At 29.4% G+C, this 57,671-nt stretch carries 57 protein-coding genes and 1 riboswitch (2 of these 58 running past the window's edge); of the genes, 44 read left to right on the top strand and 13 right to left on the bottom strand.

What is annotated here, in order from left to right:
* The 6 genes from KEC93_RS18965 to KEC93_RS18940 all read left to right on the top strand — a co-directional run.
* A protein-coding gene (locus tag KEC93_RS18965) for a FecCD family ABC transporter permease (protein ID WP_077868251.1) crosses the window boundary here: on the top strand, window positions 1-695 show its 3' portion. 337 nt of this gene lie to the left of the window's left edge; the window shows 695 of its 1,032 coding nt (coding positions 338-1,032); the start codon falls outside the window, past its left edge; the stop codon is at window positions 693-695.
* Window positions 695-1,498: an ABC transporter ATP-binding protein gene (locus KEC93_RS18960; RefSeq protein WP_077868252.1), complete on the top strand. Its 804-nt coding sequence runs from the start codon at window positions 695-697 to the stop codon at window positions 1,496-1,498. Before KEC93_RS18965 ends, KEC93_RS18960 begins: the two co-directional genes overlap by 1 nt.
* Before the next feature lie 475 nt (window positions 1,499-1,973).
* Entirely contained in the window at window positions 1,974-3,344 is a 1,371-nt protein-coding gene (locus KEC93_RS18955) for an FAD-binding oxidoreductase (RefSeq protein ID WP_077868253.1), read from the top strand.
* A gap of 431 nt (window positions 3,345-3,775) precedes the next feature.
* Window positions 3,776-7,693 (top strand): acyl-CoA dehydratase activase, encoded by a 3,918-nt coding sequence (locus tag KEC93_RS18950; RefSeq protein ID WP_077868254.1) that lies wholly within the window; start codon window positions 3,776-3,778, stop codon window positions 7,691-7,693.
* Window positions 7,694-7,997: 304 nt separating this feature from the next.
* Complete coding sequence (locus tag KEC93_RS18945; protein WP_012059922.1) at window positions 7,998-8,336, top strand: cupin domain-containing protein; 339 nt, start codon at window positions 7,998-8,000, stop codon at window positions 8,334-8,336.
* A gap of 4 nt (window positions 8,337-8,340) precedes the next feature.
* Window positions 8,341-8,676 (top strand): cupin domain-containing protein, encoded by a 336-nt coding sequence (locus KEC93_RS18940; RefSeq protein WP_077868255.1) that lies wholly within the window; start codon window positions 8,341-8,343, stop codon window positions 8,674-8,676.
* A gap of 393 nt (window positions 8,677-9,069) precedes the next feature.
* Here the strand turns inward: KEC93_RS18940 and KEC93_RS18935 are convergent, their stop codons facing one another.
* Window positions 9,070-9,486: a hemerythrin family protein gene (locus KEC93_RS18935; protein ID WP_023975197.1), complete on the bottom strand. Its 417-nt coding sequence runs from the start codon at window positions 9,484-9,486 to the stop codon at window positions 9,070-9,072.
* Between the two features lie 488 nt (window positions 9,487-9,974).
* Between KEC93_RS18935 and KEC93_RS18930 the strand changes: the two genes are divergently transcribed.
* The 7 genes from KEC93_RS18930 to KEC93_RS18900 all read left to right on the top strand — a co-directional run bounded on the left by KEC93_RS18930 (window position 9,975) and on the right by KEC93_RS18900 (window position 14,342).
* Window positions 9,975-10,586, top strand: a complete 612-nt coding sequence (locus tag KEC93_RS18930; RefSeq protein WP_077868256.1) for a class I SAM-dependent methyltransferase — start codon at window positions 9,975-9,977, stop codon at window positions 10,584-10,586.
* A gap of 65 nt (window positions 10,587-10,651) precedes the next feature.
* The gene (locus tag KEC93_RS18925; protein WP_017213060.1) at window positions 10,652-11,038 is read left to right on the top strand and encodes a carboxymuconolactone decarboxylase family protein; all 387 of its coding nucleotides are present in this window, start codon (window positions 10,652-10,654) and stop codon (window positions 11,036-11,038) included.
* A 1-nt stretch (window position 11,039) separates the two neighbouring features.
* Window positions 11,040-11,507 (top strand): VOC family protein, encoded by a 468-nt coding sequence (locus KEC93_RS18920; protein WP_077868257.1) that lies wholly within the window; start codon window positions 11,040-11,042, stop codon window positions 11,505-11,507.
* Between the two features lie 160 nt (window positions 11,508-11,667).
* Window positions 11,668-12,189: a ClbS/DfsB family four-helix bundle protein gene (locus KEC93_RS18915; protein ID WP_077868258.1), complete on the top strand. Its 522-nt coding sequence runs from the start codon at window positions 11,668-11,670 to the stop codon at window positions 12,187-12,189.
* A 200-nt stretch (window positions 12,190-12,389) separates the two neighbouring features.
* Window positions 12,390-13,469, top strand: coding sequence for a type II toxin-antitoxin system RelB family anti-toxin (locus tag KEC93_RS18910; protein ID WP_077868259.1), 1,080 nt, complete (start codon window positions 12,390-12,392; stop codon window positions 13,467-13,469).
* A gap of 152 nt (window positions 13,470-13,621) precedes the next feature.
* A complete protein-coding gene (locus KEC93_RS18905) occupies window positions 13,622-13,942 on the top strand; it encodes a hypothetical protein (RefSeq protein WP_077868260.1) in 321 nt (106 codons plus the stop codon).
* Window positions 13,943-14,039: 97 nt separating this feature from the next.
* Window positions 14,040-14,342, top strand: coding sequence for a DUF5316 domain-containing protein (locus tag KEC93_RS18900; RefSeq protein ID WP_077868261.1), 303 nt, complete (start codon window positions 14,040-14,042; stop codon window positions 14,340-14,342).
* Window positions 14,343-14,403: 61 nt separating this feature from the next.
* Here KEC93_RS18900 and KEC93_RS18895 read toward each other — a convergent pair whose 3' ends face one another.
* From KEC93_RS18895 to KEC93_RS18880, 4 genes are all read right to left on the bottom strand, one after another.
* Window positions 14,404-14,724 carry a hypothetical protein gene (locus KEC93_RS18895; protein ID WP_012059911.1) on the bottom strand — a complete coding sequence of 107 codons (321 nt, stop codon included), beginning with the start codon at window positions 14,722-14,724 and terminating at the stop codon, window positions 14,404-14,406.
* A 401-nt stretch (window positions 14,725-15,125) separates the two neighbouring features.
* Window positions 15,126-15,356 (bottom strand): hypothetical protein, encoded by a 231-nt coding sequence (locus KEC93_RS26590; protein WP_236887846.1) that lies wholly within the window; start codon window positions 15,354-15,356, stop codon window positions 15,126-15,128.
* A gap of 515 nt (window positions 15,357-15,871) precedes the next feature.
* Window positions 15,872-16,093 (bottom strand): BhlA/UviB family holin-like peptide, encoded by a 222-nt coding sequence (locus KEC93_RS18885; RefSeq protein ID WP_077869714.1) that lies wholly within the window; start codon window positions 16,091-16,093, stop codon window positions 15,872-15,874.
* Between the two features lie 4 nt (window positions 16,094-16,097).
* The gene (locus tag KEC93_RS18880; RefSeq protein ID WP_039773767.1) at window positions 16,098-16,634 is read right to left on the bottom strand and encodes an RNA polymerase sigma factor; all 537 of its coding nucleotides are present in this window, start codon (window positions 16,632-16,634) and stop codon (window positions 16,098-16,100) included.
* Between the two features lie 583 nt (window positions 16,635-17,217).
* On the opposite strand from KEC93_RS18880, the gene KEC93_RS18875 reads away from it, so the two are divergent.
* From KEC93_RS18875 to KEC93_RS18815, 13 genes are all read left to right on the top strand, one after another.
* A complete protein-coding gene (locus KEC93_RS18875) occupies window positions 17,218-17,865 on the top strand; it encodes a hypothetical protein (protein WP_077869715.1) in 648 nt (215 codons plus the stop codon).
* A 267-nt stretch (window positions 17,866-18,132) separates the two neighbouring features.
* Window positions 18,133-18,795, top strand: coding sequence for an HAD family hydrolase (locus KEC93_RS18870; RefSeq protein ID WP_077869716.1), 663 nt, complete (start codon window positions 18,133-18,135; stop codon window positions 18,793-18,795).
* Between the two features lie 347 nt (window positions 18,796-19,142).
* A complete protein-coding gene (locus KEC93_RS18865) occupies window positions 19,143-19,625 on the top strand; it encodes a MarR family transcriptional regulator (RefSeq protein WP_023975186.1) in 483 nt (160 codons plus the stop codon).
* Between the two features lie 772 nt (window positions 19,626-20,397).
* Window positions 20,398-22,056, top strand: a complete 1,659-nt coding sequence (locus KEC93_RS18860) for a purple acid phosphatase family protein (RefSeq protein ID WP_077869717.1) — start codon at window positions 20,398-20,400, stop codon at window positions 22,054-22,056.
* Window positions 22,057-22,167: 111 nt separating this feature from the next.
* Window positions 22,168-23,367 carry a YibE/F family protein gene (locus KEC93_RS18855; protein ID WP_241426541.1) on the top strand — a complete coding sequence of 400 codons (1,200 nt, stop codon included), beginning with the start codon at window positions 22,168-22,170 and terminating at the stop codon, window positions 23,365-23,367.
* Window positions 23,368-24,146: 779 nt separating this feature from the next.
* Complete coding sequence (locus KEC93_RS18850; RefSeq protein WP_077869725.1) at window positions 24,147-24,728, top strand: flavodoxin family protein; 582 nt, start codon at window positions 24,147-24,149, stop codon at window positions 24,726-24,728.
* 189 nt (window positions 24,729-24,917) lie between these two features.
* Entirely contained in the window at window positions 24,918-26,153 is a 1,236-nt protein-coding gene (locus tag KEC93_RS18845) for an MFS transporter (protein ID WP_077869718.1), read from the top strand.
* Window positions 26,154-26,937: 784 nt separating this feature from the next.
* The gene (locus KEC93_RS18840; RefSeq protein ID WP_012059900.1) at window positions 26,938-27,144 is read left to right on the top strand and encodes a helix-turn-helix domain-containing protein; all 207 of its coding nucleotides are present in this window, start codon (window positions 26,938-26,940) and stop codon (window positions 27,142-27,144) included.
* A gap of 94 nt (window positions 27,145-27,238) precedes the next feature.
* Window positions 27,239-27,427, top strand: coding sequence for a DUF1540 domain-containing protein (locus tag KEC93_RS18835; RefSeq protein WP_017213046.1), 189 nt, complete (start codon window positions 27,239-27,241; stop codon window positions 27,425-27,427).
* 47 nt (window positions 27,428-27,474) lie between these two features.
* The gene (locus tag KEC93_RS18830; protein ID WP_077869719.1) at window positions 27,475-28,263 is read left to right on the top strand and encodes a phage replication initiator YdaU family protein; all 789 of its coding nucleotides are present in this window, start codon (window positions 27,475-27,477) and stop codon (window positions 28,261-28,263) included.
* Window positions 28,154-28,936 (top strand): ATP-binding protein, encoded by a 783-nt coding sequence (locus KEC93_RS18825; protein ID WP_077869720.1) that lies wholly within the window; start codon window positions 28,154-28,156, stop codon window positions 28,934-28,936. The genes KEC93_RS18830 and KEC93_RS18825 overlap by 110 nt, the downstream gene beginning before the upstream one ends.
* Window positions 28,937-28,940: 4 nt before the next feature.
* Complete coding sequence (locus KEC93_RS18820) at window positions 28,941-29,597, top strand: hypothetical protein (RefSeq protein WP_077869721.1); 657 nt, start codon at window positions 28,941-28,943, stop codon at window positions 29,595-29,597.
* A gap of 1,094 nt (window positions 29,598-30,691) precedes the next feature.
* Window positions 30,692-31,105: a hypothetical protein gene (locus KEC93_RS18815; protein WP_023975178.1), complete on the top strand. Its 414-nt coding sequence runs from the start codon at window positions 30,692-30,694 to the stop codon at window positions 31,103-31,105.
* 219 nt (window positions 31,106-31,324) lie between these two features.
* Here the strand turns inward: KEC93_RS18815 and KEC93_RS18810 are convergent, their stop codons facing one another.
* Window positions 31,325-32,260, bottom strand: a complete 936-nt coding sequence (locus KEC93_RS18810; protein WP_077869722.1) for a zf-HC2 domain-containing protein — start codon at window positions 32,258-32,260, stop codon at window positions 31,325-31,327.
* The gene (locus KEC93_RS18805; protein ID WP_077869723.1) at window positions 32,257-32,757 is read right to left on the bottom strand and encodes an RNA polymerase sigma factor; all 501 of its coding nucleotides are present in this window, start codon (window positions 32,755-32,757) and stop codon (window positions 32,257-32,259) included. The genes KEC93_RS18810 and KEC93_RS18805 overlap by 4 nt, the downstream gene beginning before the upstream one ends.
* Window positions 32,758-33,199: 442 nt before the next feature.
* Between KEC93_RS18805 and KEC93_RS18800 the strand changes: the two genes are divergently transcribed.
* The 3 genes from KEC93_RS18800 (at window position 33,200) to KEC93_RS18790 (ending at window position 35,403) form a co-directional block, all read left to right on the top strand.
* The gene (locus KEC93_RS18800) at window positions 33,200-33,985 is read left to right on the top strand and encodes a GH25 family lysozyme (protein WP_023975173.1); all 786 of its coding nucleotides are present in this window, start codon (window positions 33,200-33,202) and stop codon (window positions 33,983-33,985) included.
* A 359-nt stretch (window positions 33,986-34,344) separates the two neighbouring features.
* Window positions 34,345-34,818 (top strand): hypothetical protein, encoded by a 474-nt coding sequence (locus tag KEC93_RS18795; protein ID WP_077868774.1) that lies wholly within the window; start codon window positions 34,345-34,347, stop codon window positions 34,816-34,818.
* 51 nt (window positions 34,819-34,869) lie between these two features.
* The gene (locus tag KEC93_RS18790) at window positions 34,870-35,403 is read left to right on the top strand and encodes a YcxB family protein (RefSeq protein WP_017210184.1); all 534 of its coding nucleotides are present in this window, start codon (window positions 34,870-34,872) and stop codon (window positions 35,401-35,403) included.
* 61 nt (window positions 35,404-35,464) lie between these two features.
* Here KEC93_RS18790 and KEC93_RS18785 read toward each other — a convergent pair whose 3' ends face one another.
* Entirely contained in the window at window positions 35,465-37,600 is a 2,136-nt protein-coding gene (locus KEC93_RS18785; RefSeq protein WP_238892880.1) for a glycoside hydrolase domain-containing protein, read from the bottom strand.
* Window positions 37,601-37,908: 308 nt separating this feature from the next.
* Between KEC93_RS18785 and KEC93_RS18780 the strand changes: the two genes are divergently transcribed.
* On the top strand, window positions 37,909-38,751 hold the full coding sequence (locus KEC93_RS18780; protein ID WP_077868776.1) for an aldo/keto reductase: 843 nt from the start codon (window positions 37,909-37,911) through the stop codon (window positions 38,749-38,751).
* Between the two features lie 497 nt (window positions 38,752-39,248).
* Window positions 39,249-39,536, top strand: a complete 288-nt coding sequence (locus KEC93_RS18775) for a hypothetical protein (protein ID WP_012059888.1) — start codon at window positions 39,249-39,251, stop codon at window positions 39,534-39,536.
* Between the two features lie 171 nt (window positions 39,537-39,707).
* Here the strand turns inward: KEC93_RS18775 and KEC93_RS18770 are convergent, their stop codons facing one another.
* The gene (locus KEC93_RS18770) at window positions 39,708-40,142 is read right to left on the bottom strand and encodes a DUF3021 family protein (RefSeq protein ID WP_023974599.1); all 435 of its coding nucleotides are present in this window, start codon (window positions 40,140-40,142) and stop codon (window positions 39,708-39,710) included.
* Between the two features lie 16 nt (window positions 40,143-40,158).
* Entirely contained in the window at window positions 40,159-40,596 is a 438-nt protein-coding gene (locus tag KEC93_RS18765) for a LytTR family DNA-binding domain-containing protein (RefSeq protein WP_041898677.1), read from the bottom strand.
* Between the two features lie 364 nt (window positions 40,597-40,960).
* On the opposite strand from KEC93_RS18765, the gene KEC93_RS18760 reads away from it, so the two are divergent.
* The 5 genes from KEC93_RS18760 (at window position 40,961) to KEC93_RS18740 (ending at window position 45,281) form a co-directional block, all read left to right on the top strand.
* Window positions 40,961-41,689, top strand: a complete 729-nt coding sequence (locus KEC93_RS18760) for a hypothetical protein (RefSeq protein WP_077868777.1) — start codon at window positions 40,961-40,963, stop codon at window positions 41,687-41,689.
* Window positions 41,690-41,728: 39 nt separating this feature from the next.
* Window positions 41,729-42,319: a sugar O-acetyltransferase gene (locus tag KEC93_RS18755; protein ID WP_077868778.1), complete on the top strand. Its 591-nt coding sequence runs from the start codon at window positions 41,729-41,731 to the stop codon at window positions 42,317-42,319.
* 557 nt (window positions 42,320-42,876) lie between these two features.
* Entirely contained in the window at window positions 42,877-43,902 is a 1,026-nt protein-coding gene (locus KEC93_RS18750) for a DUF1835 domain-containing protein (protein WP_077868779.1), read from the top strand.
* Between the two features lie 286 nt (window positions 43,903-44,188).
* Window positions 44,189-44,515, top strand: coding sequence for a DUF7677 family protein (locus tag KEC93_RS18745; RefSeq protein WP_012059880.1), 327 nt, complete (start codon window positions 44,189-44,191; stop codon window positions 44,513-44,515).
* A gap of 616 nt (window positions 44,516-45,131) precedes the next feature.
* A complete protein-coding gene (locus tag KEC93_RS18740; protein WP_012059879.1) occupies window positions 45,132-45,281 on the top strand; it encodes a hypothetical protein in 150 nt (49 codons plus the stop codon).
* A gap of 361 nt (window positions 45,282-45,642) precedes the next feature.
* Here the strand turns inward: KEC93_RS18740 and KEC93_RS18735 are convergent, their stop codons facing one another.
* Window positions 45,643-45,801 carry a DUF1540 domain-containing protein gene (locus KEC93_RS18735; RefSeq protein WP_023974593.1) on the bottom strand — a complete coding sequence of 53 codons (159 nt, stop codon included), beginning with the start codon at window positions 45,799-45,801 and terminating at the stop codon, window positions 45,643-45,645.
* A 562-nt stretch (window positions 45,802-46,363) separates the two neighbouring features.
* Window positions 46,364-46,533: riboswitch (cobalamin riboswitch) on the top strand.
* Between the two features lie 531 nt (window positions 46,534-47,064).
* Between KEC93_RS18735 and cbiQ the strand changes: the two genes are divergently transcribed.
* The 8 genes from cbiQ to KEC93_RS18695 all read left to right on the top strand — a co-directional run bounded on the left by cbiQ (window position 47,065) and on the right by KEC93_RS18695 (window position 55,896).
* A complete protein-coding gene (gene cbiQ, locus KEC93_RS18730) occupies window positions 47,065-47,973 on the top strand; it encodes a cobalt ECF transporter T component CbiQ (protein ID WP_172462694.1) in 909 nt (302 codons plus the stop codon).
* A 258-nt stretch (window positions 47,974-48,231) separates the two neighbouring features.
* Entirely contained in the window at window positions 48,232-49,059 is an 828-nt protein-coding gene (locus KEC93_RS18725) for an energy-coupling factor ABC transporter ATP-binding protein (protein WP_077868780.1), read from the top strand.
* 234 nt (window positions 49,060-49,293) lie between these two features.
* The gene (locus KEC93_RS18720) at window positions 49,294-50,046 is read left to right on the top strand and encodes an energy-coupling factor ABC transporter permease (protein WP_023974590.1); all 753 of its coding nucleotides are present in this window, start codon (window positions 49,294-49,296) and stop codon (window positions 50,044-50,046) included.
* Window positions 50,046-50,363, top strand: a complete 318-nt coding sequence (locus KEC93_RS18715; protein ID WP_012059874.1) for a cobalt ECF transporter S component CbiN — start codon at window positions 50,046-50,048, stop codon at window positions 50,361-50,363. Before KEC93_RS18720 ends, KEC93_RS18715 begins: the two co-directional genes overlap by 1 nt.
* Window positions 50,364-50,853: 490 nt before the next feature.
* Window positions 50,854-51,969 (top strand): SLC13 family permease, encoded by a 1,116-nt coding sequence (locus KEC93_RS18710; RefSeq protein ID WP_077868781.1) that lies wholly within the window; start codon window positions 50,854-50,856, stop codon window positions 51,967-51,969.
* A gap of 612 nt (window positions 51,970-52,581) precedes the next feature.
* The gene (locus KEC93_RS18705; protein WP_077868782.1) at window positions 52,582-53,679 is read left to right on the top strand and encodes a GGDEF domain-containing protein; all 1,098 of its coding nucleotides are present in this window, start codon (window positions 52,582-52,584) and stop codon (window positions 53,677-53,679) included.
* A gap of 357 nt (window positions 53,680-54,036) precedes the next feature.
* A complete protein-coding gene (locus KEC93_RS18700) occupies window positions 54,037-55,005 on the top strand; it encodes a DUF2087 domain-containing protein (RefSeq protein WP_077868783.1) in 969 nt (322 codons plus the stop codon).
* Window positions 55,006-55,425: 420 nt separating this feature from the next.
* On the top strand, window positions 55,426-55,896 hold the full coding sequence (locus KEC93_RS18695; RefSeq protein WP_039773781.1) for a GNAT family N-acetyltransferase: 471 nt from the start codon (window positions 55,426-55,428) through the stop codon (window positions 55,894-55,896).
* 863 nt (window positions 55,897-56,759) lie between these two features.
* Here the strand turns inward: KEC93_RS18695 and KEC93_RS18690 are convergent.
* A complete protein-coding gene (locus KEC93_RS18690; RefSeq protein ID WP_077868784.1) occupies window positions 56,760-57,515 on the bottom strand; it encodes an ABC transporter ATP-binding protein in 756 nt (251 codons plus the stop codon).
* A 22-nt stretch (window positions 57,516-57,537) separates the two neighbouring features.
* On the bottom strand, window positions 57,538-57,671 hold the 3' portion of the coding sequence (locus tag KEC93_RS18685; RefSeq protein ID WP_077868785.1) for a FecCD family ABC transporter permease. 889 nt of this gene lie beyond the right edge of the window; only the last 134 of its 1,023 coding nucleotides appear in the window; its start codon lies beyond the right edge, outside the window — the gene reads right to left on this strand; the stop codon is at window positions 57,538-57,540.

The raw sequence follows: 57,671 nt of genomic DNA, 5'->3' as shown, positions 1-57,671 counted from the left end.
GTATTGCAGCAGTGTTTTGTATATTAGTTCTTCATATGAGTGGAAGCAGTGTTTCTATAGCAGCTGTAATTTCTGGAATCTTAGTTTCAACACTTATATATATTTTCTCTAAAGGCACAGGATTTTCAGGCGGCAGATTAATACTTATAGGAATTGGAATGCAAGCAATGTTAAATGCCCTTATATCATTTTTGCTAGTTAAGGCTTCAGAACATGATGTTTCAAAAGCACTCACATGGTTAAATGGAAGCTTAAATGGGATGAGTATGAAAGATGTCCCAGGCTTACTTGTGGTCGTTATTATATTTGGAGTTATTATTTTATGTTTAACTAATCACCTTCAAATATTAGAATTAGGAGATGAATTTGCAACAATACTTGGGATTAAAATAAATTTAATAAGAATAGCATTGATATTAAGTTCAGTATTTTTAATTGCTTTTGCAACTGCTATTACAGGGCCTATAGCCTTTGTTGCATTTTTATCAGGTCCAATTTCAGCAAGACTTGTTGGACTAGGAGCGCCAAATGTTTTAGCATCAGGTTTAGTTGGAGCATTATTAGTACTTGGAGCAGATATGATTGGCCAGTTTGTATTTAGTACAAGATTTCCTGTAGGTGTAATTACAGGAATTTTAGGAGCACCATATATGCTGCTGCTTCTAATAACTATAAACAGAAGGGGGCAAGCATAATGAATGAAAAACAACAATTGCTTGAAGCAAAAAACTTAGTAACTGGGTATGAAAAAAAGATTATAGTTGATGGAATTGATATAACTATTCCAAGTAATAAAATCAGTGTTATTATTGGAGCAAATGCATGTGGTAAATCAACTTTGCTAAAAACACTTGCAAGGCTTATAAAGCCAATTTCAGGAGATGTTGTAATTGACGGCAAAAAAATAACTTCAATGCCTTCTAAAAAATTGGCACAAGTTTTAGGTTTACTTCCACAATCACCAGTAGTTCCAGAAGGGATAACGGTCTGGGATTTAGTTTCAAGAGGTAGATTTCCATATCAAGCATTCTTAAGAAGTATGGATCAAACTGATTTTGATGCAGTAGAAGAGGCACTTGAAATAATGGGAATAACAGAGCTTGCTAATCGTAGTGTAGATGAACTATCTGGCGGGCAGCGACAAAGGGTTTGGATAGCTATGGCACTAGCTCAGCAGACCGATATACTTCTTTTAGATGAACCAACCACATATCTTGATATTGCTTATCAAGTAGAAATCCTTGATTTATTGACGGATCTAAACCGCAAAAGAGGAACTACTATCGTAATGGTACTTCATGATATAAATTTATCTGCCAGATATGCAGATTATATATTTGCTCTTCGAAAGGGAAAATTAATTGGGAAAGGTGAACCATCAAAGGTTATAACTTCGGAATTAATCAATAAAGTATTTGGACTAGATTGTGTGGTAATACAAGATCCAGTATCTAATTCACCTTTTATAGTCCCAAGAGGAAGACATCATGTTAATTAAACAAATCCTCGACAATATTAATTGTAGTATTGTCGAGGATTTATTATTATCTAGAAAATTATATCGCTGGACAATCATGTGATCATTGGGGTTCCTTAGGGGATTAATTATGAGAAAGTCTTATTTGGAAGGTTGCCTTTTAAAAGAGAATAAAGAAATATTTACTTGGTAGGGAATTTAAAAGACTAATCTTATATCAGGATGAATCTGAAAAAGTCACATGTTGAATTACATATTAATGAAAATTGTATACTTCTTTTTGTGAAAAAGTATAGGGAAAAATATGAGCGTACTTGTCTTCTTAATCCACAGTAGTCTAAGCAAAAACTTGTATCATTCTTGTATCATTATGTTAGATGTAAAGTCAAAAGATGGTACTAATTATATAAAAGTTCATATTATAAAATATAACAAGCTTTGTGTAAAAAAATACATTGTTTTTATATAAGGCTAATTTACAAAAGAGGGTGACTATATGAAATGCAAAACAAAATTAACTGGAAAGGTGATCCGTCCAAATGATCCTGAATATAGGGAAGCACGAATGAACTGGAATCCGTTCACTAACGCATTTCCTAGTGTATTTGTTTTTGCAAGGGATAATAAGGATGTAGAAAATGCAGTCAAATGGGCCCGTGAGAATGATGTACCAATTAGGATGCGAAGCGGCAGGCATGCTCTAGCAAAAGATTTTTCACAAACAAATGGTGGAATTGTAATAGATACTGGTCTAATGAAAAGAGTAAAGGTGGATAAAGCAAATTTAATTGCCACAGTTGAAGCGGGAATACGCGTTGGTGTTCTTGTGAGGATGCTGGCAAAGGAAGGTTTCCTTGCTCCTTTTGGAGATAGTTCTACTGTTGGTATAGGCGGAATAAGTACTGGTGGAGGAATTACGGCTATACAACGAACAGCAGGAGTGATTTCAGATAATATTTTAGCTGCCACTATAGTTAATGCTGATGGTGAGATTATGCACGTTAGCGAAAAAGAAAACCCAGACTTACTATGGGCTATTCGTGGAGGTGGAGGAGGTAACTTCGGTATTATAACCTCATACACATTTAGAATACGTCGTGCTCCTGCTGAAGTTGGGATATTTCAAATAATTTGGCCTTGGGAGCAATTAGAGGAAGTTATTGATGCATGGCAAAGGTGGTCTCCATTTGTAGATGTAAGACTTGGTACTATATTGGAGATATATTCGAAAACAAATGGTCTTCTCCGTTCGCAGGGATTATTCCTTGGGACTAAAGCAGAACTGAAGAAATTAATAAGACCTTTGATAGAAGTAGGATGTCCTTTAAAGGTAGTTATTGATGGGGTTACACTAAGTGAGGCAATAGATTTCTGGGCTCCAAATGAACCTTTCTTCGATGAACAGAAGAGTACGTGGTCATCTGCCTGGGTTGAGCAAACTCTGCCTGAAGAAGGAATTGAAGCGATAAGAAGCTTCTTAGAAAAGGCAAAAGGAAGCGAATCTAATTTCTTTTTCCTTAACTCTGGAGGCGCTATGAATAGTGTAAATCCGAAGGATACAGCCTTTTTCTGGCGAAATACTAAATATTATTTGGAATGGGATGCTTCATGGATTGAAAAAGGTGAAGCACGAGAGAATATTATGCTTGTTGAGAAGACACGTGCAAGGTTGCAGCCGTATATAACAGGATCATATGTAAATGTACCAGATTTATGTATAAAAGATTACGGTCATGAATATTATGGTGATAATTTTGCTAGACTTAGGAGAATTAAAGCTAAATATGATCCGGAAAATGTTTTTAACTTCATACAGAGTATTCCACCAGCTCGTAATTGTGATTATGATCATAGAAATGAAAGATAGCAGCATAATCCATTGCTGTAGCTAACTATTGATTAATCTGTATAATTTATTTTTAGTCTTAACTAAAAATATGAAATTTAAAATCGCACATTCCTGTAATTTTTGTTTAATTGATGAAAAGATCGAGCAATACTTCAGATCGAAAGATATAGTGTAAACTTTATTTTTAATAACGGATGGATCATAAGATAATTAGATTGTATCCTATAGAATAGACGATAAAAAAGTCAACTCTATAGGGTATTTTAGTTTATAAAAACCTCAGTCATTTGGACTTCAGAAGCACATGAAATATTTAAATTATCTAAATATGACATTAGATACCTCATAAATTTCTTTTAAAACGTATCATATGATACGGAGTCTATAGTGAAAGTATAATATAATACTTATAAGAAGTAAATGAGAATGAATTTCAAAGGAGGGGCGATATGAATAAGTTAGGAATAGACATTGGTTATTCAACTCTTAAGTATGTTTACTTAGATGGTAATGATAATTTAATTGAAAGTAATTATATATTTCATAAAGGAAATATAAATAAATATTATAGTGAGTTAATTGAGAAGGTTAAAGTAATTAATAAAGAATCAAATATTGTTATTGGGATAACAGGAAGCTTATCATCAAGAATTAATTTAGATAAAAGATATCATATTAATAACAGTATTTCTCTTATTGAAGGAGCTTTATTTAAAAATAAAAGCGTTAAATCTATTATTGAATTAGGTGCGCAAGAAACAAAATACATTACAGATATAGACGTTAAGAATGTTAAGTTTTTTATGAATACAAGCTGTGCAGCTGGTACAGGTTCTTTTTTAGAAGAGCAGGCTTCAAGATTATCTATAGATATAAAAGATATATCATCTTATACAGAAAAAGCTACAGAAATTCCAAGGATAGCTGGAAGATGCAGCGTTTTTTCAAAGACTGACATGATACATCATATGCAGGATGGGGTAAAAGTAGAGGATATATTGCAAGGATTATGCCATGCACTTGTTAGAAATTATAAAGCAAATGTTCTTCAGAAAAATAAGCTTAATAAACCAATCATGCTTTCTGGTGGGGTAATACATAACAAAGGAGTAGTTAAAGCTCTAAAGGATGTATTAAAGTTAGAAGACCAAGACATTATAATTGAAGAAAATTTTGAGTTATTAACATGTTTTGGTGCTTGCAAGATAGCAGAAGAAAAAGGATTAATTATAGATGTAAATAAACTTAGCTCTTCTGAAAAATTAATTATAGAAAAGCCTAAAAATAGCTTATTTGAAAAATTAGATAAATTCGGAGTAAATGATAGTTTAAATAAGCATACTTGTATAAATAATAATTTAAAAGAAGGTTACTTGGGCGTTGATATTGGATCAACAAGTATCAATTTTGTTGTTATTGATGAAGCTAACAACGTGATTGATTATATTTATACAAAAACTAATGGAAAACCAAAAGAAGTTGTTACTGAATATTTTGATATATTAAGAGAAAGATTAGGACAAGACTTTAAATTCAAAGGAATAGGTACAACTGGTTCTGGTAGAGAGTATATTGGAAAATTAATTAATGCAGATTTAATTGTAAATGAGATTACAGCTCAAGCAGAAGGAGCTATAAATGTATGTAGTGATGTTGACACCATATTTGAGATTGGTGGTCAGGACTCAAAATATATATGTATAGAAAATAAGTTAGTAAAAGACTTTGAAATGAATAAAATATGTGCAGCAGGAACAGGAGCATTTATAGAAGAGCAAATTAAGAAGCTTGGAATAAGTATCAATGAGTTTGGAAAGGTTGCTTTAGAAGGGGAGAACCCTTGCAATTTAGGGGATAGATGTACTGTTTTTATTGAAGGTAATATAGGTAAAGCAATAGGAGAAGGCGAAAGTATTGAGAATATTTCAGCTGGACTTGCTTACTCTATAGTAAAAAATTATTTAAATAGAGTTGTTGGAAATAGACCTATTGGAAATAAAATATTCCTTCAAGGTGGAATTGCTCATAATCAAGCAGTAGTAAATGCATTTAGAGCTTTACTTAATAAAGAAATTATCATTCCAGAATTCTTTAGTGTTACAGGCGCTTTAGGAACAGCAGTTTTAACAAAGGAAAGTATAAAGAATAACGAGAAAGATAAGAAACAAAATAGTAGTGTAGATTATTCAAATAAAGGTGAAAAATTATTCTTAGACGGATATATAACTGATAAGGATGCTAATAAAAAAACAATAGGGATACCAAGAGTACTATTTCTTAATAAAATGTTCCCGATGTTTAATGAGATATTTAAAAAATTAGGATATAATGTTTTACTTTCAGATGCAACTAATGAAGATATAATAGGCCTTAGCCAGGAATATTCGTTTGAAGAAACATGTTTTCCAGTTAAATTAATAAATGGACATGTAGCATGGCTTCTACAGAGGAAAGTTGATTATATATTCCTACCACATTTATACACTATGAAGCATGCAGGTTCAGATGTGAGAGAAGATTATGCATGTGTGTATATGCAGACTTCACCAAAGATAATTGAAAGCGTGTTTAATTTGGAAGAAAAAAATATAAAGTTAATATCACCAACATTATCATTTAATTTTGGCAAACAATATATGATTAAAACCTTATTAAGCATAGGAAAAGATCTTGGAAAAAACAAAATAGAAACAGCGGCAGCAGTAATGTCTGGTATGAAAAAGTTTATGGATTATGAGAAAAATCTTGAATCACTTGGATCTGATGTTTTAAAGAATATAGGTGAAGATGAAAAAGTATTTGTAATGATAAGCAGAGTATATAATATTGTTGATCCAGCATTAAACATGGGTATAGAAAATGAATTGAAAAAACGTGGATATAAAGTACTTCATTTAACTCATCTTGAAGCTTCTGAAATGAATATAGGAGAAGAATATTCTAACATGTATTGGCCTTTTGGACAACACATAATAACTGGAGCAAAAATTATAAGAAACCATAAAAATTTATATCCAATATACATTACTAATCATGGATGCGGACCAGATACAATTCTTACTCATTATTTTAAAAAGGAAATGGGAAGTAAGCCTTATCTGCATATAGAAGTAGATGAACATTCTTCAAAAGTTGGAGTAATTACAAGGGTAGAGGCATTTATAAATTCAATTAAAAATTGTGATAATAATGGCCTTTTAGAAAATAAAGTTGAGGAATCTGCTGAAGGTAATTGTAGTAAAAAACTTGGAATGGTTAATGAAGTTAAATTTGATAATAAACTTCAAAACTCTAAGAATGAAATAGAAACTGAAAATGAAGTGATAATTCCATATATGTATCCATATAGCAATATACTAAAAGCTTTCTTAGAAAGAAAAAATACAAAGGTTACAATATTAGAACCTGTAAGTGAAAGCACAATTGAAATTGGAAAGCAATTTTCAAGAGGAAAAGAATATTTTTCATTAACTGGTTTAATATCAGAGGTCATAAGTAAAGTTAAAGAAAGTGAAAAAGAATATACATTATATCTTCCTACAGATGAAGGAAGTGAAACCTTTGGGCAGTATGGGAAGCTTATGCAATATAAAGCCTTAGAATGTGGAAGAAAACTAAATCTCGAAGCGCCATTTATAGAAGATTACTTAGGAGATAAAGATTTTGGTCTAGAATTCTTTAAAGCATTGGTAATAGGCGATCTAATTAATAGATTACATGAAAATAAAAAAGAACAAGCTTTAGATGATTTAATTAAAGCAATAAAAAATAATAATATGACAGACTCATATTTTGATAAGAAATTAGAAATCCTAAACAATGAGATATTAAAGGAAAATAAAAAGAAACTGCTTATAGTGGGAGAATCTTTGGTAGTGCATAAAGATTATTTAAATAATAATCTCATAAAAAGGCTAATTGAAAATTATGATGTTGTAAAGCAGTCATTTGCAGAAGAATTATATATGCTATATAAAGATTTTAGCAATAAGAGAAATAAGACTAATAAACAATATTTTAAATTAGTAGATGAAGCTAAGAAGATTATTAATAAAGTTAATTTGATTCTAGAAGAAAAATCTCCATTTAATAAGGATATTGATAGTCTTAATGAAATACTAAAAGATAAGCTTCCAAATTATGCAGGAGGAAGTGGAAGATATAGATTTGCTAAATTGCTAACAGCAGAAAATGTTGATGGGATTATTGTTGTAAGCTCAATGTATGAAAATACAGCTACAATATTAAAAATATTAAGAGAAAAATATAAAGAAGAAATAAAAATTCCTATATTAGATCTATATTTTGATAGCAATATAAACAAAAATAATGAAGAACTAATAGAAACATTTATAGCTTATCTGTAAATAAACTAAATGGATCTTAGAGTTATGGTTATAATCACCGAAATAACAGGGATTCTGTTATTTCGGTTTCTAGAGAATTTCACTGTGGATTTCTAACAGTATAAGTTGTACCAATTTCTGCATGCTCCTTTGACAAGCAAATGACAAGCAAAAATAGAACAACTTGTACTGAAGAAATCCTACAGCAAAATTCTCAATGAAACACTGCACAAAAGAATCCCTATTATTTCTAGTATGGCTATATATATAAATCAATGGAGAGAGGTTGTTTACCTACATATAAAAATGAAAAGGAGAATGTAATATGCAAGAATTAATTAAGAATATAGAAAAATCAAAGGCAATAGATTTTGACAGCTTAGTAAGCTGCAAGGAAGGTCAAATAGAAACTGTTACAATGGCTCAAAAGAAAGGTGTAGGACTTACTGCATTAGCTTTTGGAAAGGGTGAAGGCGTTGGGCCTCATGCAGCTAAAGGTGATGCTATGATTGTTATTCAAGAAGGAGTAGCTACTGTAAAAATAGGTGATGAAGTGATGGAAGCTCACAAAGGTCAAGTGGTAGTTATGCCTGCAAATATTCAGCATCAAGTAACTGCAAAAGAAGATATGAAGATGCTATTAATAGTAGTGAAAGAGGATTAAGCTTATGAAATATTTAAGAAACATCAAACCATTTGAACCAATAAAAATGAAAGATATGATAAGTCATTCAGGAAATACAATAGCAAGTAAGGCTTTAGTAGATAATGAAAAACATGAAGTTAGATTCTTTTCGTATGCAAAAGGAGAAAGCATAGATAAGGAATATTATCAAATGGAGTCGTTATTTATTGTAATAGAAGGGGAAGCTAAAGTTGTTTACAATGAAAATGACGAATCAGTAATAAGCGAAGGTGATATTTTTGCAATAGAAGCTGATATACAATACGGAATGGAAGCATTAACTGATGTAAAGTTATTGAACATATTAATAAAAGAATAATTTTTATAAAAAGTTATAAATTAAGAAGGCAAGGCTAGATTTTAGTCTTGCTTTTTATGTCTTAGATATGTTTTGAATTAATATTAAAGATTGATGCTTATTAGCGAGATGATTTTAAGCAACATATGTTATATTTTTGTGTGCACGTATGGGCACGTGTTATAATCGGTGAAAGTTCGCAATGGGGACTGATAATGTCAACTATTAACTTTAATGGAGATATTCCATAATATATTTAAAGTTAGAATCTAAAATTATTATAATAATTGAACAAGAGACGTTGTAAAATAATACAAAATATATAGAAACTACCCCTGTGCCGTGAAACACGGTGCAGGGGTAATTATTTGAAGAAGTAAAAAACGAAGCCAATGGTTGAGTTAAATCATCTTGCTATAACATAACTTCAGCAGCAGATGAAGAGTTCTCGTTTAAAAATGCATATGAATATTTATGTAAGCCAATTATGTAATTTTTACTCCACTTCATTATTTCCTTTTGCATTAGAGGAGTAAACAATGATGAAACTCCTGGATTTTCAAATGAATATCTTAACTTTCTTATTTCCATATTAAGTTTTCTGTGACACATTTTAAGTTCAGAACAGTTGTATTTTGTTTGGGTTATTTCTTCATCAAAATTATTATTTGCATAATATTCAACAGAGTCTAAAGCTTTTAAAATTTCATTACTATCCTTTTCCTTTTCTAAAGCATAAAGAAGTTTATTAACTCGATTAAATAATTCTTTATGCTTATTGTCAATAGCATCAAACTCCATAGAAAAACTAGTATTAAAATTAAAATTCATAAAAACACACCCCTCATAAATTAATATTTTTATATTTATTTACCTATAATTTAAAATTCTCAAAAAATTAAATAGTTCCTTCTTTCTGAAGAATATATTTTAATTTGAATTTCAACAAAATACATCAATATAAGTCATAAAGTATTCATTGTTATGATTGAAATTTGTATATTTTTGATTGCTATATGTATATCGTGTCAAAGAATGTAATAAATTTAATTGGAGTCTATTAAAAATATATATTGTAATTAAGTTTCTAAATTTGAGTTTAAATCGAACACCTGATTTGCTAAAGACTTTAAGTAAAAAAATATAATTTTATATTTCAGCACACAGACTGAAACTTAATAAAATTTAAATGATTTATAATTGTAATATATGTTATTATTTAGTTATAATGTCAGAATATTTTAGGAGAAATAAAAGGCTGTAGCAATGCTAAATTTAGGTGATTTATAAAATATTTTTAATAGAAAGGACAAGGCAAAATGAATGAAATATTTAGGCAAATACCATTGTATAGGTTCATCATGTTCTGTAATGAAACAACTATGGATAAGGTGGTTCTAGATTGTGGTGCAGGAGGGAATTGTCCACCGTTAAGCTTATTTTCAGAATATGGGTATAAAACATATGGAATAGAATTTGATATTAATCAATTAAAAGAGGCTAATATGTATGCAGATGAAAAAAATCAAGATTTAAATATTGAACACGGAGATATGAGATATTTAAAATTTGGAGATGAAACATTTAGCTTTGTTTATTCGTATAATTCGGTATTTCACATGAGAAAAGAAGATGTTTTAAAATCAATAAATGAAATGAAACGTGTATTAAAGCCTAGAGGCTTACTTTTTGTGAATTTTCTTACGATAAAGGATTCTCGTTATGGAACAGGTTTAGCTATTGGTGAAAATCAATATGAGCAAATGGAGAGAAACACTCCTGTAATACATTCATATTTTGAGGAATGTGAGCCAGATACATATTTTGAAGATATGGAAATATTGCATAAAGAAATTAGGGTATTAGAAAGAATGGATGAAGGTGAAAAAATAAGACAAGGATTTGTTGATTATATTGTTAAGAAATTATAGATTTAGTGGTTACTATTAATTTAATGATATTCTTAAGAAAATAAAAGATGATGGGGAGTTTAGTTATGAAGGATTTTGAAAGTATACTTAAATATTATAAGGAAGAATTGAAATGGAATCCGCCATTTGCTGATGCACTTTCTAAATATTCGCCAGATGGCTTAAGTGGATATTTGGCAATGCGTGAATCAATTGAAAATGGACATCTTCCTAAAAAAACAAGAGAATTGATTTTTACTATATTGGATAGTTTAGATGATGAAGTAAGTGGAGCAAAGGCACATGCTGTTGCAGCTGTAGAAGCAGGTTTAACTATGGAAGAATTAGTAGAAGCATATGTAATTGTAACTATTGTTAAGGGAATAAATGTACTTTGCAAAACAGGAACTCAGGCAATTAAAGCAGCGGAGGAAAGGTTAGAAGAGATAAAGCTAGCTAAAGGAGAGGAATAAAATGAAGTTTTCAAATCCAATGATAGTTGTTTCTAATATGGAGAAATCAAAGAAATTTTATTATGAAGTACTTGGGTTAGAGGTTGTTGTTGACTTTGGAGCAAATGTAACTTTGAATGGTGGTATTGCATTACAAACAAAAGATACTTGGTTATCATTTATATGCAAACAGAATGATGAAATTGCTTTTGGTGGAAATGCAGCGGAATTATATTTTGAGGAAGATGATTTTGACAGCTTTATTCAAAAGCTTAACACTCTCTCAGATATTAATTATGTACATCCTATGATAGAACATTCTTGGGGGCAGCGTGTTGTTAGATTTTATGATCCTGATAAGCATATTATCGAAGTTGGAGAAAATATGGTCATGGTCGTAAAAAGATTCTTAAATAGTGGTCTATCCATAGAAGAAACGGCTATTAGGATGGATGTGCCAGTTGATTATATAGAGTCTTGCTTAAAATAGATATAAAGATAGCGATACTACTTATACAGTTAACTACCTCTATTTTTTAGATAAACTAATATTTCACTAAAGCTAATTAATACTCTAGTAAAGTTAATTAATATGACATGATGCTGTCAAGTTTTATGCTGTATTATTATACAAAATAGGAGGTGTAGTTATGGAGCAATATGAGGATAAAGAAACTTTCATAAATGAACTAAAAAGGACAGCAACACTTTTTATAAAAGAATTTGATGATGTGGCAGAAAGTGATAAGAATCTTATTATAGAAGGAATAGATAGAACCCCTGAAGAAATTATTTCATATCAACTTGGGTGGATGCAGCAGCTTAAAAGCTGGGAAAGTGATGAATTGGCTGGAAAGGAAGTAATAACACCAGATAAAGATTTTAAGTGGAATCAACTAGGAAAGTTATATGAAAGATTTTATGCTAAATATAATGACTATTCGTTATCAGAGTTAAAGGAAATATATATTTCAAATGTAGAGGATATTATTTTATGGATAAAAGGTTTTGATGAGGATCAGTTATTTAATCCAGGAGGCAGAAAGTGGGCAGAGTCAACACCATCTAATTGGCCAGTTTGGAAATGGATTCATATAAATACTGTTGCACCTTTTAAATCTTTTCGCAGCAAAATTCGAAAGTGGAAAAAACTTCGTGCAGCACAGGTATAATCCATTAAGTAAGTACTGCATAGTAATTAATAATAGAATTTATCATTGAAATCTGTATATTTTTAAATAAGTTTAAGTCGAATGATATTCAAGTTTTCTTAATTTAAATGTGAATTAGCCTCTATTGTTTGTTATAAAAGGTAAACTTATAATAAATTTATCAAAAGGTATTTTCAAGTCTAAATATCGGAGGTATAGAATTGAACGAATTAAATATAGGGGAAACAATTTTAAAGTTAAGGAAAGAGAGAAAATTGACTCAAGAGGAATTAGCTCTTATGATTGGAATTTCAGCAGGAGCAGTAAGTAAGTGGGAAAATGGAAATTCAATGCCTGATATTTCAATATTAGCACCTCTAGCCAGAGCTTTAAACACATCTATTGATACATTATTATCATTTCATAAAGAACTTTCTGAAGAAGAAGTTAATAATATAAAATCAAAGCTCACAAAACTATTTCTTAATGAAGGGTATGCAGCTGGTGAGAGAGAATGTAAAAGGTACCTAAGTGAATATCCAAACAGTATTTGTTTAAAAGTCGAAGTTGCAAGTTTGCTTAACACATACCTTATGATGTCTGAGGATGATTCAGAAGAGTTTATAAAAGCAAAAAGACAAGAAGCTTTAGATTTGTTTAAGAAGGTAGCTGAAAGTAAGGATCCTAAATATATGCAAATAGCTGTGTTTTTCATTGCTCATATTAATATGATTTTGGGAAATTATGAAGAAAGCGAAAGAGCACTTAATGAACTTCCCAAAAGCTTAGATCCAGTAACTCTATACCCAGTTATTCTTGAAAAGCAGGGAAAGAAAGAAGAAATTCAAAAATTTTGCAGCAATAAATTATTGAATTATCTAAATAATAGTATCCTTATGCTAATTATAATGGCGAAGACATCAAAGAAAGAAAAAGATTATGAAAAGGCAATACTTTATTTAGATACATGCCATAAGATTCAGGATATGTTTCATATTGGATTAGGTTCAGCTGCATATAAATATGTTGAATTATATATTGAAATTGGAGATAAAGAAGCTGCTGCCAAATGGTTTAAAACATATATTGAAGAAGTTATTTCTATGGGATATGACTACAGCAGCAATCCTTATTTTAATAAAGTTGAATTAGAAATAAAACCTGAAGAACAAAAAATAATTAGAAAGAAAATGCTTAAATCAATTATTGATAATGAAGAATTTAAAGTCTTAAGTGGAATTTCGGAGTACGAAATGGCTATTAAAGAAATTGAAAAAGCCATTCTTAGCAGCTTTCAATAGGACTATATTTGATTTTTGTAAGGGATTCACATAAGTTCGATTTTCATTGCTTTTCGGAATTAAAATATTTATGATTTCGGCGAGTTATACGCATAAGTATAGATCATAGTTGGGTTATCTGTAATAGAGCATTTTTATTAGGGGGATTTGAGATGAATTGGCTTGGTATATTACCAATTTTAATGGGAATAATCCATTTAATATATTCTATTTGGTGTAAAGATAAAATTACTTACTACAATAAAAGATTTGCAAGAAAAACAGAAATGACAATTATAAAACCAAGAGAATTTTTTAGGATGCAGTTAAAATTTGTAATATTAAATTCAGTGTATCTTGCTGTGGCTGGAATAGTAATAATTACTTTTAATATTTCTAATATTTTTGTTATATTATCAATTGGAGGATTTCATTTTATAAATCTTATATTAGTAATACAAAGTAAAATGAAAGGTTATACCTACTATGAATAATGCATAATTAGCAAGTATATTAAAACGTAATTATAATGATTACAATATAAGGGTTTACCCTTAATAAGCATGTGAGAATTCTTGAGGAGGAGAAGTTTTGAAGGTATCATTTACTATTGGTTTAATTATTGCGATAGTTGCGTATATAGCAGGATTTTTAATGAATGATTATAATATAACATTAAAAATATCTGGTTTCTTAAGTGCTTTTTGTATTGTTATATGTGGAATTTTAAATGGTTCCTTTATTAGTGGCGATAAATACCTAGCTAATTATCTAAGTGAAGGAAAAGATGAGAGGAATAAAAGAACAAAAATAGTAAATTATTTATTGGTCATACTAATACCTAATATTGTTGTTTGCATAATAGTGTTGATGCTTATAAGTTTCCGTCATTAAGATATAAAATTATGAATAAATAAATTTTGAAATATAAAAAAGACACTATTTCTAGTGCCTTTTAGTAAAAGGTAACACTTGAATTACCAACGACTATGATTAAGGAACCATAATCAAATGGCTTTAAAGTGTGTTCAGTGGATTCGGCTTCTAACTTTACCATTTCCTTCATGGAATAATCAGAATCAAGTATAAATATAATAGCCTTGCCGCTAGGAGAATCAATTTTAACCGTCATAGGAGTACTTATTAATAAATTTGAATCTCTTGCATTATAAATTCCTTGAGAAAGAGTTTTACCAGATTGACTATAAGCGCTGGTTGTTAATGATGTAACTAATATTAATAAGAAAGCAAATAATGCTGTACGAAATCTCTTCATTAAAAATCATCCACCTTTCTTAATTAAACGGTATAATTAATTGATTTATTTTATTATGTGAAAAGTTAATATATATATTCAGAATAGATATTTATTTAATAAAACAAAAATAAGCCCTTGAAAATAAGGGCTTATTCTGGTGGTTCACTTTTAATGAAATTAAATTACTACTATCTTACGAGAGTAGTATATGCGTTTCATAAAAAAATATTCAAAACTATAATATTGTAAATAATTGTTAGGTTAAATAAATAATAAAAAAGAGATAGCAGGGTAATCTAAAATGCTATCTCTTTACCATAGTTGAAAGTTAATACTTCAATGATAATTATTTGCATAAGTTAAATGAAATATTCACCAATATTAAAATTTTTTCATAGAGTGGATTTAATAAGTTTTATTTATTCCCCATTAAAGTTAATATTAAAATTTAATGAATTAATATAATCCTCGATTTTACTTTTTGAATTAAGACTTATTTTATATGAAACAGTAAAAACTTTTTCTAAAAAGGTATAATATATCTTTACAATGAAAACCTCATTTTTTTCTTCTATAAAGTCAAGGCTTCTTATATCTATATATTCAATAAATTTATTTCCAATAAAAATTCCATCTTCAAGAAAATACATTTTAGATACAACTTTGTCATATAAAAATAGACATAAAATAATAATAAATATAAGAATACAATTACTTAACAATAAGTACAAAGAAAAGCTTTCTGCAATATTTCTTATTATAAGAAATACAATAAAGATATACATAAAATATGAGTGTTTATTAGAGCATAAATGTGAATCAATTACTAAATTAGCTTTTTTATCTCCAACTAACCTACGGTAGGATTGGATATAATTTATCATAAAAATTAATGAAATGCAGAAAAAAACAAGGAATAGAAGAATATCTAAATATTTAAATATTAAAATCATAAATCACCTCAATCTAAGTCTATTTAAATTATATTATACATAAATATATGACAAAAATAAACATAATAGCATTATGCTTACACGAAAATAAAAGTATATAATCAATAAAGTTTAAAGATTATATACTTTTATTTTATATTATTAAACACTTTTTAATGCACATCTCAAAGAAATAACTGGATTATATATTAAGGAAATCTGAAAAATAAAGCTTAATTAATCTTAATTTTGATTTCATTTAAAGCTGAATTCATAGAATCTAAAAGATTTAATTTATCAGTAAGCTCCTTAATTATTTCCTGATAGTTTTTTTCTCTTTCTTCCTGCTTTAAGTCTCTGGTTTCCTGTGCTTTTAATATGTATACTATAAGCACACAACTAAGTAATGTCCAGATTCCTTGAGTCATAGCAAGCTTTATAAGATCATCATACATAATATCATCCCTCCATATATAACTTAGTTTTTAGTAGATTTAAAGAAACTCTTTTAGCTGTATTTACAGATTGTCTAGATATTTTAAGAATTTTACCAATTTCAATATCTGAAAGCTGCAGATAGAATTTATAATAAACAATTTGTTTTTGTCTAGGTTTTAATGATGAAATTAAATCATTAAAGAATACATCTGAATAATCATTGCTAGAATTATTTTCATTAAATGATTCTAATGATTCATCATCACAATTAAAGGTGAGGAGATTATTATCACGATTGACTTTATATGATAATCTAATTGCTTGATTTCTAAGACATCTTTTTATATACATTGAAGCATCTGCACCAGAAACAAATTTATCAAAATTTATCTTTGTAATTAATTCATAAAGAAATATGATAAGGTCTGTTTCAGCTTCGGGATATTTTAGTTTATAGATTAGGTATTTTATCTTTGAATTAAAATAAGATAAGATTTCCATAAAATTATTTTTATTTTTCTGAAAAATTATAAGTTTTTCTAATAAGTCTATATCCATATTCTAACCTCCAAGCGATTTATTTAGGCTTGCTTATTTCCTATTAAATAAAGTTAATGTCATGACATATATTAATTTTAACGGTTATATTGATAAAATGAAACTGGCGATATCATAGAAACTGAATTATATTATGAGATAGTATATATGAGACTTATGTTTTCATCTGTTATCTTAAATTTGCTAAAAAGATTATCTGTAATAATGATAAAATAGTTGAAATTCAAAAAATAATATCAGATATTGAACTAGATGAATTTTCATTAATCTTTCTAGTTTACTATAATAAGTTTATAGTCAGTTAAATAACTGCTATAGAATTAACTGATTATGCGGCTAAAAAGAAAATACCTTATCATAAAGTTATTAGAAAGAAAAATGTTGACCTAAAGATAGAATTGTGGAGAGATAAAAATAACCTGCAGAGATTCTGAAGGTTATTTCTATAATGTACACTTTATAATATTATTACAAAAGCGCATTTACAATTTAGAGTAAATATAAAAATTGTAAGCCGTGTATGTTTATGTTAAAATATGTTCGTATTAAAATACAACAAGTTAATCCAATAAGGAGAATAAAATTGAAAAAGATAAAAATTATTTTATCAGTAGCAGCTATATTAGTAACATTAAGTGGTTGTGGAAATCAAAAACCACAAAATAATGCTAACCAAACCAATAATGATACAACTACTGAGGCTATTACAGATACTAGTGATAATACTACTAGTAACAGTGATTCAAAAAATACAGATAATAATACTGAAACAAATAATACTGCTAGCTCATCTACTGATAGCAAAGATACAAATATTGCAGTGGAGAAAAACAATAATAGCACGAATAATAATTCTAGTTCACAAAACAATGATAAAGAAACTAGTAATGATGAAAAATCATTTTATGGTAATTGGGAAATCAAAAAAGTAGCAGGATATGCAAAGGTATCTGTTGGTGAAAAAACATCACTAATAGGTTTAAAGATTAGTTTGTCAAATAACTTAGCGACCTTTGGTAATGAATCTTATAATAATCCACAATATAAGATGATAAACAAAACTCAAAATAATATGGCGAGTGAGTATAAGACCAATCTTTCAAAAATAGGTGTTAGTACTGATTCTATTATGCAATTAAATGTATCAGATAAAATAACTTTATTCATCAAGGACAATAATACTTTACTTTATTTTGATGAAGGTGTATTTTATGAGGTTAAAAGAGAATAGTAAAATATAAAGATAAAAGAGGTAATCTGCAAAAATGTAAATTACCTCTTTTATCTTTGTATATATTTTTCAATGATAAATCTACATCTAAAATTCTAGTTAGCCAAGTGATGAGTTAAGGCCAAAATCCCTATCTATTTGAGTTTGTAAACTTTGTTTATATATGTTTTTTCAATGTATAATTCTATTCCTAATTGATTTTTGTTATAATTAACTAACAATAAGTTGTAAATAAAAATTTATATGTTTTTTAAGGAGATACTATTTATGAAGAAATATGATACAGTTATATTTGATTTGGATGGAACGCTTCTTGACACTCTTGAAGATCTTGCTGATAGTGTGAATTTTGCATTAGTAAAATATAATTTTCCATCTAGAAAAAAGGAAGAAGTTAGAAGCTTTGTAGGAAACGGAGTTGGGCGTTTAATGGAGCTTTCTGTGCCTGATGGTTTAAATAATGCTTATTATAAAGAATGTCTTGCAGATTTTCGGAGTCATTATTCAAAAAATATGCAAAATAAAACTAAAGCATATGAAGGAATCATGGGGCTTTTAGATGTTTTATCAAAGGAAAACTATAAGCTTGCAATTGTTTCTAATAAATTTGATGCAGCAGTAAAAGAGCTTAATAAGATTTATTTTGAACAATATATAAAAGTTGCAATTGGAGAAAGTTCAAATATTGCTAAAAAACCAGCCCCTGATACAGTGATTAAAGCTTTAAAGGAATTAGATTCTACTACTGATAAGGCAATATATGTAGGGGATTCAGAAGTAGATGTAAAGACAGCTAGAAATTCTGGAGTTAAATGTGTAGGCGTGACCTGGGGATTTAGAGATAGAGAGCTTCTAAAGGAAAAAGGTGCTGATTACATTATAGACAAGCCATGTGAGTTGCTCGAGATAATTGGTAATTCTGAGAACTGAAAATGAAGAATCTAACTTTAAGAGTAGTTTTTTAATACAGAGATATGGAATATAATTAAAATTGAATTTAAGATAAATATATAAATTTTAGTTAGCAAAAAGTATATTTAACATAAATACATGTAGTTTTTGGCAAGAATAAAAAACGGTTGAATCATAAAAAATATTTTTAAATATAAAATTATGTTATGAGGAAGTGTAAATTATGGTTAATGAATATTGTCCTAAATGTCATGCATTAGAATACGTATAGTTCAATTTCTTACAATATTATTTTGATATTGTTGAAATGGAAACAAAAGAGTAATATAATATTGTTAATGCGTCAAAAAGTGGGAGGATAGGCCATGAACAAACAAGAACAGGTCTTAATGGATTTTAGGAAAGTATTTAATAAGATGGCTTGGCTTAATAAACTTAAGATGGAAGATAGTCTTAAGGGATATAATCCCTCGGAAGTACATTACATTGAATGTATTGGAAGAAACGTAGAGTCCAACGTGACAAAACTTGCAGAGTCTCTTTATATGACTAGGGGAGCTATAAGTAAAATGACAAAGAAGCTTATACAAAGAGGCATTATAGAAAGCTATCAGAAACCAGATAATAAGAAAGAAATCTATTTTAGGCTCACTGAACAAGGGCAAAAAGTTTATGACCTCCATGAAAAGCTGCATAAAGAGTTTCAAGATCGAGATAAAGTCGTATTTGAACAAGTGACTGATGAACAATTTGACGCTATGCTTGGCTTCATAGAAAAATATAGCAGGCATTTGGACGCAGAAATAAATAAACTTGGAATAGATACTAAGTCCGATAAATCTGAATAATTAAAATAAAACTATAAGCAGCCTAATTCCACTTGGAATAGGCTGTATTTTTTTCTTTCAAATTATAGATAAACAGATTTATGGGATATTCCACCGAAAGCAGAAACATTGTTATTTCGCAGGGCTATGAAAATATCGCTGAAAGCTCTAAATTGCAGGTTGCATCACTAATGCTTGCTCCCAATTTCATTGTGACAAGCATTAGTGGAACAACCTACAATTAAGAACTTTTAGCAGCTTATTTTCAAATGCCTGCTGCATAAAAATGTTTCTGCTTTCTATTTTGTATATATTTAATAGTGTAAATCTAGCTTACAATGAGGCAATGAAAGACAAAAAAGTATTATTAATTTGGGGATATTGTACACTTTTATAGGTTAGTCATTCTGAAAAGTTGTTATAAGGCTATTAGAAGAGCTTCTGGTGTTTTACTCTTCTTGACAAAGAATTTGTACAAAAATATGAGGACTTTTTCAGTGGTCTCATTATAATTGATTTATCTATATAGATATAAAAACTATAAATTAGATTTATATCTAGAATGATTATCTGCCATTGTTAAAATTTTGTGTGGGCCTATACCAGAAATTTTATAATCCCTTTGTAATAAAATTGTATGTAACGTAGTCTTACTAACGTAATACCAGTAAAAATATGTAATTTTAGGTAAATTATAATATTTAAAGTGAAATTAACTATAAGTTAACTGGTATTTAAAATAAAAGGAGTAACTTTATATAAGAACAAAATATTTAGAAGGTGGTAAGATTATATGAAAATTAGTAAAAAAGTTAAATTCATTCTTCCAATTGCTGTAGCTACAGTCATGGCTACGTCTGTCAGTATACCTTTTATAAGGAACGTTAATGCTGAAATTACAGGTACATCAGGTATTGAGAATTTTTCATTACCTAAGGTTACAGGACCTTATAATATTAATGCAAATGTTGGTTCTGACCCAAAAGAGCTTGATTTTGCTTGGTTCACACAATCTTCTGGAAAGACACAAATAAAAATTTCACGTACATCTAATATGAATGGTACAGAATTTCCAACTTCTGCAGATATTCAGGATGCTGAACAAACTGTTGTAAAAGCTACACAATCTATTAATCAGAGTGAGGCAGCCCTTACAGATATTGATGGAAAGGCTACTCCTGCTAATAATGGGGATGATGTTTATAATGGGAAGAAAACAGCAGGTGCTCCAACTGGCGAATATTCAAATAAAGTGAAAGTAAAAGGGTTAGATCCAGATACACAATACTCTTATTCTGTAAGTGATGGACAAGGCAATTGGAGTCCAGTTTATACAATTACTACACTACCTACAGATAAAGTAACGTTTGCTGCTTTTGGTGATCCACAAATTGGTGCATTTGATAATTCTAAAGGTACTGCTAAATCTAATGCTACAGGTGGTCACAAGAACTTAAATGATGATAAAACAGGCTGGAATAATATGCTGAAACTAGTGACTCAAAATAAGGACTTAAACTTCCTTTTTTCAATGGGAGATCAAATTAACGACTATAATTACTTAGTTCAACCCTCAAATTCATCTGATGGACAATGGTATCAATATAGGGACTTCTTTAATCCTGATTCTACAGTGAATTACATGCAAAATATGCCTTTAGCTGCTTTTTGTGGCAATCATGATCATCAAATGGGTGAATATTATGGCTATCACTACAATCAGCCTAATATAAGTAAGTTAGGTGCTACACAATATGGAAATGATGGTGACTATTGGTTTACTGCTGGTCCAGTATTATTTTTGGTATTGAATGCAAATAACTATGGTACTGCTGATCATGATCAATTTATAGCAGAGGCTATTAAAGCTAATCCAAATGTAAAGTGGAAGGTTGCTACATGGCACCAATCTGCATACAGTGAAGCTAATCACAATACTAAAAATGAACTTGATGATCCAGTTTTAACAATACGTAATACTTGGACAAAAATGATGGATAAATACAATATAGATGTTGTACTACAAGGACATGATCACTACTATACTCGTACTGCACAAATGTTAAATGGAAGTGCTGTTGATCCTAATAGTGGTGCTCCTGAAACTTTGAAAAATAGTAGCAACGCTTCTGTACCAGGTACCACAAATCCAAATGCTACTTATGCAAAAAAAGAATATCCAGACAGTGTAACTAATCCTAAGGGAACAGTTTACTTTACTCTTGATTCAGGTACAGGAAGTAAATATTATGACTTCAACAATGGTAATAATGATACAATTGGCGGAAGTGCTGACCATTCATTTAGTGTTGTTGGATGGCAGGGGTATGTTCCATCGTACTCATATGTAAGTTTCACTGATGATACATTTACAATCAAGACTTATGCAGCAAATGATTATACAATTGGTAATCAATCATTAATTGATAGCTACACTATTACAAAGAAATAATAAATAAGCATAACTTAGTAAAAGACAAAAGTTCAGTTAATATTGACTGGACTGTTTGTCATATAAAATTAAACTGCTTTTTATAAGGCAGTATAGAAGTAGGAGAATAGCATGAATATTATGAATATAAAATTAGGTTGGATTTCATCTATTAAAATAGGGGGCAAAATTATTGGATCTATTGCCATTTTGTCTGTTTACATTATACTGGCTATACTTTTTAGCTCACATACGCCTATTTATAATCCATTTAGTTCAGGAGCTGGTGGAGAAGTACATTATGAAAAGGGTAAGGTTGTCTCAATTGATGAACAGGTAATAAATTCATCAGGGTTTTCTGGGCTTTACATTGGAAGACAAATTGTAGATGTACTTATAGAAAGTGGGCAATATAAAGGACAGACTTTTAAGGTTAATAATGCCCTTAATTATGATACTAATTTTATTCTTCATAATGGACAGGATATTGTGGTGTCTGTTAATACATCTACTGATGATAAATCATACGTAAATGTTTATATGTTTGCACCATATCGTGTTGTTCCTTTACTTGTACTTATAGGTCTTTTTATTGGAGCAATCTGCTTAGTAGGTGGATGGCGCGGTTTTCATTCTGTGCTAGGGATAATATTTACCTTGACCACGGTATTATTTATTTTTGTTCCATTACTTTTCATGGGTGTATCTGATGTCTTGGCAACTATATTACTTGTCATTGTAACTTCTTGCGTAACCCTCTTTTTAGTAGGTGGCTTTGATAGAAAAACTTTGTCTGCCGTATTAGGAACAGTGGCAGGTGTTGTTGTATCAGTTGTAATTATGCTTATTTTTAGTAGGATTCTAGGAATATCTGGTTATACATCTTCAGATACAGATGCATTGCTTAACATTGCTGGACAAAGCAAGCTGCAGGTGAAAGATCTTTTATTTACAGGTATTATTATTGCTTCACTTGGAGCTGTAATGGATATTGCTATTTCCATTGCTACCTCAATCAATGAACTAAAGAAGCAAAATCAGGAGGCTTCCTTTAGTGAATTATTCAGTTCAGGTATGAATATTGGACGAGATATGATGGGGACTATGAGTAATACTCTTATCCTAGCATTCCTAGGTGAATCCATTTTCTCTTTTATTTTAATGTACTCCTATCAAGTACAGTTTAGGCAATTGATTAACTCAAACGGTGTTGCAATTGATATTCTTAATTCTGTTTGCGGGAGCTTAGCAGTTATACTTACAGTTCCAATTGTATCGGCTATTGCAGCAAAACTGCTTCAAGGAAAGCAAAGTTCCGTTAAAGAACAATAAACTAGTTCTAATGCACTTTAGATACCTGAATTTATGCATATAATTCACCGAAATCATAAATATTTTGATTCCGAAAAGCTATGAAAATATCGCTGAAGGTTCTAAGCAGCAGGTTGTATCCACTTTAGCATGCTCCAACTTTCAGTTTGACAAGCTAAAATGGAACAATCTACAGCTAAGAACCTTTAACAGCTCATTTTCAAATGTTTTCTACACAAATATATTTATGATTTCTAGTGAAGATATGAGCTCAAAGTTTTAGCAACTTTGTAAATATGTTCATCTATATAGATATCCAACCCAAAAGATATACCTATACTTTAATCTTTGTGAATTATACTAGAAATTAGATACATGTTTGTGAAAGCGGCATTTGAAATTGAGTTGTGATAGTTCTTAGGTGAAGGTTGTTCCATTTTCTGCTTGCCCTAAACTTGTTTTTGGAGCATGCAGAAATGAGTTCAACCTTCCACTTAGAACTATCCAGCGAAAATTTCACTAGTCCGCTGGAACAAATTTGTATCTAATTTCGGTTTTGCCACACATAAATATAATTTTAAATTTGGATATCTATAATGAAACAACAGGCAGCCTAAAAATATTTGTAATAGGCTGCATTTTTATTGTTGATATTTTGTTGACAGGTAAACAAAATGATGTTAAGATGATTTTGTTGAGAGGTAAACAAAAAAGTATCTGCTACGAAAGGAGAATTTAAAATGAAATCAGAAAGTACAAAACAAATTATAGATATAAAAGATATGCAAGGAGGAAAAAGTATGAATGTAATCGGAATTAGTGCTAGTTCACGAAAAGAAGGGAATACTGCCTGGATAGTAAATAAAATACTCGAAGGTGCGAAAGAACAAGGTATTGAAACTCAATACTTTGATTTTAATAATCTTGATATCAAACCATGTCAAGGATGTTGGGCCTGCCATAAAGGTGATCAGGGGTGTGTTATCAAAGATGATATGCAAAAACTTAATGATGCAATTGACCGTGCAAATGTCATTGTTTTTGGTTCGCCGATTTATATGATGCAGATGAGTGCTCAAGGAAAGATCATCATTGACAGGATGTTTGCACGATTTTCTCCACGATACTCTCCATATTTCAAGGAAGAAAATGCAGCTGAAAAAAGACTAATTCTTACGTTTAATCAGGGAAATCCAGATCCAGAACTGTTCAAGTCGTATATTGATTATACTAAACACATGTTTGAGCTGCTTGAATTTGATGTTAAAGAGGTACCTGTTGTTACTGGTTTGAGAAATGGACCAGTTAATGAAAGAGAAGATCTTAACATTATGTTAAAGGATATAGGCTCAACAATTGTTTCTCAAGGGTCAAAGAAGTAATAGATATATTAGTTGCTTTTGCTCATTCCTCAATTTTGGAGGGATGGTCAAAAATCCTAAGTTATTACACGGTAATAATAGTTATTAATGAGACAAAATAGCAACTACTAACAGGATGATTCACTCATTTTATATCAATCCAACTTCATAAATTTTTCCTAAATAACAAATATTGATAGGAGGGTTTAAATGTCCAAATTTAAATCAAATAATGAACAAAGTTCAGAACAAATTATAGATAAACACGCTTTAATATTCGGTCTTATATCTGTATTTCTTTGTGGAATAGGCTTTACGATCATAGCACCAGTCGTTCCATTTTTAGTTCAGCCTTATACAAGTAATCCAGGAGAGCAAGCTATAGTTGTTACACTTCTTACATCTGTTTATGCAGTTTGTGTGTTTTTAGCAGCTCCAGGACTTGGCGCTTTGAGCGACAGATATGGACGTCGTCCAGTACTCTTAGTATGTCTCTTGGGTTCAGCAATCGGGTACGTAGTCTTTGGTATAGGAGGAGCCTTATGGATACTATTTGCCGGGCGTATAATAGATGGTATAACAGGTGGTACCATAAGCACTATTTTTGCATATTTTGCAGACATAATTCCTAGTAATCAGAGAACTAAATACTTTGGATGGGTGAGCGCTATTGTAGGCGTAGGTACTGTCATTGGTCCAACTCTAGGTGGATTACTTGCTAAGTTTGGTTATTCTGTGCCAATGTATTTTGGGGCAATAATAACTTTACTAAATGTTGTTTATGGAATCTTTTTTATGCCTGAGAGTCTTCACAATGAAGATAGACTAGAGAAGATCACTTTCGTGAGACTAAATCCATTTACACAGCTTGCAATCATACTTTCTATGAAAAGCATAAAGATGTTACTTATATCAGGATTCTTACTTTGGATACCAAACGGATCTCTGCAAGCAGTTTTTTCACAATTTACAATAGATACTTTTAGCTGGGAGCCTACAGTAATCGGACTCATGTTTTCAATTATGGGCTTTCAAGATATCATTTCACAGAGCCTTATAATGCCAAAGCTTTTACTAAAGCTTAATGATAAACAAATAGCGATCCTCGGCATGGGTTCGGAGATTATGGGATATGCTTTTATTGCTCTATCGGCTTTGTTATCATTTTATCCTCTATTTATCATTGGAATGTTTATATTTGGTTTTGGTGATTCAATATTTGGGCCTTCATTTAATGGGATGCTTTCCAAGTCTGTGGATTCCAGTGAACAAGGAAGGATTCAAGGAGGCAGTCAATCTATTCAGGCTTTAGCAAGAATGATTGGACCTATCATTGGTGGACAAATCTATGTATCACTTGGTCATTCAGCACCTGCTTTTATGGGGATACTCCTTATAGCATTGGCAATACCAGTTTTATATAATAGAACCCATGTAAATATATAAAATATATATGTTGCAAAAATAATTCTTCATCATAATTCTAAAAATATTACAAGAATTTTATCTGTAATTGTGAATTGTGAAATGTGCATTGTGAATTGTAACATATATACATACTTTATTCTCAGGCGAGTATCAATTTTCATTTTGGATTGTAAGGAATATAAAAATGATAAAAAGTCCATGTCGCCTGAGATTTTGGTATAAGGCAAGGAGATGAATTGCCCTCATATTATATAGAATCTGACAGCTTACATTAAATATGTAGGCTGTTTTTTTTAGAAATTTATATTCCAATAAAATCTATGGATGAGGTACTCCTTGAGTGTATAACTTAAAAAAGGTTGATTGACTAGTTTTTGTATTTTAAAAAGAATAAAAAAGAAATCTACACCTATGAAAAGAGCGCGAAGCACAATACGGAACTTAAATATATTTGCCTGCGATTTTGTTCTTTGCTTCAAGAGTATAAAATTTTTGAATTTTAAAAGACAATTATATAAATGGTTAAGTGGAAGAGGTTTGTAAAAATAAATATGATTAAAGAATTAATAAGGGCTAGAGAATATCTAACCCTTATTAATTTTACATATTTATCATATATACTGATAAATTAATTAGGAAGATTAAGGGAAAAAGAGAAAATATAAGCATAACTGATATAATTGATAAAAATATCATTATTGACGATAGAAACGGATTTTTGTTTTATCGGAAAAACTGATAAAATATAAGTATAGTAAGACAGACAAGCAGTTGAGAAAGTCGATTGAATGGGGGAGAATATATGAAATTAACACCAATAAGATTAAGGAGATTAAACTCTGGTCTTGATAGTGAGGAGGTTATAGAAGCATTAAAAATAAGTAAAAGTACATTTTATAAGTTAGAGCAAGGATGGACAAGGCCATCGCCTGCACTGATAAAAAGACTTGCAGATATTTATAAATGCTCAACAGATGACATATTTAGAGATTTAAAGATAACAGGGTAGATAATAAAAGATTCATCAAAATTTATGAGTGCATTATAAGAGGTGAAAAACAAAAGTTATCGAGATAGATATTTTATGTCAGGGGGAATTCAAATTGTTAATTAAGTGTAACTGGAGAACCTGTAAAAATTATAAAGATGGAGTATGCAGAGCAGATTCTATTGAATTAAAGAGCTTTGATTACGAAGAAGATAATGAAGAGTTAGAAGGTTTAAAATGTGCCACATATGAATATGATTCCTTTTGGATGTGCGATAAGGGAAGAGAAGTAGATGTAAGATGATATATAAAAAAATACGAAAGCTATAAGATGGTATAGGAGTTGATAAGATGAGCGAGGGCTGGTTTAAGATTCATAGAGTTTTATTTGAAAAGGCTATTTGGTTAAATTCAACTTTAGAGCAGAAGGTTATATTGATTACGATTCTAAGTATGGCAAATCATGAAAAAAGGGAGTGGGAATGGAAAGGAACAAAGTTTAAAGCAGAAGCAGGTCAATTTGTAACTTCATTAGAGGGAATAGTTAATAAAAGTGGTGATGGTATATCACTTCAAAATGTAAGAACTGCCCTTAAGAAATTTGAAAGATATGATTTTTTAACACAAGAGGTAACAAAGACTGGAAGACTTATAAAGATAGTAAACTGGGAACTTTACCAAGGAAAGCAAGATAAAAATAGCAGGCATTCTAACAGTGAATTAACAAGTATCTCACAAACAGCTGACAAAGAGGTAACAACTAACAAGAATAATAAAAATTATAAGAATTATAAGAATACTATATTTATAGAAGAGTTCACTAAAAATAAGCTTCTAATTGAAAGTATATCAGAATTTATAAAAATGAGAGAAAGAATTAAAAAGCCAGTAACAGATAAAGCACTAAAAATATTGCTAAATAAATTAAAAGATTTATCTCAAGATGAGGAGATACAAATTAAAATTTTAGAAAACAGCATAGAGAATTGTTGGCAGGGATTATATCCATTGAAGGAGGAAACGCATATTTATGGAGGCACTTCAAAGAATATTAGATCAAGTGAGAGAAAATTCAATATCAAAATCCCAGAACGGAAACCAAAAGCAAGTGCAGGCTGCACAAGAGACAGGCCATTTTAAATGTGAAAAATGCAAGGATACAGGTTATATTATAAAAGCTCAATTTCATGCACAGCCACTGATGACACCATGTTCGTGTTTAGAGATTGAAAATGTCAAAAGGTTATGGAAAAATAGTGGGATAAACCCAGAAAATTTAGAAAAGACCTTTAGTAATTTTGAAGAATGGTCAAGAACTTCTAAAAAAATGAAATTTATTGCAACAGAGTATTACATGAGTTTTGATGAGATAAGATCAAATAGGAAAAATTCAATTTTACTTTGTGGTAATCCAGGAAGCGGAAAGACTCATATTGCCTTAGCTCTTGCAAATAACTTTTTGAAAAATAATATAAAAGTTGTTTACATGCCTTATAGAGATGTAATTACAAGCCTTAAACAAAATATCCTAGATAAAGAATATTATAAAAAGACCTTAAGCAAATATCAAACCTGCGAAATTCTATTAATTGATGATTTATATAAAGGAAAAGTTAATGAAACAGACATAAATATAATGTTTGAACTGATAAATTATAGGTATTTTAATCACTTGCCAGTTATTGTTTCAAGTGAGTTCACAGTTGAAAGACTGCTAAATTTTGATGAAGCAATAGGAAGCAGAATATATGAAATGACCAAGGATTTTATAGTTGAAATTCAAGGCACGGAAAATAATTATAGACTGAGGTGAGAATATGTCAAATATACACTGGTGCATATGCTTAAAAAGCAGCAATATGCCAGGAAAAATAATTTTTAAAAAACATGCTGAATTTGGGGATAAGATAAATAAAATCTTAGAGAATAAAAGTGCTGAGTTAATGGGGGAAGAGGTTTTGAAAAATGAATATAGCGGTGCAAATGGAACCAAAGATTTAGAGTGTGAAAAAGATTTTGCATTCATAAAGGAAGTTAATGATTTAGATTATGAAAATAATGAAATAAGCAAAAATAGTGAAGGTACCAAGAGTAAAGTTTTAATTAATAAAGTTGAGGGGAGAAATAATATGGATTCAAAAGGAATTATACAAAGATTAAATACATGCATCATAGCATTAAACAGGAGCAATACACAGTTAAAAACTTTGGGGCTTAAAAAGGCTCAAGCAGAGAAAGAATATAAAGTAAAACAGGCTGAGGAAATATTAAAACTTAGGGAAGATAAATATCCAGCTACCTTAATAATGGAATTAGTCAAAGGAAATAAAGATGTAGCAGAATTAAGACTTCAAAGAGATGTAGCAGAAAATGCTTATTTTACATGCTTAGATGGAATAGATAATTTAAGAATAGAAATAGAATTGATAAAGAATAAATTAAAATGGCTTAGAGCTGAACTTAATAGTCTATAAAAGAGACTTACATGGTGATTTTATTTATTAATGTTTAGGTTAGATGCAAACTTCATAAAAGTAGAAGATGATAAATAGTTTTATTTATAGATAATCCAACTAACACCTGAATTTATGCATATAACTCGCCGAAATGAATAACATACTTTTGTTCCAGTTTCTGGGTAATTATAATGGGGGATTCTAAGGCTATAAAGTTGCACCCAAAGTGCTAGCCTCAAAGAACAAGCTTTGAACTAGCACATTTGGAACAACTTATAGCCAAAGAATCACATCCATCAAAATTACCAATGAAACATTCCACAAAAGTATATTACTCATTTCTAGTTGGGATATATTTCATAGCATAAATCTAACTTATAATTGTGTTATCTATAAATCATAGTGTGAATATAAAACTTGATTAAATTGAGATCTATTTTGTGGAGATGTATAAGGAAACTTTGAAAGATTAGTAAGTAAGAAGGCTAATGAGTAAGGAGGAGTGATATATATGAATATCACTCTGCAAACAAGGAATTGGGAATGATTACAATTAAATCATAACATATAAATGCATCATTGTAATGGTTTTTAATAACCAAAATTGTGGCATCATTCCCCATTTCTCTTGAGCTAAATTAATCTAGCCATATATGTTGAAATAATATAGTGTTCAAAATCAAATTTATATAAGTATCAGCCGAAATTGAATACATATTTGTTCTATAGGACTATGAAAATTTCGCTGAAATGTTCTAAATGAAAGGTTGCGCTTATTACTGCATGTTCCCACCTTCAATGTGACAAGCAGTAAGTGGAACAACCTCCCATTAAGAATCTAAGCAGTTTTATTTTCGAATGCCTGAATTCATATCATGAACTTTGAGGTTACAAACATGTACCAAATTTCTGTGTTTATGATATATATATTGCAAAAATAATTCTTCAGCATAATTCTAAAAATATTAAAAGAATTTTAGCTGTAATTGTGAATCGTGAAATGTGCAGTGTGAATTGCAACATATATATATCAAATTTTCAATGTGGAGACTTATTATATACAAAATGGATTTTAATTATTTTTAGAAATTTAGAAACTAGGGGTGGTTAATATGAACAGTACAATAGATAAAGTAAGAAGATATAGAGAGATTTTAGCAGACATACAAGATATAGAAATAAGAGTTCAGGAGCTTGAGGAAGAAATCATAGGAATAAGTGGAATAGAGATGGGAGAAAGAACAGGAAAAACTTATAAGATTACTTCAAGTGTGGAGCAGCAAGCAGAAAAGTTAATGGAAAGAAAAGAAGATTTATATAAGGAGCAAGCAAATAAGAAAAGAGAATTAAAAAGGATAGAAAATGCGCTTACTATATTGACAGAAGAAGAAAGCGACATTATAAAAATTGTTCATATAGAACATAGAAAATATTATGTCGTTCAGGAAAAATTAAAGCTATCTTATCAAAGGATAAAACAGCTAGAAAAGCAGGCAGCTACTAAGATGGAAAAGTATATATCATAATGATTTTGGGAAAAGGTATTTCCTCGGAAATATTTGTTGTAAAATTGAAAACTTCAAGGGGAATGTGGCTTGTGAATCGCAACATATATAATAATATTATAATCAATAGTCATATTCATGTATATAAAATACCCAAAATAGAGTCTACAGCATTTTACTGTAGACTCTTTGATTTTTCGAAGATCTTATTTCCTAAACTAACTATTAATGATAAGCTTATTACTTCTTTTCAATTATTGCAGTATATTTTAGTTCTTTTTTCTCATCATTAAATTCAAAATTTAATTTTAAGTTAGGGGGATAAGTGTAGCCAGACAAATATATTTCATATTTATTAGCTTCAATTTCATTCATTGTTGAATTTTTTTCAATTATTTGTTTATAGTATTCATAAGATTCTTCTGGCAATGACCAAGAAGCTGAAATTCTACTTGTTGTTTCAAATAAACCGTTATATTTTCTGTAGAAATAGTCTATATTTTCAGCATCATCTGGCACTTTTTCAGGGAAAAAATTCTTATAAATGGCTTCATATTTACGCATATCATTACCAACATGTAAGTAATTATTAGGTGAATTTGTAAATGAATCTAATGGAGGAGTTACAAAAACTAACATAAATCCACTAGCCAAACTTAACATGATAGAAATTAATAAAGCTAAAACATTTAATATAATTTTCCATCCGTATGATTTAATATAATTCGTCTTACTTAAAATAATTTTTCCTAAGATACTGCAAAGTAAAGGAAGCATAAACATAATAAATAAGATACTATATGTTTTAAGCCCTAAACTTCCAAAATAGAATCTTGGATATTCTAAATCATAACCTATTTTAATAGAAAGATATCCAACAATTATCCCTAATATATTAAGACCAATAATAACAGTATATATAACTTTAAATATTTTTTTTATGGTCTCAAATCGTATATTCTTTTTAGCATTCAGTAATAAATCTTTCTCTTGGAGATTAGCATAAGTGTCACTATAATCATAACTTTTGGCCTCAACATTTTCTGTAGACTCTTTGAAAAGTTTTCTACACTGTGCACAATCATGTAAATGCTCTTCTACAAGAAGTTTGCTTTCGGGACTGCATGTATTATCGATGTATGCAGGTAACAAGTCCATAATTACTTCACATTTCATATTTTCATCTCCTTTAGGCTTTTTTGTAACATTAGTTTTGCACGATGAAATGTAACTCTTGCCCAGGTTTCATTTTTACCATATTTTTTACCTATCTCTTTATAACTTAATTCTAAATATGTCCTACTAAAGAATACGGTTTTGTAAGGATCACACATTTGCATAACTATTTTTAAAATATAACTTAATTCATCTTTTTTAACAAAATCATCTTCTAAAAGATTTTCTGTATTAAACTCCATTTTTTGTATGTTTTCAATATCAATTATTTTAGATGTCTTTTTTAAATAATCAAAATATAAGTTTTTTCCTATTTGACACAGCCAAACAATCAATTTACTTTTTCCTTTAAAACTTTCAATTTTATTAAATGCCTTTACAAAAGTCTCTTGTGTTAAGTCTTCTGCTAAATCATAGTCTTTAGTTAATTTTAGTAAGAACTTAAATACATTCTTAACATATAATTCATATATTATTTCAAAATCTGTTTTTTTCATCTGCCTCCCCTTTTACAATATAAATCTTAAAATGGTTATTCAAAGATTTAGGTAGATTTTTAGTACTTATATATATGACTATTAAAAAAAGATTTCGTTACAAAAAAATTAAAAATTATTATTACTTTAAATATATCATTAGAATTATATCGGTAAAACAATTTATAAATAACCAGCATTAAATAAATAGATTATTCACTTGGAGCAAAATAAAATTAATAGAAAAATTTTAGAAATCCTAAATAATATCTATAAAAAATTAATATTGAAATCATCTATAATAGTAGATGAACTAAAAACATTTACGGAAATGATATTATCCCTTCATACTGTCAAGTTTATTATTTTAACTGACTATTATAAAGGGAGCATATCAAAAAGTAGGTGTTTTTATTATATAAAAATAACTAATAAAAGAGGTGTAGTAGAAAGGATGGTATATATGAAAGGCATAGACGTAAGTAATCATAATGGAAGCATAAATTTTGGACAGGTGAAAGATTCAGGAATAGAAGCTGTTTACATTAAAGCTACAGAAGGTACAACATTCAAAGATCGATGTTTAGAGGTTAATTATTCCAATGCACATTGCGAAGGATTAAAAACAGGATTTTATCATTTCTTGGTTGGGACTAGCGAGCCAGAAACTCAGGCTAATAGTTTCTATAATGCTATAAAGGATAAAGCAAATGATCTAATTCCAATGTTAGATGTAGAAAGTAATTTTGATGGATTAATGGACTTTGTATTAAGATTTATTGCTAAATTTAAAGAGATATCAAATATGCAAATTGGTATTTATACTTATACTAGTTTTACAGATAACTTGGATGATAGAATTGCTGGTTATCCACTATGGGAGGCGAATTATAATAATAATCCATGGAAATTAAATTCTAATTTCTTTGCTAATAGAGTGGGCCACCAATATTCTGAAACAGGATGTGTAAATGGTATAGATACTGATTGCGATATGAATGAGTTTAATGATGGAATAATAAATAAAACTAATGGATATGTAAGAACCAATTATCTTCCAATTGGATATAGAGGTGATGGAAGTTTTGCTGGAGTTGACATGGAATATGTGCAAGAATATTTTGAAGATATTCGTATCTATGCTAATTCAAATGAAAAGGGAATTTGGGTTGAAACTCAAAATTTGCCTATGAGCAAATGTTTGGAATTAAAAGATACGTTAGGATGTTGGTTTTATGAAATAAAATAGTTTAAAGGGCATGAGAGTAATCTTGTGCCCTCTATTTTTTTGCACTTTTCTGATATGTCCTTAGTAAAAGGATCGTAGAGAGCTATGATATAAGCAGTTTATGTGGTGGTTTGAAATATATGTTATAATAATTATTATATGGAATAGAAATTTGGTTCAGATAGTAATTAATATTACTAATTATAGATTTTTATACTGGAGGGAAGTAGTTGAATGAGAGTAAAATATGGAAAGTGATTTTTTATTCAATGGGTATTATAAGTGTAATTGTTTTGGGGTTATACATATATGCTATGTCTACATTTTCTGAATCATTTTCATAGATATAAAAATGAAATTAATAGGGGTGGGAGTATAATATGAAAAGAGTTTTGCTTTTAATCTTTACTACCATAATTATGTTTCAATTTTTGATTGCATGCTCGACAAATAAAAATGTAGCATTTAAAGAATTTTATTCTAATGTAATTGGGTTTAGTAAAACTGATGAAGAACAAGCTATTCAGCAAGATACGATTCTAATGTTGACTAATGAAGAGTTTCAAAGGTTTAAAGATAAATATTTTACACCAAGAGAAATTCCAATGAAATCACCTGATAAAGAAATGGCAATTTTATACTTACAAATACCTTCCGTAAATAGTTCAGTACAAGGATATAGAGTTGAAAGTATAAATGTAGGCAATGATACTTTAACAGTAAACCTAAAACAATCATCAGTTGCACAAGTTGATGGAATAGAAGGTTTTGATGGTACATGGAAATGGGTTATATTAGTTCAAGTAGATAAAGCTAATTTAAAAGATAATATGAAGATTGTTTTAAATAAATAAATTTAATCTAATACTTTTAAGATTAGAATAAGCCACAAAATAGGAGGTATTATGGAGATAGAGTTTAAAATTTCAAAGGATGAATTAATAGCTTTTAATATGAAGTATATTGTTAACACAAAAACTTACAAACAGCAAATTCGTGCATATGCTGTACTTGCTTTTTTTATACTGCTTGGATTGATGATTTTACTTAGAAGTACCTTATACACTGTAACTATTATTATTATGTACATTATATTCTTCTTTTTTAGAAAAAAAATATTTAACAGATCATTAAGAAGAAGATTTCTAAGAATATATGGAACAAATAAATTAACAGATACATTTGAGACAACGCATTTAAAATTTATAGAAAAAGGAATAAAAACTAATACTAGATTTTCAGAGAAAATTCATAATTGGAACTCCATAAAAGGTTTGTATTTATTAGAACAATATATTTTTATACCTACAATGAATGGTGAAAGTTTAGTAATACCTATATTGTCGTTCTATTCAATGGACGATAAGAATTTATTTTTAGATACTATTATTAAGAATACAAATTTAGAGTTAAAATATAGTTATCCTGATTCGGTTTAGTTTTAAATTCTATAAAACCTCCTCAATTTTGAGGAGGTTTTTGATATTTTATAAAGTAAAGTTATGCAATTGCAATGACTGCCGAAATTGCTTCAATTGCTTCTGAAAAAGCAGATATAATTGCAGCACCTAAAGCTGTTTCAGGAAGTGCAAGTAATATAGCAGCAACAACTGCAATGCATATTATGACACCTATAGCGGGATTTTCTTTAACAAAATCAACTACGCTGCTTGCAGCAAGTTTAAGATCTTCAAGCAATTTATCTTTATCTACTCTAAATTCAATTGATAAAGTTTCTGAAAGAGAAAATGTATCATGTTCAGGCACGTTAAATGAATTTTCAAGCTCAATCTTTAAACTAGTACCATTAGTTGATGTTTTAATTGATAGTTCCATATCTTTGGCTTTTGCAAGAATTGTTGACAATTCAATGTTATCTTTATTTAAAGATGCTTTAAGATTATCAAGAGGCGTTTGTATATCGGCACCATCAAATTCACCACCTTTAAATTTTATAACTTTTGAGTCATCTCCTAAGGCAGCTTTTACTGCTGCTCCTATAGCGATTTTAACAAATGCATTATTAAATATTTCTATTTCTGCATCAGGGGTTGAGAATTCAACGCCAAATAGTTTGGCAAAACTGTTATCATTAAGTGCTCCTAAGATATCGACTGGAACTACGCTATTAACACCTGGATTCTTTCCAGAAGAAATATTATTATCAATTTCAATATCTGCATTGCCATGTAAAGTAACGGTTGAAATTTGGTCAAATGCCCAATCTTTTGGAAGTGGATATCCAAGATTTCCACTAAAGCCAGTAGACATATCACATACGAAACTACTGCAAGAATAACCGGCATTTTGCACTCTGCTGCATACATTTCTAGGTGCATATATACCTATTTTATAGATGGAATTTGCGTTAGTGAATTTTTCGCTTATTGCTTTAAAATAAGGTAATACATTAGATGTTACATCAGAATCTAGTGCATCAAAATCAACAGCAAAATATATTATTGTATCTTTAGTAAAACCTAATTGGGCTGCAGCAAATATAGCTGAGTCTGCATCGAAGACACCTTGCTCATATGAAAAATAACTTAATTTGTATCCTCCAACTTCAAAGATTGGAATAACTCTTAATCCATTATCAAATATAATTTTTAATTCAGATGAGGTCATTCTAAATTTTCCAGTAAGATATCTGCCAACTACTTCATATTTATTAGATTTAAGAGTAGCCGCAATTGCGTCTGTAATAGTAGTTGAACAATCGCAGGCAGTACCTTTTCTAGTGTTATCTCCAGTACTTACAAGCAGTGATGCAAAGGTTTGGCTTCCAGCAATTCCATCAGCATTTAAGCCGCAAAAACTTTGGAACTTTGTAACTGCATTTTTAACTCCATTTCCATAACCACCATCAAATCCATTAGGATCAAATTCTTTACCGTTACAATATAAAGCAAACTGTAGTAAATATATAAATTTAGTTTTAGTACTTCCTAATGATAAAACAGGACATTTACTTTTAGTTGAAGGTCCAAATACTCCATTTGGTGTAGAAATGCCTTCCTCAATCTGCAGAGCATAAATTAAGGCTTTATTAGTAGAACGGTCATAAATTCCATTGCATGGTACTAAGCCTATATCTATACTAAAAGAAGTATTTGAAATATAATTTTTGTTTAAGTATTGTTGAATAGTACGTATTTTTTGATCACATTTGTCCTTATATTCACCATAAGTAAGCATTTGAAAAGCATCCATAGATAATAAAGCTTTCATTAAAATACTATCAACAACACCATTTGCATTAGATAATCCAGCATCAGTTTGAAGTTGTTTTATAGCAGCTTCTGTATTTGTACCAAATGTACCAGTAAATCCGCCGGGGTTATATCCTTTGCAGAATAATGCTCCTTGGAGAATAAATATTTTATGCTGATAAGATATAATAGCGGATTCAGACCAGTCATTTTGTGGCTGAGAGTCAATTGATAAATTTTCAAATGCACTTCTTGTTGCGGGGCCAAAGCTTCCGTTAGGGGTAGATATACCAAGTTCAATCTGCAGAGCAGTTGTTAGTGCTGTTATTGTTGTCCAGCCAGTAGCCCCATCCTCAGGAATTATTTTGTAATTAGAATTATCCTTGTAAATTCCATTTAACCATTGTTGGGTTTTTAATACCATTTGATCCAAGTGAATCACTCCTTTATTTTTGTTTTCATAATATATAAGAGAATAATTTAATAATATGTAAACCTAAAATTAAAGAAATATTTTTATTATGCTAGCAGTACCAAAAATAAAATCTACATGGATATTAGAAATATAGATATAAAATAATCTCAATGGCGTGAAAATAATTTTATGCTCTCCATTTTTTTGTAAAGAATCAAAGATATGCTATAATAAAGTAAACGTTAAAATAAAGATACAATACAAGCTGTTATTAAATTTTATGAGAATATTGTAAACTTAAAGGAGATTGATAATTTATGGTAGAGAACATTACAGAATATTCATTAAATGATGGGCTTAAAGTGCCAAGCATTGGTTTTGGGACATACAGTCTAAATGGTATAGACGGAGCTAATAGCATAAAAGAGGCAATTGATTTAGGGTATAGATTAATTGATTCAGCATTTAATTATGAAAATGAAGGTGCAGTTGGAGAAGCAGTAAGGAAATGCTCTGTTTCAAGAGAAAAGCTTATAATTACTTCTAAATTACCTGGTCGTCATCACTCATATAAAGAAGCTATTAATACAGTTGAAGAGTCATTATTTAGGGCTGGATTAGATTATTATGATTTATATCTTATTCATTGGCCTAATCCAAGAATTAATTTATATGTTGAAGCTTGGCAGGCAATGATTGAATTAAAGAAAAGAGGCTTAATTAGATCAATAGGTGTTTGCAATTTCATGCCAGAACATTTACAGACTTTAATAAAAGAAACTGGCGTAGCTCCTAGTATTAATCAAATTGAGCTTCATCCTTATTTTAATCAAGAAGAACAACGTGCTTGTAACAAAGAACATGGTATACTTACAGAATCTTGGAGCCCTCTTGGAAGAGGTAATAGTATGCTACAAGATGAGAAAATTGCTGGAATTGCTGAAACACATAAAAAATCTATTTCACAAGTAATTTTACGTTGGCATATACAATTAGGGGCTATTCCACTTCCAAAAGCATCATCAAAAGAGCATCAATTAGATAATCTAAATATTTTTGATTTCGAATTATCAGAAGATGAAATGAAAATCATTTCTGGACTTTCTCGTGAAGAGGGTCGTACAACTAATCAAGATCCTAGAGTTTATGAAGAATTCTAATAAAATAAGTAGTAGAAAGTAATAGCTGCAGAAATAGGTACAACTGTTGTTCTTGCTCCATTCTAATAAAATAAGCGGTAGAAAGGAACAACCTGACTACTGCTTATTTTTATGTTTATATATATTACTTCTCATGATAAAACTTAGTAAAGCAGTAGAGAGGAAGGTCCTAACTACTGCTTTTGTCTTTTAGGAAACACAATGTTCTATATCATACATTAGTATGAGATTAAGAATTAATAATGAAAATATATCCACTCCATTAGTATATTATCCGGCAATAAAAATGTGATAAAAATTAGTAAGATAATTGATATTTTCATTATTTCTTTTATAGCAAATCATAAATTAATACATAGTATGGAATTGTAGAGAGATTCTTATGTACCATAACTTAATGATAGTGTAACTATGCTATGAAGAAATAGATATAAAAATAAATTTACACTGTTAAATATAAATGTTTAATTTTATTATTCATTACGGAGGAGAAAAAGATGAGTAACAAAGAGTGCTGTGATTGTGATGATCTTGGAATAATGTATACTATTAATTGCGAAGGAACTCTTAGCGACGATGCCGAGTGCTGTCCAAGAATGGATTACCCTGGAAAAGATGCATTGGAAGATGCGTATAATCAAGGACGTAATAAAGGGTATTGTGATGGTGTGGAAGCTGGACGTGAAGATGGATACTGTAAAGGATACGAGCAGGGAGCAAGGGAAGCATGCGAAAACACAAAGCAAAAAGCTTTAGATTGTGTAAGAAATATTAATTGTCGTTAATTGTTAAAAGAATATTTATTGTTTAGTAAATTTACTGAATAACAAAAATAAGAGATAGCAGAAAATCATGTGAATGATAATAAGGCTATCTCTTTATTTATTGAAAATAGGAAACGTATTTTAATTATTAGCATAATTTTTAAATAATATACATGAATAATAAAAATATTATTAATCTTTTTCGCTTTTGTATTGAATTAATTTTTTATTTATAAGCTTTGCTTCCCTTTCGCCATTTATGCTCATCATAGTATAAACTAAAAATTTTACTATAACTAATGCAAAGATATATGCTAGAAGTAAATTAATATTCATAACCTTACCTGGGCTAAAAAACAACAGCCATAATAAAATCATTAATTCTGAGAGAGTTAAGAAAACATTAAAAGTAATTAGTCGAACTTTTTTATTAATATCGTTTTTGTTTATAAAAGCCAATTTGAAAAATACGTACGCCAATGAGAATAACATAATTTGAAAAAGTTGTGAAGTTTCAATTGTTTCCTTTGAATAAATCGCTGAAATCGTTGTAATAAGGATCATTAGGAATCCGCTAGATATAAAGAAATCTTTTAAAGAATTTTTTAAATAACCAATAAATTTCATAGTATAACCTCCTTATTTATAATCCTAATTTTTTCTTAAATACAGGAACATATTGTCTTGAAATGAATATCTTTTCTCCATTTTGTAGTAATGCTTCAAATTTGCCATAGAAAATTGGGCTAACAGATTCTATTTTAGAAATATTAATAATTGTTGACTTTGATGCTCTAAAAAAATCACTGTTCTCATATTCAGACTCAATTTCGTAGAGCTTAAGTCTTGATTGGAAAATTTTTTGCTTACAGTAGATGAAGACTTTATTATCTACAGATTCAAAATAAAATACATCTTTAGGATTGATAATATGCATTTGTAAATCTGTAAATCCAATAAGCTTTTTTGAAGATGATTTGAGAGAATAAATTAATTGTAGTAATGATTCGTCAGGCTCGTTACATTTTATTATTATTTCTGGTTCCGATCCAGCAGGGATATTTTCAATAATAATTTTCATTTCCACGTCCCTCCTTGCTTTATATTTATAGTATATGTCAGCAAATTTCACTATTCAATAGATTTGAAGTGAGATGCAAAGCTAGCTTTGTAAGTTGTATTTTTAGATTGATAGGTTGAAAAATATGCTAATCAAAAGAGAAATCACTTTGGTAAATTAATCATTATAGGATGTATTTCACAAAAAATAATATATGTTATAATTTACTTAAGATGGGAAGTAAGGCTATATTATGAAATTTGAGAGATAATAAGATTTAGAGTTATTTGGATTTTAATAATGAAATTAGTACAATCTTAGAATTGTTAAGATTTATTATTAAAATATAATCAAGATTGTTTCAATAAATGGAGGGGATTTTATTATGAATACTGAAAACTATACTTATGTGGCAAGCTGTGCTTTTACAAGAGAAGAACCAGAACTTAGCGCAAAAATTCAAGACTATTTAAAACAGAGATTTGATATGCCTATTATAAGGTGCTGTGTTCGAAACTATAAGGTAGAGGAATTTACGGCTGATATGCCGGAATGGATGCAGCCACGTTGGAGATCTACTCCACATTATAAGGAGTTTTCTGAGGATAGTACAATGGTATATGTTTGTCATAATTGTGCTGCTATTTTTCAGGAAACCATGAAGGAAGTAAAGAGGATTTCACTTTGGGAACTTATTTTGAATGATGAAGAATTTAAGTTCCCAGATTATTCACATGAAAAAATGACATTACAAGATTGTTGGCGTTCTTATGATAACCGTTCAGAGCAAGATGCTGTCCGTGGGTTATTGAAGAAAATGAATGTAGATATTGTGGAGCAAGATGAGAACTATGAAAGAACACAGTTCTGCGGAGTATCTTTGCATGCACCAGCGCCAAAACGAAATTTGAAGTTGGCACCAAAACGATTTGTTGAAAATGCAGATGGAAAATTTATTCCTACAACAAGTGAAGAGCAAGAGAAGTTGATGCGTGAACATTGCCAAAATATTACTACTGATAAAGTGGTCGCTTACTGTCATTATTGTGTCAAGGGACTTAAGATCGGTGGGAAGCAAGCAAAGCATTTAGCTAGCTTGCTATTTGATAATTAAGAATATTAAAAAAATCCTAAAGTATGGTTGGAGGGTATTATGAATTTAGAAGAACAGAGACAATTAATTTTATCTGGTAAAATGTATAATGATTTAACGACAGAATTGATTGAGGCAAGAGAAAAAACTGTATTTCTTACAAATGAATATAATAATAGTTTTGGTAAGCCTCAGCATGAAAGAGAAGAAATATTAAAAAGGTTACTGAAAGGTATTGGAAGAGGAGTTCACTTTGAACCAACATTTCGATGTGAATTTGGTTTTAATATTACAATTGGAGATAATTTTTATGCCAATTTCGATTGCGTGATGTTAGATGGTGGAGGGATAAACATAGGGGATAATGTTTTATTCGGTCCAAGAGTTGGAATTTATACATCTAATCATGCAACGTATGCAAAAGAACGAGTGGCAGGAGGTTGTTATGCAAAACCTGTAAACATAGGAAGTAATGTATGGATTGGAGCAGGCGTTAATATAAATCAAGGGGTAACAATTGGAGATAATACAATTATAGGATCTGGTAGCGTTGTTACAAAAAGCATTCCAGCCAATGTAATTGCTGCGGGTGTACCATGTAAAGTAATTAGAGAAATTACAGAAGAGGACAAGACAGGATTTGAAATATGAAAAAACAAGTGATTTGATATATATTCTATCAGGTGTTATTGGTGCGCTAGGAATTTTATTCAATATATATCTTTTATCGAAAGAAAAATTTAGAAAAAATGAGTGAGGATTATAAATAAGAAATAGTATAATTCATCATAGCTCATGTGATATAAAGAATTAATTTTGAAGCAAAATATTTTAATTGATATTAAGTTTTTAGGAAGAGAATATTCTAATATTCTTTACCATATTTATTCTCGAGAATATATATTCTTTAGAATATTACCAGAGAAGAATATATATTCTTCAGAATATGCTTGAAAAATGCGGGTTTGAAGCTAGTGGAATGGATATTAAAAGATGGTGAATAGCGTGGGATGTTATTGGGCTTAACACAGTTTTATGTTCTCATCAAAAATAAATTATATATGTTGTAAGTGAACTTTGTATATTTTTATTTTAATTAAGAATTTGACCTGATAGGAATAATAACATTACCTATTAGGATTTTAAATGTAAGTTTATTATTACAACACATATATTTAAAATTAATATTGAATTATTAGAGGTGGAGTATGGAGAGTATTATACATATATGCTTTTCGCAATCAGCGGGAGGCAGTTTGAAACATGCTGTTAAAAAGAAAAAATTATTTGAAGGGAAAAAAGTTATAGTGTTTCCTGACGATATTTCCATTGGAATAATCCAAAATGGCATAAACTTAAGTGAGAGATTAAAGTGGGTAGATAGTATTAATAAAGAGGATGAAAGAATTCGTTTGGAAGAAATTGATTATCTTAAAAGAGCTTATAAGCAATTTTATAAGGAAATTTCAAATATTAAGGATACAGATGTAATTTATCTATGGTATGGGGAATGCTGTAGTGATATATGTGGAATGATGTATGCTTTAGAATTATTGAAGAATAAAATAGAGAATATTTATTTTATAAATGTTTCGGAGAAGATTTATGAGGGCAACAGTATCATATATACATATAGAGCGGTAGCAGAAATTATTACTGAGAAGCTAAAAGAATTTATAAAAATAAGAAGGAAAATTGAATATAAAGAATATCATGATTTAATTAATCAGTGGGAATCATTAAAAGATAATAATTCAATACTTCGTATTTTTAAGGATGGCAAGGTACAAGCTGTAAGTGAAGATTATTTTGATATAAATATATTGAAGTATACAGAAAATGAATTTAGAAAATGTACAAGAATTGTTGGAAGTGTAATGGGATATAGTGAAGAGAAAATTTCTGATGACTATATATTTTGGAGGATAGGAGAACTCACTAAGTCTGGAATGTTAGAATACAAAGGGAAATTTGGGATAATGAGAGAAATGGAAGTTAAAATAACACAAAAGGGAATTGAATATATGAGCACTGATTCAGAAGCAATATCATTTTGGAGAAGTAAAGAGACTGAAAAACAATTTGAAAGAGATAAAATAAATGAAGCTAAAAATAAGGGGAGAATGGAAGAAAGAATAAACATAGCTAAAAAGCTTATGTATATTTTAGATGTAGAAGTCATAGCAGAAAAAACAGGTTTAACAGTAATGCAGGTTAAAAATTTAATAAATTGAAATAAAACTCAAAGAATATATTAATTATCAAGTAAAGAAACAATGTATATTATAATTTATTTATAGAGGTTATAGGGTTCATCAATGAGAGTCGAACTTATGTGGATATAAGCCGAAATTGAATACAACTGGATGATTAGAACCTTCAGCGATAGTTTCATAGCTTTTCGGAATCAAAATATTTATGATTTCGGTAAGTTATCACATAAATGTAGTTTTGAATTTGGATATCTATATATAAACAATGAATATATGAATTGATCATGTATAAAGAGGAGGTATTGGTTTGAAAAAATTAAGTCATTCATTTAGTGGAGCATTAAGAACTTTTTCATTTTGGATTGCAAATGGAACTGTAGGTTATCCGTTGTTAGAGGGGATTGATTATTCGTGTATATTTGAAGAACCAAGTGCTATGGAACAAGCATATGCAATCTTTGCTAACGTAATTGAAATGGATGATGAAGGTAATGTGCTAAATGCAAAATATGCCGAGAAGAGAGCTGCGCAATTTATAAGAAGTTATGTTGACGAAAATTATGTAGTAGATCCACCTTTAGAAGGATGGGAAGTACAACTCTATTGTTGTGATAGCAAATTAAATGATATGTAATGGGCGTTACTTAGATATAAATATAATATTGTAGTGAGTAGACGTAGTTTGTATCTGCTGATCTTGCATACATTTTACTTATAAATTCTATTTTCTATTTACAAAAGCAGTAGTCAGGAGGTCACCAACTACTGCTTTTTTATATTAAAAAATAAACATGAAAGGTGATAATATTTTCTGTTTATTTCTTTTAAGAAATAATGTGCATTGAGAAAATGTCAATTATATTAATTAATATATTGTAGAACAAGAGAAATGTTACAAAATAGAAAAGATAATAAATTAATATAGGAAGCTTAATTTATTGTGGCAGTATATGTAATTAACAAATCTATGTTTGATAAGTTTTTTACGAGGAGGGATTATACATGATATATAATCCCTTAGGTATATATGATACAAAAGATATTCAGCTATTATAAGTATATTAAGCAGGCCTAAAAAAAGAACAAAAGACAGTAAACTATTAATTAATTTACTGTCTTTAGGCAACCTGCCAAGCTATAAAAGATTAGCATTTATAGCATTAGCAAATTTCCAGTATTTATACTATGGATTATTTTGGATTCATGTAATATAATATCTCATAATAACATCAAGGTGGTGATTTTATTTTATGAAAGATGTAACTATAGATACAATCAAAGATACAATAAGAGATCTTCCAGAAGAAGAACAAGAAATAATACTACACTTGACAGAGATATTTGAAGGAGAAGAATATACTATTAATGAATATGTTAAGAAAGAATTGATTGATAGATAATATAGAACTTTTTATAGTAGTATGATAAAATAATATAAATCCATTGCAAAAGAAAAAATTATATATAAGGAATGCAGTCATTGAGTTGGCTGCATTTTATTTTTAAATGGGCCATAAGAAATGGTAATTAATACGTATTATTTTGCATAATTGAACACGATGATTTTTATATTAAAAATACTATTAAGAAATGCAAATTAAGATAAATTAGGAAGGAATATTGAGAATATCTCTATTATTTAGTAAAGAAATAGAGATAGCATAGCGCCAAGGAATGCTATCTCTATTTTCAGTAAGAATTTAATAATAATATTATTTTCTTAGGTTAAAAAGAATCTGTAGTTAAAATATAGATTCTTTATTAGTGTAATTCGAAAGACTGACAATCAGTACATTCTACACTTTTTGGACTAGATTCATGAGTACCTACTTTAATTTTGTCTAAAGTGCAGTAATCGTCTTCTTTACAATGATATTTGCAATCTGCTACAGAACATCCAATGCTTTCGTTATGTTTCATATTAATCACTCCTTAATGTTATTTCTATAATATTATTTGATAAAATTTTTATTTTATACTTTATATATAAGATGCATATTCAAACATTTTCTGAATATTATGGCTTTTGAGGTTATAAAAAAATATATATTTCTGGTATAAGTGTATACAGAAGTTTAACAATATAGATATCCAATTTGAGAATTATACTTATAGCTTAAAAAATCTGCTATATCAGAAAGGACAGGTACTCTTTTGTGCAGTGTTACATTAGAGAATATGTTGCAGGCATTTCTTCATCATAAGTTGTTCCATTTTTGCTTGTCACGAGCTTGTCTCGGGAGCATGCTGAAATGGTGCAACTTATGCTGTTAGAAAGCCTCAACTTATTCTCAGTAACCGAAACAACAGAGCACCTGTCCTTTCGGTAAGTTATTGGATAAGTCTAAGTTTTGTTTTGGATATATATACAGTAGAGAATTGAATTGATTTTTTTAACTAAAAATGTTATGGTTATGAATATAAATGCAAATTAGAAAAATTTTATAAATAAAATGTAGGTTTAATTAAAATCAATTTAATTGAATTTTTAAAATGATTTTTAATTAATTAAAAGGGAATTAGGTGAAATTCCTAAACTATCCCGTAGCTGTATTAGAGGAGTTTAAATACATTGGATGCCACTTAAAAATAGGGAAGGCGTATTTAAATGATGATTCTTAAGTCAGAAGACCTGCCTATGTTTTGCACCAAAGGGCACATTAAAGAAAATAACAAGTCTAAGATGCAATGCATATTTTTATCTTTCGTCAGATGACAAGATAGATGCATCTTATAGAGGAGTATTATGTGCATGTGGCGATAAAGTATGATAGTAAATAAGCTATTATATCGAATTGTTATCTTTTTAATGTGACTAAACTCTACGAGTGATAGAGGGGGCGTTTTAATGAAAATTTATTTACATATTTTATATGAATAAATATGTTTTGTTATTATGTCTTTTTAACACTTTTGTTAGAAGGACTTTTTATTTTGCAGAAAAATATATGAAGATTACAGACAAGTTATAATAAATTACATATTATGCCATAGTACGCATATATAACTAGCAAACTTTAATTGTTAATTTGTACATAAGTAAATATGTATATTGCAAAAATAATTCTTCATCATAATTATAAAAGTATTGCAAGAATTTTAGCTGTAATTGTAAATTGTGAAATGTGCATTGTGCATTGTGAATTGCAACATATATAGATAGAAAATCAAAGGAGATGAGATATGGAAAAAATAATTATTTTATGCGCTGTGTTTTCGGCGGCTATCTTCTTATTAGTATTTATATGGAAACATCAAAATATGAATGATAATAGGAAGCGAGTTCATAAACATAATCATAAAATTGGACATAAACATGGAGAAGGATATTCAATTGATTTTTATGCATATGCTTCAAAGATTAGACATTGGAATGCTGAATTTAAAGTGTATTTATCAGTTTTGACGCTTGTTCTTTGCATTGTATTTAACAATCCATATGTATCTGCTACCGTGATAATTGCAATGGCTTATCTTACAGTTATTAAAGGGAAAATTCCGGCAGCTGAATACCTGTCAATATTGGCAATTCCAATTACTTTTATTTTACTTAGCACTTTTACCATTGCTATTGATTTTTCAAAGCAGGCAATAGGGCAGTGCAATTTATATCTTGGGTTTGGCTATGTTTTTACTTCAACTGTTCAGCTTAAGAAAATGGTGTTTTTAATTTTGAAGATTTTTGCAGCTATAAGTGCTCTGCAGATGATGACCTTATCGACTCCAACTTCTGAGATTATTTATGTACTTAGAAAGGCACATGTGCCAAAACTTATTGTAGAATTAATGAGTCTTATTTATCGCTATATATTTATCTTAATGGATGTATTTACAAAAATGAAAAACTCTGCAAAGTCACGTCAAGGTTATTGTGATTTTAAAACTTCATGCTATACATTTGGGAGCATTGCAAGTAATATGCTTATTATTTCACTTAGGAAAGCAAATGCTTATTATGATGCAATGGAATCACGATGTTATGATGGGGACCTTGTATTTTTAGAGGAAGATAAAAATGTAGAAGTTATGCAGATTGTCTTAGCAGTAGTATTCATAATGTTTTTGGTTTTAATTTGGTATTTTACAAGGTAAGGCACATTCAAAAAATAATAAATCCACTTGCATCCTTGCCTAGCTCAAAGAAAAATATACACATTAAAAAAGGTAGCTATGCTACACATAAGATCATTTTTTTTTAGAAAAGGTAGCTATGCTACACATAAGATCATTTATCTAGAAAGCGTAGATATGTTTTATATAAGAACATTTTGTTAGAAAGATAGGTTATGCTGCATACAAGAAGATTTTTAAATTTGCTATGTATCTTCATGTGCTTAGAAAGGAACGATTATGAGAAAATTAATATTAAAAATTGAAGATCTCCATTATGCTTACGGAAATGGAAAGTCTGCATTAAATGGGGTAAATGTAGATATTTATGAAGGTGAGAAAATAGCTGTCATTGGTTCTAACGGCTCAGGAAAATCCACATTCTTCTTAAATGTAGATGGGGTACTTACCCCAGAACAAGGAAAAATCATCTATAGAGATACTGTTATAAATAAAAAGAATTTAACGGAACTTAGAAAAAATATAGGAATAGTGTTTCAAGATGCTGATAATCAAATTATTGCATCTACAGTTAGAGCAGAAGTTGGATTTGGACCTATGAATTTGAAACTTCCAAAAGATGAAGTATTAAAACGGATGGATGAAGCACTAGAATATATGAATATTTCTCATTTAAAGGATCGTCCACCTCATTATTTAAGTGGTGGTGAAAAGAAGCGTGTAAGTATTGCTGACATTATTGCAATGAAGTCAGAAATTATAATTTTTGATGAACCAACAGCAGCTCTAGATCCATTAAATGCAATGATGTTAGAAGACGTTTTATTGAAACTTGGGACAGAAGGAAAGACAATGTTAATATCTACGCATGATGTGGATTTTACATATAGATGGGCTGAAAGAGTTCTTGTTTTTAATGAGGGGAAAATCATTGCAGATGGGTCGCCTATAGAGATTTTTACAAACATGGAAATTTTAAAACAAGCAAATTTGAAACAACCAACGTTGTTAGAGGTCTATGAATCGCTTATAGAAAAAGATATTTTTAAGGACATAAAGGCCTATCCTAAAAGCATAAAAGAGTTTAAAGAAATGCTTCAAAAATAGAAATTTCCACACATATATATAAAGCATCTATGCTGCAAATAAGATCATTTCACATATATATAAAGCAGCTATGCACTTACAAAAAGATCAGCTATGCTGCAATACGGAACTTTCCTGCAAATAAGATCATTTCACTTATAAAAAAAGTAGCCATATTACAAATAGGAATTTATATTATTTTATTATTTAGACTTTAATATTATAAATATTAAAGTTTTATTGAGGGGGAGAAAAATGAATAAGAAAGAAAAGAGAATTGTCGCTCTAGCGGCAGCATTTGCTTTGATTTTTGGAGTAGCTCCAGCAGCAAATGCAATGCACATTATGGAAGGTTATCTTCCACCACAATTTTGCATTATATGGGGTGTTATTTGCATTCCATTCATAGCCATAGGCTATTTATCAATTAAGAAGACATTGGCTGAAAATCGTAGAGCAATTACCATTTTGGCTATGGCTGGAGCATTTGTTTTTGTACTTTCATCTTTAAAGATACCATCAGTAACAGGAAGCTGTTCACACATGACTGGTACTGGACTTGGTGCAATATTATTTGGGCCAAGCGCTGTTAGTATCTTAGGAATCATTGTACTTGTTTTCCAGGCAATACTGCTTGCTCATGGGGGAATCACTACTCTGGGTGCTAATACATTTTCTATGGCTATTGCAGGGCCATTTGTTTCCTATGGAATATATAGATTATGTAAGGCTTTAAAAGTTAATAAATATGTAGGCATTTTCTTGGCTGCATCAATTGGAGATTTATTCACTTATTGTGTAACAAGTATCCAGCTTGCACTTGCATATCCATCTGAAAACGGCGGATTTATTGTATCGGCAGCTAAATTCCTTGCAGTATTTGCACCAACTCAAGTTCCGCTTGCAGTTATAGAAGGTATTTTGACAGTTGTTATTATAATTGGCCTTGAAACATATGCAAAATCTGAATTAACAGGCCTTGGATTAGTGAAGGGAGGAGAAAATTAATGTCAAAGACTAAGAAAACAGTTATAATTCTGCTAATTATTGCGGCATTAATTGCTGTTATTCCATTATTCACATTAAGAGGAGCTGAATTTGGTGGTTCTGACGATGCTGGAAGTAAAGTAGTTTCTGAAATTACAGGTACTGAGTACAAGCCGTGGTTTAAGCCAGTTATGGAAACTTGGATTGGTGGAGAATTGCCAGGAGAGGTGGAGAGCCTGCTTTTCTGCGTGCAGACAGGTATTGGAGTTGGCGTAATTGCATTCCTAATGGGAAGGTTTGTAGAGAGACACAAAATAGAAAAAGATAAGAAAAAGTAATATTTCTTTTATCCATTATGAGATATTCTGTGGAGTATATTGGTGTCCTTATTTCTTAATTATAGGTTGGATAAAATAATTAGAAACATAAAATATAAAAATACCTAAGTAAGAGCTGATAAACAATACATAGTCAGCTCTTTTATTAATTTATTTGATGCCTAGCTATTATGACATTAGAGATAGAAGCTTTTATATGAAAGATTTAGCGTAGTAAATAATAAATACTCTTTTAAAATCGTGTAATGTGATATTTGTAAAATATGCTATAATACTAAAGTATGTTCGCTGGGATTAATATACAGGGGTAAGAAGAAATACTTAACTTGTTACTAGTACAAACGGACAAGCTTTTTCATGCAATTATGCACTTATGGGGGGTATTGGAATGGATGTCGTCAGCATGTGAATAAAAGTGAGTGTTTAGTTGTAATTTGCTTAAGATTAACAAGATTATAGTTAATCTAGAAATAAGTGTCGGGAGGAATTTATGAATATAAAACAGCTTTGGAATAAAGCTATATCAATTTTAAAAACAGAAATAGTTTTTACTATATCATTATTTTTGGCACTAGGTACGTCTCTGATTTCTATGCCCAAAATAGATTATATAAATTTTGAGGTACTAATATTAATGTTTAATCTTATGATAGTAATAATTGCATTTGAAAAGTTAAAATTATTAGATAAGATAGCAGTTGAAATATTAATAAAACATAAAAAACTTAGAATGGTTTCATTAATATTAACATCTCTATGTTTTTTTTCTTCAATGTTTATAACAAATGATGTGGCTTTAATAACTTTTGTACCGCTTACTATGATTATTGCTCAAAAAGCGAAGTTTAACCCAATGAAAATAATAATTTTAGAAACTTTAGCTGTGAATATTGGTAGTAGTCTTACTCCAATGGGAAATCCACAGAACTTATATTTATTTTCTTTTTTTGATGTTGGAATGTTAGATTTTTTTAGGGATACAATATTTTTTGTGATAATTGGTGCAATATGGTTATTTGTTCTCAATCGCAGGATCTCAAATGTAAATTTGGAATATGATTTAGATAAAATAGAAATTAAAGATAAAAAAAGCGCAATTATTTATTTTAGTTTGTTTATTTTTATATTACTTTCAGTTTTCAATATAGTTGATTATAGAGTTGCTTTTATAATAACTTTAATTATTAGTTTTGTTATAGAAAAAAAGCTCTTTAAGGAAGTAGACTATTTTTTATTACTTACTTTTGTGTGCTTTTTCATAGCGATAGGAAATTTATCTAATATGACAACTATAGATGAATTAATGAAGAAAGCATTAACAAATAGTACAAGTGTATACTTTTATTCGATATTTTTTAGTCAGTTAATTAGTAATCTTCCTTGTGCAATTTTGCTATCAAAATTCACAAATTCTTGGAAAGAGATATTAGTCGGTGTAAACATCGGAGGTATGGGAACAATTATTGCCTCGCTTGCAAGCTTAATATCGTATAAATTTTATGCTAAAGAATATGATGGGAAAAAATATATGTTTAAATTTACCACATATAATTTTGCCAGCCTTATAATATTCACATTAATATTTTATATATTTTTGGTAATTTGATAAATCATAAATAAGATATTTAAAGAAGTATATAATAGAAAAGTTTTGTATTACTTATAATTTCAGTAACCTTTAATATAGGTATCCAATTTAAAATTATATTTATGTGTGATAAAACCGAAATTAGATACAAATTTGTTCCAGCGGACTAGTGAAATTTTCGATGGATAGTTCTAAGTGAAAGGTTGAACCCAAAGCGCTAGCATCAAAGAGCAAGCTTTGAACTAGCACATTTGGAACAACTTATAGCCAAAGAATCACATCCATCAAAATTACCAATGAAACATTCCACAAAAGTATATTACTCATTTCTAGTTAGAAGATATTTCATAGTCTAAGTATAGTTTATGATTGTGTTATCTATATATAAACAATTTAAGAATTAGACTTATTAGATGAACATATTTACAAAGTTGCTAAAACTTTAAGTTCATATCTTCACTAGAAATCATAAATATATTTTCATAGCTTTTCGGAATCAAAATATTTATGATTTCGGTAAGTTATCACATAAATGTAGTTTTAAAGTTTGATATCTATAATGGGGGATTTGGGAAATGTTAAATTTGTTTGATAAGCAAGTATAAATTTATGAAAAAGGGGTTATAAATTATGGTTCTTGAGTTTTTTCAAAATGCATGTATTTTAATAGCGTTTATGAGTATTGCTCAGCATCTTCTTAGAAATAAAAGAATTTTTGAAGATATGTCATTGAAAAGTAAGTTTTTATGGGGACTTTATAGCGGGATATTAGGTGTGATACTGATGATAAACAGTGTACATATTACAACAGATACTTTTATTGATTTTAGGTACATACCAATTTTATTTTCTGCTATTTATAGTGGATTTTTCTCTTCAATTATTTCTTCCATTTTGATAGCTATTTTTAGATCTTTAATTTTGGGAGTGTCTGATATATCACTAATTGGATCAGCAATTGCTTTAGCTATGGGGATCGGATTTGGAATTATTTCTTTATTAAAGATATCAAAAAAACGTAAATATATTTATTCTATGATCTTCTTTGTTATAGCATCAGTTATTTCATCATTTACAGTACCTCAAAATATTACATTTGATTTTAAAACAGTGAGTTTATACTTTTCTGGATATTTAATAGTATCGTATATTTCAATTAAATACGCGGACTACATATTTGAAACAGTTAGAATTTATCAAAAGTTAAGAAATGAGGCAACAAAAGATTATTTGACTGGCTTGAATAATGTAAGGCAATTTGACAACAGTTTCAACAATATTTCTCAGAGGGCTGTACGAAAAGAAGAAGATCTATCTATGTTGTTTATAGATATTGATTTTTTTAAGAAAATAAATGATACTTATGGCCATAATGCAGGGGATACTATTTTAAAGAGTTTAGCCTTAATTCTTCTTGATACATGCAGGACTTATGATATTGTATCTAGAATGGGAGGGGAAGAGTTTTCTGTAATATTATTAGATTGTTCAGACTCTGAAGCTGTTAAGATTGCGGAAAGACTAAGGGAGAAGATTGAAGAAAATGATTTTTATATTTCAGACAATAATTTTATAAAAATTACAATTTCAATCGGAATAGCATCGTATCCTAATACGACAACTCAAATTGATAATTTGCTTGAAATGGCTGACACAGCATTATATCAAGCAAAAAATACTGGAAGAAACAAAGTGGTTTTATTTAACAATGACGAACATAAAATATAAAAAATACCTAAGGAAGAGCTGATAAATAATACATAGTCAGCTCTTTTTTTATTTGATGTTCAGTCACTACAACGCTAACGCTAAAAACCTCTTTATGTAAAATTCATCATATCTCTCTTTATGAACTTCTATGCATTTGAAATTTAATAATAACAATAAATCCTTTAAATATATAATTTTTAATATAGTAGTGCTGACTATGAGTTAGCTTGATGTATTAACCTATAGAATAGTCTTTGAAAGTTGGTTAATGAGATATTTATAAGATATTTTATTAAACAATTTTAAACAGTAAAATTGACATACATATATTAAAATGATAAAATGTCTATTAAATTGATAGACAAGGAGAATAAAATGAAAGAGCTTATTCGTGATGCAACTATTGACGATTTTAAAAGGGGTTACATATGGGATAGCAAAAAAGCAGAATTTATTTGTTTGATATGTGGGAAATATACAGGCAAAAATAGTAATGACATGAGCATTCATACAGCAGAGCATGGGAGCCCTATGGACAGAATACTGATGCTTGATAAGAAATATACCGGACTTACTGAAATTCAGAAAGAGCTTTTGGAAATGGTGTCAAACAAGTATAGTAATAAAGAAATTGGGATTAAGCTTGGATGTGCAGAATCAACAGTAAGAAATATGAGATTTGCACTAAGAGAAAGGGCTAGACAAGCAAGAGCTTTTTTAGCAGCCATAGAGTTAGTTGACGATGGGAATAGTAAAATAGCTAATCCAAAACTTAGAAGTTTTCCGGCTAAAGAGGAGAAAAGAAAAGTATTATTACCAAGGTTTGCTAATTTGTTTGAACCCAATAAAGAGTATACGGAAGCTGAAGTAAAGAAAATTATTAAGCCTATTTACGAGGATGATGCAATAATACGAAGATACTTAGTAGACTATGGATACTTGGGAAGAAATGATGATGGAAGTAAATATTATAAGAAATGTGAGGAAGTTATTATGGATAAAATGAATAAAAAAGAGATAATAAATAATTATAAGCAACAAGAAATAGAAATGGGAATAATTCAAATCTATAATACAGTTAATGGATATTCTTTCGTAGATATATGTACAAATTTATATAAACCCTTTGAATCAATCAAATTTCAGCTAAACTTGGGGAGAGCTAAATCTAAAAAATTAAAGGAAGATTGGGCGGCTTATGGGGAAAGTGCCTTCGAGTTTAAAGTTGTTGAAAAGCTCGAATCTAATGAAGGTGCTACAGATAAGGAAAGGGTTGAAGATCTAAAAGAGCTTTTAAATTTGTGGATTGAAAACCAAGGAGATAATTTTAAATTATATAAATAAGCTAATTTGTGACGTTATAAATTAAGACAATAGATTATAGACTATGAAATTTCATTATGCAAGAGATTTAGATTTGTGATTTTTAGCTACTTAATATCACTAAATCATGTATGAGTTTAATAATTACTTGAAATGAAATAAAGAGTAACATGTCATAACGGGGATATGAATGTTACTCTTTGACTTATATTTATAGGGGGAAAAATTTATGAAAAAAAGTTTTTATTATCTTTATAATATTATTATAATAGCCCAATGTGTCAGGATGGTGGCAAATTTAAATTACAATATGTAGATTTAACTAAGTAATTATAAAAAGCTTATTTGAAAATACAATAATGTAATATTAGAAAATATATTATAATTTACAGTATAAGTTTCATATAGGACAAAATAAGAAAAAAATTAGGAGAATAGTATATGAGTGAAAGAATAGGTATGATTTGCAAACTTGCACCACAAGAACTAAAAGGAATTTATACATTTGATAAGATAGATTCCGATGATATAGATGGATTATCAGTTTCTATGTTAGACGCATTTAAAGATACAGTAGACTTCAATGGTGAAACAATAGAAGAGTTAAATAAGGAGATTTGTAGTATTGTTGAAAGTACTTTCGGAACATTTATTCCCGATGCTTCATTTCAAATTAAACAAAATGGAGAAATTGCGGCTGTAGTTCTTATTAGTTTATTTAAAGGGAAACCATTTGTTTCAGAATTATTTACAGTTAAGAAATATTTGAAACAGGGGATGGCAAGTAATCTTTTGAAAAATAGTATAAATGTATTAATGAATTTAGGATACGATGATTTAATTTTATATGTGCACCCTGAAAATGCAGCTGCTGTAAATCTTTATAAAAAAATTGGATTTATAGAATTATAATTTTATAACCATATTGCATTGGTTTTAAAACATATTGTAATGAGTTCGGTTGAAAGCGGATAGATTGTTTCATTATAAGGTATTCGTTAAGTATGGTGATAAAAGCCATACCACCAGAAACGTTCCGAATCTTATACGGAACACTTGAAGTAGCTTTAAATCCTCAATACTAATATTTAGCATAAAAATGCCCCAATAAAGGGGCGTATACATGTGTAAGTTAATATTTATTTGATATATATCTATACTATGTACAATATATTTTAAAAAATGCAAAATTAAAGTATCGCATATTTCTATATTATATGGATCGAAAATTGAGTACTGGTTTAATTATAGATTTTCAATTTAAGAATTCAATTTATTAGATTAATATAGTTACAACGTTGCTAAAATTTTAAGTTCATATCTTCACTAGAAATCATAAATATATTTGTAACCACAAGGGTTATAATATGAAGAAAACATTTGAAAATGAGCTGTTAAAGGTTCTTAAGCAGAGAACCCAAATCTTTGATTTGGTGAGAATCGCTTACTCAGTGAACGAACGTGAGCCGAGTTTCCGCTAATGGTTGTTCCATTTTAGATTGTGAAGTGAGAGTCCAAAATTTTATTTTGGGTTCTCGAACTTCCTCAGCGAATGTAATGAGTCGAGCTTCCCTAGGAAAGTTGGAGCATGCTAAAGTGGCTACAACCTGCTGCTTAGAACCTTCAACGATATTTTCATAGCTTTTCGGAATCAAAATATTTATGATTTCGGTAAGTTATCACATAAATTTAGTTTTAAAGTTGGGTATCTATATATTCGCTCTAATTAGAGAATAAGAATTCAATCAATTCACTTCTTTTATCGATATATTATCTTATTGCCATTGCTTTAAAGCACTAATCATGAAATTTTTTACGTCTATATTATAAACATTTTTTAAGTTATCTTCTAGAAATACCTCTTTAGGTGTACCTTGGCTGACTATTTCGCCATGGCTTAGCAATATGATTTTCTTACCAAATAAATTAGATAAATTTAAATCATGTAATACAGCTATTACAATTTTATTATTTTCTTTTGCCCAAAGGTTTAAATATTCTAGGATCTCAATTTGATATTTTAAATCAAGATGATTTGTTGGTTCATCTAATAAAATAATTTCTGGATCTTGGGCAAAGGCTTTTGCTATGAAGACCCGTTGAAGCTGACCGCCAGATAATTCACTTATAAATGTATCTTTTAAATCTATCAGCCCAACACTTTTTATAGCTTTCATTACGGTTAAATTATCTTCCTTACTTAAAGAGGATAAAGCCCCTTTTAAATAAGCATATCTTCCTAAAGCAACAGTTTCGTAGACTGTGTAAGGAAAATAAACATTGTTACTTTGAGTCATAAGTGCAATGCGCTTTGCAAATTCCTTCACAGGTAAGTTTTTTATATCCTTTGAATCAAAGGTTAGTGTTCCTTTATATTCAATGAGTCTGCCTATAGCTTTTAAAAGCGTACTTTTTCCGCATCCATTTGGACCAACTATGCAAAGAATTTCTCCTCTTTTAGCTTTAAAGGTTATATTCTTTATGATATCTATTTTGTCATATCCACAAGAAAAATTCTTAAGTTCTAACAAAATCATCACCTACTTTGATTTATTATTTTCTTCCATGTGCCTTATTAAAATATATGTATGCAAAAAATGGAGCTCCAATCAGAGCAGTAATAGCACCAACTGGCAATTCTGATGGTATTATAATTATTCTTGCTACTAGATCAGTAATCACCATAA

Source organism: Clostridium beijerinckii (genome assembly GCF_018223745.1).
In the GTDB taxonomy this organism is placed as follows: Bacteria; Bacillota; Clostridia; order Clostridiales; family Clostridiaceae; genus Clostridium; species Clostridium beijerinckii.
This window is presented reverse-complemented; position numbering and strand designations above follow the sequence as displayed.

What these genes read in the sequence shown, in the direction of transcription:
- KEC93_RS18760 (WP_077868777.1), top strand. Translation starts at nt 40,961, where the DNA reads ATGAATACTGAAAACTATACTTATGTGGCAAGCTGTGCTTTTACAAGA.
- KEC93_RS18905 (WP_077868260.1), top strand. Translation starts at nt 13,622, where the DNA reads ATGAATTGGCTTGGTATATTACCAATTTTAATGGGAATAATCCATTTA.
- KEC93_RS18830 (WP_077869719.1), top strand. Translation starts at nt 27,475, where the DNA reads ATGAGCGAGGGCTGGTTTAAGATTCATAGAGTTTTATTTGAAAAGGCT.
- KEC93_RS18915 (WP_077868258.1), top strand. Translation starts at nt 11,668, where the DNA reads ATGGAGCAATATGAGGATAAAGAAACTTTCATAAATGAACTAAAAAGG.
- KEC93_RS18705 (WP_077868782.1), top strand. Translation starts at nt 52,582, where the DNA reads ATGGTTCTTGAGTTTTTTCAAAATGCATGTATTTTAATAGCGTTTATG.
- KEC93_RS18940 (WP_077868255.1), top strand. Translation starts at nt 8,341, where the DNA reads ATGAAATATTTAAGAAACATCAAACCATTTGAACCAATAAAAATGAAA.
- KEC93_RS18895 (WP_012059911.1), bottom strand. Translation starts at nt 14,724, where the DNA reads ATGAAGAGATTTCGTACAGCATTATTTGCTTTCTTATTAATATTAGTT.
- KEC93_RS18735 (WP_023974593.1), bottom strand. Translation starts at nt 45,801, where the DNA reads ATGAAACATAACGAAAGCATTGGATGTTCTGTAGCAGATTGCAAATAT.
- KEC93_RS18795 (WP_077868774.1), top strand. Translation starts at nt 34,345, where the DNA reads ATGAAAAGAGTTTTGCTTTTAATCTTTACTACCATAATTATGTTTCAA.
- cbiQ (WP_172462694.1), top strand. Translation starts at nt 47,065, where the DNA reads ATGGAAAAAATAATTATTTTATGCGCTGTGTTTTCGGCGGCTATCTTC.
- KEC93_RS18740 (WP_012059879.1), top strand. Translation starts at nt 45,132, where the DNA reads ATGAAAGATGTAACTATAGATACAATCAAAGATACAATAAGAGATCTT.
- KEC93_RS18695 (WP_039773781.1), top strand. Translation starts at nt 55,426, where the DNA reads ATGAGTGAAAGAATAGGTATGATTTGCAAACTTGCACCACAAGAACTA.
- KEC93_RS18820 (WP_077869721.1), top strand. Translation starts at nt 28,941, where the DNA reads ATGTCAAATATACACTGGTGCATATGCTTAAAAAGCAGCAATATGCCA.
- KEC93_RS18920 (WP_077868257.1), top strand. Translation starts at nt 11,040, where the DNA reads ATGAAGTTTTCAAATCCAATGATAGTTGTTTCTAATATGGAGAAATCA.
- KEC93_RS18880 (WP_039773767.1), bottom strand. Translation starts at nt 16,634, where the DNA reads ATGGATATAGACTTATTAGAAAAACTTATAATTTTTCAGAAAAATAAA.
- KEC93_RS18935 (WP_023975197.1), bottom strand. Translation starts at nt 9,486, where the DNA reads ATGAATTTTAATTTTAATACTAGTTTTTCTATGGAGTTTGATGCTATT.
- KEC93_RS18925 (WP_017213060.1), top strand. Translation starts at nt 10,652, where the DNA reads ATGAAGGATTTTGAAAGTATACTTAAATATTATAAGGAAGAATTGAAA.
- KEC93_RS18805 (WP_077869723.1), bottom strand. Translation starts at nt 32,757, where the DNA reads ATGAAAAAAACAGATTTTGAAATAATATATGAATTATATGTTAAGAAT.
- KEC93_RS18700 (WP_077868783.1), top strand. Translation starts at nt 54,037, where the DNA reads ATGAAAGAGCTTATTCGTGATGCAACTATTGACGATTTTAAAAGGGGT.
- KEC93_RS18725 (WP_077868780.1), top strand. Translation starts at nt 48,232, where the DNA reads ATGAGAAAATTAATATTAAAAATTGAAGATCTCCATTATGCTTACGGA.
- KEC93_RS18860 (WP_077869717.1), top strand. Translation starts at nt 20,398, where the DNA reads ATGAAAATTAGTAAAAAAGTTAAATTCATTCTTCCAATTGCTGTAGCT.
- KEC93_RS18815 (WP_023975178.1), top strand. Translation starts at nt 30,692, where the DNA reads ATGAACAGTACAATAGATAAAGTAAGAAGATATAGAGAGATTTTAGCA.
- KEC93_RS18865 (WP_023975186.1), top strand. Translation starts at nt 19,143, where the DNA reads ATGAACAAACAAGAACAGGTCTTAATGGATTTTAGGAAAGTATTTAAT.
- KEC93_RS18790 (WP_017210184.1), top strand. Translation starts at nt 34,870, where the DNA reads ATGGAGATAGAGTTTAAAATTTCAAAGGATGAATTAATAGCTTTTAAT.
- KEC93_RS18855 (WP_241426541.1), top strand. Translation starts at nt 22,168, where the DNA reads ATGAATATTATGAATATAAAATTAGGTTGGATTTCATCTATTAAAATA.
- KEC93_RS18850 (WP_077869725.1), top strand. Translation starts at nt 24,147, where the DNA reads ATGAATGTAATCGGAATTAGTGCTAGTTCACGAAAAGAAGGGAATACT.
- KEC93_RS18885 (WP_077869714.1), bottom strand. Translation starts at nt 16,093, where the DNA reads ATGTATGATGATCTTATAAAGCTTGCTATGACTCAAGGAATCTGGACA.
- KEC93_RS18720 (WP_023974590.1), top strand. Translation starts at nt 49,294, where the DNA reads ATGAATAAGAAAGAAAAGAGAATTGTCGCTCTAGCGGCAGCATTTGCT.
- KEC93_RS18960 (WP_077868252.1), top strand. Translation starts at nt 695, where the DNA reads ATGAATGAAAAACAACAATTGCTTGAAGCAAAAAACTTAGTAACTGGG.
- KEC93_RS18870 (WP_077869716.1), top strand. Translation starts at nt 18,133, where the DNA reads ATGAAGAAATATGATACAGTTATATTTGATTTGGATGGAACGCTTCTT.
- KEC93_RS18755 (WP_077868778.1), top strand. Translation starts at nt 41,729, where the DNA reads ATGAATTTAGAAGAACAGAGACAATTAATTTTATCTGGTAAAATGTAT.
- KEC93_RS18765 (WP_041898677.1), bottom strand. Translation starts at nt 40,596, where the DNA reads ATGAAAATTATTATTGAAAATATCCCTGCTGGATCGGAACCAGAAATA.
- KEC93_RS18930 (WP_077868256.1), top strand. Translation starts at nt 9,975, where the DNA reads ATGAATGAAATATTTAGGCAAATACCATTGTATAGGTTCATCATGTTC.
- KEC93_RS18770 (WP_023974599.1), bottom strand. Translation starts at nt 40,142, where the DNA reads ATGAAATTTATTGGTTATTTAAAAAATTCTTTAAAAGATTTCTTTATA.
- KEC93_RS18955 (WP_077868253.1), top strand. Translation starts at nt 1,974, where the DNA reads ATGAAATGCAAAACAAAATTAACTGGAAAGGTGATCCGTCCAAATGAT.
- KEC93_RS18710 (WP_077868781.1), top strand. Translation starts at nt 50,854, where the DNA reads ATGAATATAAAACAGCTTTGGAATAAAGCTATATCAATTTTAAAAACA.
- KEC93_RS18775 (WP_012059888.1), top strand. Translation starts at nt 39,249, where the DNA reads ATGAGTAACAAAGAGTGCTGTGATTGTGATGATCTTGGAATAATGTAT.
- KEC93_RS18800 (WP_023975173.1), top strand. Translation starts at nt 33,200, where the DNA reads ATGAAAGGCATAGACGTAAGTAATCATAATGGAAGCATAAATTTTGGA.
- KEC93_RS18845 (WP_077869718.1), top strand. Translation starts at nt 24,918, where the DNA reads ATGTCCAAATTTAAATCAAATAATGAACAAAGTTCAGAACAAATTATA.
- KEC93_RS26590 (WP_236887846.1), bottom strand. Translation starts at nt 15,356, where the DNA reads ATGTATTTTCTTGAAGATGGAATTTTTATTGGAAATAAATTTATTGAA.
- KEC93_RS18785 (WP_238892880.1), bottom strand. Translation starts at nt 37,600, where the DNA reads ATGGTATTAAAAACCCAACAATGGTTAAATGGAATTTACAAGGATAAT.
- KEC93_RS18715 (WP_012059874.1), top strand. Translation starts at nt 50,046, where the DNA reads ATGTCAAAGACTAAGAAAACAGTTATAATTCTGCTAATTATTGCGGCA.
- KEC93_RS18825 (WP_077869720.1), top strand. Translation starts at nt 28,154, where the DNA reads ATGGAGGCACTTCAAAGAATATTAGATCAAGTGAGAGAAAATTCAATA.
- KEC93_RS18945 (WP_012059922.1), top strand. Translation starts at nt 7,998, where the DNA reads ATGCAAGAATTAATTAAGAATATAGAAAAATCAAAGGCAATAGATTTT.
- KEC93_RS18780 (WP_077868776.1), top strand. Translation starts at nt 37,909, where the DNA reads ATGGTAGAGAACATTACAGAATATTCATTAAATGATGGGCTTAAAGTG.
- KEC93_RS18810 (WP_077869722.1), bottom strand. Translation starts at nt 32,260, where the DNA reads ATGAAATGTGAAGTAATTATGGACTTGTTACCTGCATACATCGATAAT.
- KEC93_RS18750 (WP_077868779.1), top strand. Translation starts at nt 42,877, where the DNA reads ATGGAGAGTATTATACATATATGCTTTTCGCAATCAGCGGGAGGCAGT.
- KEC93_RS18950 (WP_077868254.1), top strand. Translation starts at nt 3,776, where the DNA reads ATGAATAAGTTAGGAATAGACATTGGTTATTCAACTCTTAAGTATGTT.
- KEC93_RS18840 (WP_012059900.1), top strand. Translation starts at nt 26,938, where the DNA reads ATGAAATTAACACCAATAAGATTAAGGAGATTAAACTCTGGTCTTGAT.